The 48,025-nt window shown below is 67.6% G+C and carries 28 protein-coding genes, 2 tRNA genes and 5 pseudogenes; 28 read left to right on the top strand and 7 right to left on the bottom strand.

Features of this window, described 5'->3' with window-relative positions; translation table 11 throughout:
- A pseudogene (locus AC1DK4_RS30660) lies at positions 1-224 on the bottom strand (acyl-CoA dehydrogenase family protein); the annotation flags it as partial.
- Between the two features lie 83 nt (positions 225-307).
- Positions 308-2,032, bottom strand: a complete 1,725-nt coding sequence (locus AC1DK4_RS30665) for an AMP-binding protein (protein ID WP_477131976.1) — start codon at positions 2,030-2,032, stop codon at positions 308-310.
- A 322-nt stretch (positions 2,033-2,354) separates the two neighbouring features.
- On the opposite strand from AC1DK4_RS30665, the gene AC1DK4_RS30670 reads away from it, so the two are divergent.
- The 5 genes from AC1DK4_RS30670 to AC1DK4_RS30690 all read left to right on the top strand — a co-directional run bounded on the left by AC1DK4_RS30670 (position 2,355) and on the right by AC1DK4_RS30690 (position 8,339).
- Positions 2,355-3,062 (top strand): TetR/AcrR family transcriptional regulator, encoded by a 708-nt coding sequence (locus AC1DK4_RS30670; RefSeq protein WP_441622463.1) that lies wholly within the window; start codon positions 2,355-2,357, stop codon positions 3,060-3,062.
- A gap of 281 nt (positions 3,063-3,343) precedes the next feature.
- The gene (locus tag AC1DK4_RS30675; RefSeq protein WP_477131977.1) at positions 3,344-4,096 is read left to right on the top strand and encodes a DUF3348 domain-containing protein; all 753 of its coding nucleotides are present in this window, start codon (positions 3,344-3,346) and stop codon (positions 4,094-4,096) included.
- A 10-nt stretch (positions 4,097-4,106) separates the two neighbouring features.
- Positions 4,107-6,986, top strand: coding sequence for a DUF802 domain-containing protein (locus AC1DK4_RS30680; RefSeq protein WP_477131978.1), 2,880 nt, complete (start codon positions 4,107-4,109; stop codon positions 6,984-6,986).
- Complete coding sequence (locus tag AC1DK4_RS30685) at positions 6,983-7,630, top strand: OmpA family protein (RefSeq protein ID WP_441622469.1); 648 nt, start codon at positions 6,983-6,985, stop codon at positions 7,628-7,630. Before AC1DK4_RS30680 ends, AC1DK4_RS30685 begins: the two co-directional genes overlap by 4 nt.
- On the top strand, positions 7,623-8,339 hold the full coding sequence (locus tag AC1DK4_RS30690) for a DUF2894 domain-containing protein (RefSeq protein ID WP_441622471.1): 717 nt from the start codon (positions 7,623-7,625) through the stop codon (positions 8,337-8,339). The genes AC1DK4_RS30685 and AC1DK4_RS30690 overlap by 8 nt, the downstream gene beginning before the upstream one ends.
- A 27-nt stretch (positions 8,340-8,366) precedes the next feature.
- Here the strand turns inward: AC1DK4_RS30690 and AC1DK4_RS30695 are convergent, their stop codons facing one another.
- Positions 8,367-8,843, bottom strand: a complete 477-nt coding sequence (locus AC1DK4_RS30695; protein ID WP_441622509.1) for a lecithin retinol acyltransferase family protein — start codon at positions 8,841-8,843, stop codon at positions 8,367-8,369.
- 346 nt (positions 8,844-9,189) lie between these two features.
- On the opposite strand from AC1DK4_RS30695, the gene AC1DK4_RS30700 reads away from it, so the two are divergent.
- The 20 genes from AC1DK4_RS30700 to AC1DK4_RS30795 all read left to right on the top strand — a co-directional run bounded on the left by AC1DK4_RS30700 (position 9,190) and on the right by AC1DK4_RS30795 (position 42,547).
- Positions 9,190-13,149, top strand: coding sequence for a Tc toxin subunit A-related protein (locus AC1DK4_RS30700; RefSeq protein WP_477131979.1), 3,960 nt, complete (start codon positions 9,190-9,192; stop codon positions 13,147-13,149).
- 19 nt (positions 13,150-13,168) lie between these two features.
- Positions 13,169-19,156, top strand: a complete 5,988-nt coding sequence (locus AC1DK4_RS30705; protein WP_441622475.1) for a toxin TcdB middle/N-terminal domain-containing protein — start codon at positions 13,169-13,171, stop codon at positions 19,154-19,156.
- A 197-nt stretch (positions 19,157-19,353) separates the two neighbouring features.
- On the top strand, positions 19,354-21,648 hold the full coding sequence (gene metE / locus AC1DK4_RS30710; protein ID WP_477131980.1) for a 5-methyltetrahydropteroyltriglutamate--homocysteine S-methyltransferase: 2,295 nt from the start codon (positions 19,354-19,356) through the stop codon (positions 21,646-21,648).
- A gap of 259 nt (positions 21,649-21,907) precedes the next feature.
- Entirely contained in the window at positions 21,908-22,894 is a 987-nt protein-coding gene (locus AC1DK4_RS30715) for a tripartite tricarboxylate transporter substrate binding protein (protein WP_441622479.1), read from the top strand.
- Between the two features lie 111 nt (positions 22,895-23,005).
- On the top strand, positions 23,006-23,983 hold the full coding sequence (locus AC1DK4_RS30720; RefSeq protein WP_441622481.1) for a D-2-hydroxyacid dehydrogenase family protein: 978 nt from the start codon (positions 23,006-23,008) through the stop codon (positions 23,981-23,983).
- A gap of 662 nt (positions 23,984-24,645) precedes the next feature.
- Positions 24,646-25,440, top strand: coding sequence for a substrate-binding periplasmic protein (locus AC1DK4_RS30725; RefSeq protein ID WP_477131981.1), 795 nt, complete (start codon positions 24,646-24,648; stop codon positions 25,438-25,440).
- Entirely contained in the window at positions 25,437-28,568 is a 3,132-nt protein-coding gene (locus tag AC1DK4_RS30730) for a bifunctional diguanylate cyclase/phosphodiesterase (protein ID WP_441622483.1), read from the top strand. Before AC1DK4_RS30725 ends, AC1DK4_RS30730 begins: the two co-directional genes overlap by 4 nt.
- 446 nt (positions 28,569-29,014) lie before the next feature.
- On the top strand, positions 29,015-29,929 hold the full coding sequence (locus tag AC1DK4_RS30735) for an RNA polymerase sigma-70 factor (protein WP_441622485.1): 915 nt from the start codon (positions 29,015-29,017) through the stop codon (positions 29,927-29,929).
- Between the two features lie 36 nt (positions 29,930-29,965).
- Positions 29,966-30,424 (top strand): carboxymuconolactone decarboxylase family protein, encoded by a 459-nt coding sequence (locus AC1DK4_RS30740; protein WP_441622487.1) that lies wholly within the window; start codon positions 29,966-29,968, stop codon positions 30,422-30,424.
- 511 nt (positions 30,425-30,935) lie between these two features.
- Positions 30,936-31,487, top strand: a complete 552-nt coding sequence (locus AC1DK4_RS30745) for a sensor histidine kinase (RefSeq protein WP_441622489.1) — start codon at positions 30,936-30,938, stop codon at positions 31,485-31,487.
- Between the two features lie 17 nt (positions 31,488-31,504).
- Complete coding sequence (locus tag AC1DK4_RS30750) at positions 31,505-32,662, top strand: patatin-like phospholipase family protein (protein WP_441622491.1); 1,158 nt, start codon at positions 31,505-31,507, stop codon at positions 32,660-32,662.
- Positions 32,663-32,882: 220 nt separating this feature from the next.
- Positions 32,883-34,142 (top strand): ROK family transcriptional regulator, encoded by a 1,260-nt coding sequence (locus AC1DK4_RS30755; protein ID WP_441622493.1) that lies wholly within the window; start codon positions 32,883-32,885, stop codon positions 34,140-34,142.
- A complete protein-coding gene (locus AC1DK4_RS30760) occupies positions 34,129-35,808 on the top strand; it encodes a sugar ABC transporter ATP-binding protein (protein WP_441622495.1) in 1,680 nt (559 codons plus the stop codon). The genes AC1DK4_RS30755 and AC1DK4_RS30760 overlap by 14 nt, the downstream gene beginning before the upstream one ends.
- 134 nt (positions 35,809-35,942) lie before the next feature.
- Positions 35,943-36,980 (top strand): ABC transporter permease subunit, encoded by a 1,038-nt coding sequence (locus tag AC1DK4_RS30765; RefSeq protein ID WP_441622497.1) that lies wholly within the window; start codon positions 35,943-35,945, stop codon positions 36,978-36,980.
- Between the two features lie 35 nt (positions 36,981-37,015).
- Positions 37,016-38,014 (top strand): ABC transporter substrate-binding protein, encoded by a 999-nt coding sequence (locus tag AC1DK4_RS30770; RefSeq protein WP_441622499.1) that lies wholly within the window; start codon positions 37,016-37,018, stop codon positions 38,012-38,014.
- Positions 38,015-38,106: 92 nt separating this feature from the next.
- Positions 38,107-39,597 carry a glucose-6-phosphate dehydrogenase gene (gene zwf / locus AC1DK4_RS30775; RefSeq protein ID WP_441622512.1) on the top strand — a complete coding sequence of 497 codons (1,491 nt, stop codon included), beginning with the start codon at positions 38,107-38,109 and terminating at the stop codon, positions 39,595-39,597.
- Positions 39,598-39,662: 65 nt separating this feature from the next.
- Positions 39,663-41,294 carry a glucose-6-phosphate isomerase gene (gene pgi, locus AC1DK4_RS30780; RefSeq protein ID WP_441622501.1) on the top strand — a complete coding sequence of 544 codons (1,632 nt, stop codon included), beginning with the start codon at positions 39,663-39,665 and terminating at the stop codon, positions 41,292-41,294.
- A gap of 32 nt (positions 41,295-41,326) precedes the next feature.
- The gene (locus AC1DK4_RS30785; protein WP_441622503.1) at positions 41,327-42,256 is read left to right on the top strand and encodes a carbohydrate kinase family protein; all 930 of its coding nucleotides are present in this window, start codon (positions 41,327-41,329) and stop codon (positions 42,254-42,256) included.
- A 134-nt stretch (positions 42,257-42,390) separates the two neighbouring features.
- Positions 42,391-42,466: transfer RNA gene (locus AC1DK4_RS30790), tRNA-Asn, on the top strand.
- Between the two features lie 5 nt (positions 42,467-42,471).
- Positions 42,472-42,547 (top strand) — tRNA-Gly (locus AC1DK4_RS30795).
- A gap of 105 nt (positions 42,548-42,652) precedes the next feature.
- On the opposite strand, the gene AC1DK4_RS30800 is transcribed toward AC1DK4_RS30795, so the two are convergent.
- Positions 42,653-42,847 (bottom strand): tyrosine-type recombinase/integrase, encoded by a 195-nt coding sequence (locus tag AC1DK4_RS30800; protein ID WP_441622514.1) that lies wholly within the window; start codon positions 42,845-42,847, stop codon positions 42,653-42,655.
- Positions 42,848-42,861: 14 nt separating this feature from the next.
- On the opposite strand from AC1DK4_RS30800, the pseudogene AC1DK4_RS30805 reads away from it, so the two are divergent.
- A pseudogene (locus AC1DK4_RS30805) lies at positions 42,862-43,071 on the top strand (ISKra4-like element ISBte1 family transposase); the annotation flags it as partial.
- A gap of 876 nt (positions 43,072-43,947) precedes the next feature.
- Here AC1DK4_RS30805 and AC1DK4_RS30810 read toward each other — a convergent pair.
- Together AC1DK4_RS30810 and AC1DK4_RS30815 are read right to left on the bottom strand one after the other, a co-directional pair.
- Positions 43,948-44,229: pseudogene (locus AC1DK4_RS30810) on the bottom strand (isocitrate/isopropylmalate family dehydrogenase); the annotation flags it as partial.
- Positions 44,230-44,330: 101 nt separating this feature from the next.
- Positions 44,331-44,751, bottom strand: a pseudogene (locus AC1DK4_RS30815) (TonB-dependent receptor plug domain-containing protein); the annotation flags it as partial.
- A gap of 274 nt (positions 44,752-45,025) precedes the next feature.
- On the opposite strand from AC1DK4_RS30815, the gene AC1DK4_RS30820 reads away from it, so the two are divergent.
- Positions 45,026-46,210 carry a M20 aminoacylase family protein gene (locus AC1DK4_RS30820; RefSeq protein ID WP_441622505.1) on the top strand — a complete coding sequence of 395 codons (1,185 nt, stop codon included), beginning with the start codon at positions 45,026-45,028 and terminating at the stop codon, positions 46,208-46,210.
- Between the two features lie 29 nt (positions 46,211-46,239).
- Positions 46,240-47,661, top strand: a complete 1,422-nt coding sequence (locus tag AC1DK4_RS30825; protein ID WP_441622507.1) for an aspartate ammonia-lyase — start codon at positions 46,240-46,242, stop codon at positions 47,659-47,661.
- Between the two features lie 190 nt (positions 47,662-47,851).
- Here the strand turns inward: AC1DK4_RS30825 and AC1DK4_RS30830 are convergent.
- Positions 47,852-48,025: pseudogene (locus AC1DK4_RS30830) on the bottom strand (sarcosine oxidase subunit beta); the annotation flags it as partial.

Below are 48,025 nucleotides of genomic sequence, written 5' to 3' on the forward strand. Positions count from 1 at the left end.
TGTTGGCGCCGCCGTATTCCTCGGCCACCGTGATGCCCAGCACGCCCAGGGCCCAGCACGCCCAGGTCGCCCATCTTCTTCCAGGCGTCCATCGGGAACTGGTCGGTGCGGTCGATCTCGGCGGCGCGCGGGGCCAGTTCGGCCTGCGCCCAGTTGCGCACGCTCTCGCGCAGCATGTCGATGTCTTCGCCGAGGCGGAAATTCAGGCCGGGGAGTTCGTTCATATCAATGCTCGTAGTCTGGTTGGATGGGCCGCCCCGGGGCAGGGCGGCCTTGCGTCGGATGGGGGCAGGGACCGGCAGGATCTTCAGGCCGTCTTGTTCTCGCTCAGCCCGAGTTCCTTCGTCATGCTGTCGCGCATCACGAACTTCTGCACCTTGCCGGTGATCGTCATGGGCATCTCGCTGACGAAGCGGATATAGCGCGGGATCTTGTAGTGCGCGATCTGGTCGCGGCAGAAGGCACGGATGTCATCCTCGGTGGCGGTCTCGCCCGGCTTGRGCACGATCCACGCGCACACTTCCTCGCCGTACTTTGCGTCCGGCACGCCGAACACCTGCACGGCCTGCACCTTCGGGTGGCGGAACAGGAATTCTTCGATCTCGCGCGGGTAGATGTTCTCGCCGCCGCGGATCAGCATGTCCTTCACGCGGCCGACGATATTGCAGTAGCCCTCTTCGTCGATGGTGGCCAGGTCGCCGGTATGCATCCAGCCGTCGCGGATCGCCTCGCGCGTGCGCGGCTCGTCGTCCCAGTAGCCTTGCATCACCGAATAGCCGCGCGTGCACAGCTCGCCCTTCTCGCCAACCGGCACGATCTCGCCGGCGCCGTCCACGATCTTGACTTCCAGGTGCGGCTGGATGCGGCCCACCGTGGTCACGCGCTTGTCGAGCGGATCGGTGGTGGCGCTCTGGAACGACACCGGGCTGGTCTCGGTCATGCCGTAGGCAATCGTCACCTCGGCCATGTGCATCCGCGCGATCACGCGCTTCATGGTCTCGATGGGGCAGGGCGAGCCCGCCATGATGCCGGTGCGCAGGGAGGAGAAATCGTACTTCGCAAAATCGGGATGATCGAGCTGCGCGATAAACATGGTCGGCACGCCATGCAGCGCGGTGCAGCGCTCCTCGCTGACGGCCGCCATGGTCGCCACCGGCTCGAACGCCTCGCCGGGGAATACCATGCACGCGCCGGTGGAAACGCACGCCAGCACCGCCAGCACCATGCCGAAGCAGTGGTAGAACGGCACCGGGATGCACAGCTTGTCCTGTTCGGAGAAGCGCATCGCCATGGCGATGAAGCGCGCGTTGTTGACGATGTTCCGGTGCGTCAGCGTGGCGCCCTTGGGCGCGCCGGTCGTGCCGCTGGTGAACTGGATGTTGATCGGGTCATTGCGGTCCAGCGAAGCGCTGATGGTGTCCAGCTCCCCGGTGATGGCATGCGTGCCGTGCGTGAGCAGCGCATCGTAGTTCAGCATGCCGGGCGTACGCTCGCCGCCCATGCGGATCACCCAGCGCAGCGCCGGCAGGCGCGCGGCCTGCAGGTGGCCCGGCTCGCTGGTGGCCAGTTCCGGCGCCAGCGTCTGCAGCATCTCTAGGTAGCGTGACGTCTTGAACGATTCCGCCGCCACGATCGCCTTGCAGCCCACCTTGTTCAGCGCGTATTCCAGCTCCGACAGACGGTAGGCCGGGTTGATGTTGACCAGCACCAGTCCCAGGCGCGCGGTGGCGAACTGCGTCACCAGCCATTCCACCCGGTTGGGCGACCAGATCCCGATGCGGTCCCCGCGCTCCAGTCCCAGCAGGCGCAGGCCGCCCGCCATGGCATCCACCACCTGGGAGAATTCCAGCCAGGTCCAGCGCACCCCCTGTTCGCGGAATACCACCGCCTCCCGGCCGGGAAAGCGCGCCACCGTTCCGGCAAGCAAGGCCGGCACCGTCAGCTCGGACAAAGGGATGTCGGTCTCGCCCCGTACATGGGAACGTCCCGCCATGGGCAAAGTCGATGGGTCAGCCGCACCCTGCATCGTCATACTCGTCTCCAAAGCGCTGTCGCAATCTTGTCTGAACCCCGGATTTCTGAGTCTTGGTCAACTTTGTTGAGTAAGGCTCAAGTTTCGGGGTGCGCATATTTTTTGCCCGCCTGGCCTATGTATTAGGCGGATAGTCAGGCGCGCTGAGTGCAAAAGTACACGCTGGCTCCGAAAAAAGCAACCTTGAGTTGAGTAAAGATCAATTACAATGCCATGACACGCACCGAGGCTGCGCCGCAGCATGCCCGGGCGGCCAGTCAGCGCCAGTGTTTGCTGCGCCGCACTATAATCGCCGGCTCCCGGCAAGCGAGGTAACAAGTCGATGGACGACATCATGGTGCGGCGCCGCGTCCCCGCTGGCGCCAAGGCGGAGCAGCGCATCCGCGATATCCTGCGCGTCAGCCGCGAAGTCTTCGCCGAGCTGGGCTACGAGCGCGCCACCACCACCGAGATCGCCCAGCGCCTGGGCATCTCCGAAGCCACCGTCTTCACCTACTTCCACGGCAAGCGCGAACTCTGCGCGCGCGTGATCGAAGACTGGTACGACGAGATCATCGGCGTGGTCGAGGAAGGCCTGCCGCGCGACCAGAGCACCAAGGTCCAGCTCGAGTTCTACGTCCGCACCCACCTGCGCCTGTTCCTGATCCAGGGCACCGGGCTGTGCGCGCTGGTGCTGTCCGAAGGCCGTGCCAAGGGCCCCGGCCTGGGCGAAGTCTTCGTGCCACTGCAGCGGCGCTACACCGCGCCGCTGATGGACCTGCTGGCAAGGGCGCGGGAGAGCGGCGAGATCCGCACCGACCTGCCGCTCAGCCTGCTGCGCTCGGCCATCCTCGGGCCGATGGAACATATCCTGTGGGACGCCATCGCGCGGCAGCGGGAAGTGGATATCGAGCGCACGGCGCGGGATATCGTCGCGCTGCTGTGGCCGGCCCTGCAGCCCCCCGATCTGGAAGCCGCCGCGTTGCGGCAATTCTATGGCGAGGTGGGCGCCGCGCTCCGGCGCGTCGAACAGGGTGGGGCAGGCGCCTGAGGCCCTGCGCGGCCTTCTGCCGGACAGCCGCTTCGGTGAAGCCATGCCGGCGCTGATCAACGCCGTCAGCATGCTGGCGGCGAGCACGCCGGACAGGTGGGTTGAACTAAGCGATCCATTTCGCCCAGGTCGCGCGCCGCTGCCGCCAGCGGTTCGTCGCTGACGCCGGGGGCGCGCGGCATGTCGGTCGACACCGGGTACGGATGGCGGCCGGACAGCGGGCAGTAGCAGGCGTCCTGCCGTCGGGGGTGTAAACTCCTCCCTTTTTTGACTCTGGTGGTATGGTGCAAGCCCCTCGGCACACAGGTTTCAGCGGCCCGACGCTCGTTCGCTTGCTTGCTCGCCTGAYGGACGTCGATGTTCCCGAATCCAGGCAATCCCTGTCGGACCGGCTGAGCCAATGGCTTGGCTGGACGGATGCCATTGCGCTGTCCGGGGCGCTGAACGGCAGTCCGCCGGCGGTTGCCACCGGCGCGCGGACATTCGGCAGCGCCGAGGAGCGCGAATGCGCGCGCGTGCGGACCGCGCTGGCGGATGCCATTGCCGGCGATACCGCGTCCACCGCCGCCAGGCGGTCCGGGCGCGCGCCGGTGCCCACGAAGGCAGCACACGTGGACACGGATGTCGATTACGCTACTTTTCGTCAGCGCTATCTCTCTTTGCAACAGACGATGGAGACGAATATCGGCAACTTGCGCACCCGCCTGCGCGGCATGCTGGCCGGCAGGTCGCCAGAGATGGCCCGGCTCGCGGCGGTGGATGGCGTGATGGAGGGAGCGCTGGTCGTGCGCGAGCGCAGCCTCCTGGCTACGGTGCCCACGTTGCTCGCAGGGCACTTCGAGCGCTTGCGCCGGGCGGAGAAGGCGGCGCTGGCGGACGCCGAGGCCGCCGAGGCCGCCGAACGCCCCGCGGCGGTGACGCCCGGCGCATGGCTGGAAGTGTTCCGCAAGGATATGCAGAGCGTGTTGCTCGCTGAATTGGAAGTTCGTCTACAACCGGTAGAAGGCCTGCTCGCGGCTTTTCGCACCAGCTAATTAGGGCGCCATGTCCCGATATCTTGTTAAGTTTGCTGTTTTCCTGGCGGGTCTGATCGCTGTGTGCTGGATCGGCGTGGGCTATGTCGGCTCGAATGCGCTGGCGCTGGCGGTCACGATGCTGGTTGGCGCTTTCTACCTGGCGGGCGCGCTCGAGTTGTGGCGCTATCAGCAGGCCACATCCGGCCTGACGCACGCCGTGGCAGGCTTGTCCGAAGCGCCGGCCAGCCTGGGCTCCTGGCTTGAGCAATTGCACCCCAGCCTGCGCAATGCGGTGCGGCTGCGCATCGAGGGTGAGCGCGTGGGCTTGCCGGGGCCGTCGCTGACGCCGTATCTGGTGGGCCTGCTGGTGCTGCTGGGCATGCTGGGCACGTTCCTGGGCATGGTGGTGACGCTGCGGGGCACCGGGATGGCGCTGGAAAGCGCGACGGACTTGCAGGCGATCCGCGATTCGCTGGCCGCACCGGTCAAGGGCCTGGGCTTTGCGTTCGGCACCTCGATCGCCGGCGTGGCCACTTCCGCGATGCTGGGGCTGCTTTCCACCTTGTGCCGGCACGCGCGGATCCAGGCGGCGCAGATGCTGGACGCCAAGATCGCGACGACGTTGCGCATCTATTCGCAGGCCCATCAGCGCGAGGCATCCTTCAAGCTGCTGCAACAGCAGGCGCAGGCGATGCCCGCCCTGGTTGACCGGCTGCAGGCCATGATGGCGGCCATGGAGCAGCAGAGCGCCGCCATGAACGAGCGGCAGATGGCCAGCCAGGACGCCTTCCAGGGCAAGGCCGAGGCCGTATACAGCCGCCTGGCCGGCGCCATGGAGCAGTCGCTCAGGGAAGGCGTCGCGGAAAGCGCCCGCGCGGCGGGTGCGGCGCTGCAGCCGGCCGTGGAGGCCACGATGGCAGGTCTTGCGCGCGAAACAGCGTCGTTGCACGACGCTGTCTCGCAGGCCGTGCAGCGTCAGCTCGATGGCCTGTCCACGGGATTCCAGGCCACCACGACCAAGGTGGCGGGGATCTGGGGCGACGCGCTGGCGGGCCAGCAGCGTGCGAACGAGGCGCTTGCCCGGGACCTGCGCGGCTCGCTCGACGGCTTTGCCGCGACTTTCGAGCAGCGCTCGGCCAGCCTGCTGGAAAACGTCTCGACCCGCCTGGAGACCGCGGCGGGCAGCGTATCGGAGGCGTGGAGCGACGTACTGGCGCGGCACGAACGCGTCAGCGCGAAGCTGGCAGGCGACAACCAGCACGCCCTGGCGGCGGCCGCGGCGACCCTGGAGCAGCACTCGGCATCGCTGGTGCGCGCGGTGGGCCAGTCACATGCCGGCCTGCAGGCGGAGCTTGCAGCGCGGGATGAACAGCGGCTGGCGGTATGGGCCGAGACGCTCGGTGCGATGACGACGGCGCTGAATCAGGCGTGGGAGCAGGCGGGGGCGCAGACCGCGAGCCGGCAGCAAGCGATCTGCGAGACGCTGGCACAAACCGCGCGCGACATGTCGGACCACGCGCAGGCGCACGCCAGCAACACGGTCGCCGAAATCGACCGGCTGGTGCAAATCGCCGCGCAGGCCCCGCAGGCCGCGGCGGCCCTGCAGGCGGAACTGGCATCGCGCGACCAGGAACGGCTGGCGGCCTGGACCGGATCGCTGGGCTCGATGGCAGCCACGCTGCGCAMGGAATGGGAACTGACGGGCGCACACACCGCCAGCCGGCAGCAGGAAATCTGCGAAGCACTGGCCCAGACCGCGCGCGAGATTTCGTCGCAGACGCATGCGCACGCCAGCAATACGATCGCCGAGATCGACCGGCTGGTGCAAGCCGCCGCCGAGGCCCCCAAGGCTGCTGCGCAACTGCAGGCGGACCTGGCATCGCGGGACCAGCAGCGGTTGGCGGCCTGGACCGAGTCGCTCGCCGCGATGGCAGCCACGCTGCGCAAGGAATGGGAGCAGACCAGCACGCATACGGCGAGCCGGCAACAGGAAATCTGCGAGACGCTGGCGCGGACCGCGAGCGATATCTCGTCCCGGACGCAGGCACACGCCAGCGAAACGATCGCCGAGATCGACCGGCTGGTGCAAGCCGCCGCCGAGGCCCCCAAGGCTGCCGCGCAACTGCAGGCGGACCTGGCATCGCGGGACCAGCAGCGGCTGGCGGCCTGGACCGAGTCGCTCGCCGCGATGGCAGCCACGCTGCGCAAGGAATGGGAACAGACCAGCACGCAGACGGCGAGCCGGCAGCAGGAAATCTGCGAGACGCTGGCGCGGACCGCAAGCGATATCTCGTCCCGGACGCAGGCACACGCCAGCGAGACGATTGCCGAGATCGGCCGGCTGGTGCAAGCCGCCTCGGAAGCGCCCAGGGCCGCGGCCGACGTCATCGGCGAACTGCGCCAGAAGCTCTCCGACAGCCTGGCCCACGACAACGCGATACTGGAGGAGCGCAGCCGCCTGCTGGAAACGCTGGGCACCCTGCTCGATGCCGTGAATCACGCCTCCACCGAGCAACGGACGGCGGTCGACGCGCTGGTCGCCACGTCGGCCGAGCTGCTCGATCGCGTCGGCACCCGGTTCACCGACAAGGTCGAGGCCGAAACCGGGAAGCTCTCGGAAGTGGCCGCGCAGGTCACCGGCAGCGCCGTCGAGGTGGCGAGCCTGGGTGAAGCATTCGGCGTCGCCGTGCAGTCGTTTGGCGAGTCGAACGACAAGCTGGTGGCTCACCTGCAGCGCATCGAAGCGGCCATGGACAAGTCCATTTCGCGCAGCGACGAGCAACTTGCGTATTACGTGGCACAGGCCAGGGAAGTCATCGACCTGAGCATGCTGTCGCAAAAGCAGATCGTCGAAGACCTGCAACAGCTCGCCGGCGAGCGGGCATCCGCCGGCACCGAGGCAGCATGAGCGAGGACATCGACGGCGGGCTGGAGCCGGCAGTACCGACCTGGGCCGTCTTTGGCGATCTGATGTCGGTGCTGCTCGGGGCATTCGTTCTGATCCTGGTGGGCGTGATCGGCGTGCAGCTGGAACTCTCGACCCGGCTGGAGGAAGAGGTCAAGCGGCGGCAGGTGGAGACGCAGCGCCGCAAGGCCCTGGAAGACGCGCTGGCGGGGCCGCTGGCGGCGGGCCGGGTGACGCTGGTCAATGGACGTATCGGCATCAGCGGCAACGTGTTGTTTGCGCTGAATTCCGATCAGTTGCAGCCCGCGGGCCGGGACGTATTGAAGAGCCTCACCGGCCCGCTGTCCGCGTACCTCCAGGCCCGGGACGAAATCCTCATGGTCAGCGGCTTTACCGACGACAAGCAGATGCGCGAGGGCAACAGCCGGTTCGCCGACAACTGGGAGCTGTCGGCCCAGCGCGCATTGACCGTGACCCGCGCGCTGGTCGATGACGGTATTCCGTCGTCCTCGGTATTTGCGGCCGCGTTCGGCTCGGCACAGCCCGTGGCGTCGAATGCCGATGCCGTGGGGCAGGCGAAGAACCGCCGGGTGGAAATCGCGCCTATCCCCAGGCCATCCCGGGCGACGGTGAAGCCCCGTGAGTAATGACGAGACCCAGGCTGGCGGGAACGGTGGCGGCGGGACAAGCCACGCCCGGGCGACGCTCGACGCATGGCGCGAGCGCGGCGCCGATCGCCTCGATCCCATCCGCTTTCATTTCATGGACGCGCTCGACCGGCGGGCAGCCGGCCACGGCGGCCAGGCGCGGCGCCTCCTGGACGACCGGCTGTCCAAGCTGCTCAAGGCATATGGCGACGATCTCGAAAGCGCCGCACGCAAGCGTGGCGATGCCGCTGGCGCGCCCGCGGCACCCGCGCCCGCTCGCGGGGCGCTTGGCGAGCTTGTCGAATACATCGCCAGTCACGCCACCAGCCACGCCGCCGGCCGGCCGCCGGCTGACGGCGGCGGCGCGGCAGCAAGGGAGCCCCGGCCCGGACTAGCCGCCTTTCCCGAACTGGAGGTGCTCGATCATTTCAGGGAAACCTGGTCCAGGCTCAGGGTCAGTTCAGACCGGCAACTGCGGCAGTCGCAGCAGCAGGTTCCCGACAATGCCGGCCCGCTCAACTCGAACCACCTGGTGCACCGGGCGCTCTTGCTGATGCGGGAGCTGTCGCCAGGATATCTCCAGCAGTTCTTGTCGTACGTCGACGCCCTGTCGTGGATGGAGCAGATGAACGGCGCAGGCGCCTTGGCGGGCAAGGACGCCCCTCGCGCCGGGAATGCCAGGAAGAGTGTGCGGGGCAAATCACGCTAAGGCCATGCCGCGCCAGGCCGGCACGGGTCAGGCCACGGCAGTGCCGATGGGCCACATCGGCGAAGCCGACGCAAGGCATGCCGTGAGCAGGCATAGCGCGGTCCGCAGGGCCGCAACAGGGTCGATGAAGCACGCGCGCACCTGTTCGCTGCGGCTTTCGCCATAAAGGCACCAGGCACAGAAGTGCTCGCAGTTATTGGTCAGCAGCCTGTAGCGATTCTCGCCCAGCCGTGAGCGCGCACGCTGCGCGGCTTCGTTCGCGAGGTAGACCGGACGGGGGCCGGGCTCGACCGAAAGTGCGTGACCGCCGGCGAAACGCGCGACGCTGACTTCCTCTACGGGGCCGCAACGCAACGACCCGGAAAAACCGGCGTAGTGCACCACCTTGCCATCGCCCACATAGATGCCATGGTGGCTGTAGCCGTGCCGCGCCGTGACGAGATGGGCGCCGAGAGGCGGCTCCCTGTCGACACCGGGATGCCATTGATGCCATTGTGTCGGCATCGACTCTGCAGCAGTGCCTGGATAGCTGGTTGACTGGCCCATGATCGAACGCCCCGGGATCTGGTGACTTCGATCCAAGCGTAGCCATGGCAATGCATTAATGATAATTAAACGTTTTTCTCGTAAGCATAAGTATTTGCTTATGCTATGCCGCCAGGCACTGGATCCACCCGGGATCCTGGCGTCCCGCCCCTGAACAGTGGAGCCGCCGGCTTTCACCAGGGGCGGCGGTCGTCCCGCGGCTGGCCCTCTCCTACGAATCTTCCGTTCTTTCGACTAGGCTGTAGCGGTGCATGGCCCGTGGCCGTTCGCTGTCACGGCGTGAAATCGATCGCGGGAGCACAGGATGCCGACCTACCTGGCCGAGGTGTACACCACCAAGTCACTTTCCCTGGCAGCCATCCTCGACCCCACTTCGGACCTGCCGCTCGAACAGCCGATCCAGACCCATGTCCTCCAGGGCAACGCGGCGTTCTTCCGGCAGCGCTACGGCGAAGCGCTCTCGCACTATCTGGCCGCGTGGGGCCTGCTGCCGGTCCTGGTCTGGCCCGTCTTCCCACCTGTGATCGGCAAGCTCGCTCCCGAGCTGCTCTCCAGGCTTGAACTGGTCCAGCCGATCCTCGAAGCCAGTGCCAGCATCCATCGCCTGCGGCCATCCCTTGGCCCGACGGCGGACATCATGCCGCCCATCGAGCCGCCGCCGGGCGTGGCCGAACTGACCGAACGCTACGCCGGCGGCACCGGCAAGGCGCAGCGGTCCCAGGCCCTGAGCCTGACGCTGCTTCGGCAGGGCGAATTCGACCTGGCCCGCCGGCATGCCGAGGACGCGCTGGGCGCCGGCAACGAGGCGGAGCAGGGCGATGGCCATGCCATCCTGGCCGCCATCGCGCTGGCCAGCGGCGACATCGAAGGCGCGCAGGCCGGTTTTTCGCGGGCTGCCGAGACGTACCGCAACCTTCGCAGTCCCGGCGTAGCCGCCTCGATGGATCACAACCTTGGCGTCGTCAGCAGCCTCGCGGGCGATGGCGCCGGGGCCGCCACGCGGTTCGCCGCGGCGGTGAACCAGTTGCCGGCCCGGCTCGACTGGAGCGTGACCCAGGCGCTGAATCCGGGCAGTGCGTCCGTGACGCGGCCGGTCGGGACGGCGGGGCTGCCGCTGTTGCTCAGGAGCGGTGTGACGTGGCACCAGGTAGAGGTCGGCATGGTGGCACCGGTGATCGCGGTCGACGTCGCCGGGCGGGACGGGGCGATCACGATCGACCTGTCGGACAACGGCGCCGCCGCGCTCGAAACTGCGCTCTACCAGCCGCGCATCGATGCCGCCAGGCTGGTGGACCTCGGCATCGACCTCACCGTGCCGGGCATATTCATCTCCTACCTCGCCCAGGTGCGCGGCTTCGTGCTGCCGCTGGCGCTCGGCGATACCTATCATGCGCTGGGCCGCTACGACCTGGCGGCGAACTATTTCGTGCTCGCGCGCGACTATCGCTACCTGAACCTCGCCATCGAACGGCCCATGCTCTGGACCCGGCTGGCCCGCACCTACCTGGCCGAGGGCGACCGCTACTACCGGCAGCAGGACCCCGCCTCCGCGCGGCTCGCCTATGAGCGGATCGTCAAGGTCGTGCCCGGCGGCTACGTGATCGACGGCCCCCTCTACGCGGGCAGCTTCGCGCCGCTGGCGGCCGAGACGATGGCCTTGCTGAACGCCCCCGACTGGCTGCAATTCGATGGCATCGGGTACCAGCGGCGCATCCTCGTGCTGCAGGCGCTCGCCAGCCTCCAGCAGATCGCCAACGGCATCAACTATCTTGGCTTCCCGGACGACATCATCCCGATTCATCCGTGGCGCTACCTGCAGAACCAGGCGCGCTACTTCGCCAACCAGGCGGTCCAGGCCGAGCGGGCCTACCTCAATTTCAAGAGCACGGCGGAGAAGGAGGCATTCACCCGGCTCACCCTCGAACAGGCCGTGGCCGCGCAGCAGTCGGCGGTCAATGTCGAGAAGCAGAAGGTCGCCCTTGCCCAGGAGCAGGAGCGCGTGGCCAAGGAGACATCGGCGCTGGCTGCCCAGCGCATCGAGCAAGCGCAGGCGTCGCGGGACGACTACGAGGCCGTTGCCGAGCAAACCGCCTTCTATGACGAGATCAGTGCGCTTTATTCGGCGCCGGACGGCGGCGTGCATGTCGATCCGGACTTTGCCCAGCAGCTCGGCATCCAGCTCACCTATGTCCACGAGACCTATACCGGGATCACCGGCACGTCGGATTTCTACTATACGAAGGACGTGTCCAAGGGCGACATCCTGCGCACCATGAACCGCAGCCGCAACAAGGCCACCCGCGACCTCGAACTGCGCGACATGGACCGCAAGATCGACCAGCTCGGCGGGGACCTGGCCCTGGCCAATGCCCAGGCGAAGGTCGCCGCAAAGGGCGTCGGGGCAGCCCAGGCCCAGCAGCAGCTTGCCGAACTGCGCGCCGCCCAGGCAAAGAGCCAGCTCAATGCCTTCGAGGACCAGGAGCTGACCCCCGAGCTGTGGGACAACCTGGCCGAAGCCCAGCGCGAGATCAGCCGGCGCTACCTCGACTGGGCCATCGGCGCGGCGTTCCTGATGGAGCGCGCCTACGAGTTCGAATACGACACCACGGTGAACCGGATCCGCTTCGACTACGCGCGCAGCGAACTGGACGGCCTGATGGCCGCCGACCTGCTGCTCGCCGACATCGACCAGTTCAGCTACGACCGCCTGCTGGAGACCGCGAAGAAGGCGCCGGTCAAGGTCAGCATCGCCCTCGCGGACCGCTACCCGTTCCAGTTCCGCCGGGACTTCCAGCAGACCGGCCGGCTCGACTTCCAGACCGCGCTCGACGAATTCGACCGCTGGAACCCGGGCACCTACCGCCGCAAGCTGCGCCGCGTGGAAGTGGTGATCGAAGGGCTGGTCGGTGCCGACGGCCTGCACGGCACCCTGACCAGCAGCGGCATTTCCCTGGACCGCAACCGCAACGGCGCGGTCCAGACGCGCGTGCAGAAGGCGGAGACCATGATCCTGTCGCGCTTCGACCTGCGCGGCGATGGCTTCGTCTTCACCTCGACCGAGGAGCAGGTCCTTGCCGTGTTCGAGAACAGCGGCGTCGCCGGCGGCTGGGTCCTCGACCTGCCGCCGGAGGTGAACGACGTTGACTACCGCACCATCACCAACGTCCATCTTGTCCTCTACTACGACGCCTACTACAGCGGCCAGGTAGCGAGCGTGGTCAGGGCGGAGCTGGCGGCGGCCGGGCGCGACGAGCAGATGCTCGGGCTGTCGCTGCGCTTCCAGTTCCCGGACGAGTTCTTCAATTTCCAGTCCACCGGGGAAATGCGCTATGCCATCGACGAAGCGTACCTGCCCTTCAACCACACCGGGCCGACAGTCCGTGACCTCTATCTGAACCTCGAGACCGTCGAGGGCGCATCCCCGGCGAACCTGACCGTGACGGTCGAGCTGGACGGGACCAGCGCCAACGCGGTGACCGACGCGAACGGACTGGTCGGCACCGCCGATGCGGCACTCGCGGGTTTGCGCGGCCGCCCGCTCGCGGGCACGTGGGTCATCCGGATCGACCCGGGGCTCAACGCTGCCGCCTTTGCCGCCGGGTTTGGCTGGGACAAGATCCGCAATGTCGCTGTCTTTGCCAACTACACGTACGTGCCGCGCGGCCGCACGGTGACGCAAGGCGATTTCGGCGCCGACCCGCTGGCGGGCTTCGAGATCGTCGACGATCCGGGGGCCACCGATGGCGGCCCCGGGGCGTGGAGCTACGACCCGGCAGGCAAGCGCGTCCTGCAGCAATCGGGCCTGYACGCGGCCGCCCTGGAGGATGCCGGCGCGGCCAAGCCGGGCGCCATGCTGGTCGGCAGGACGGATGCCGGCTGGCCGGCGCGCCGGGACCTGGTCCTGCGCACGCGCCTCGCCTCTGACCACGACGGCATTGGCGTGGTCTTCCGCTACCAGGATGCGGACAATTTCTACTACTTCCTGATGGATGCCACGCTGGGCTACCGCCGGCTCGGCAAGAAGGTGGCCGGCGTCTTTGCCGAGCTCGACACGCCCGCCGTGGATGCGGCCGCCGGCTATGACGCCGGGCGGACATACCAGCTCAGCGTGGCCGTGGTCGACAACGCGCTGGTGGCCGCACTCGACGGCGTGCCGGTGCTCGCGGGGCGCGATGCGTCGATACCGGTGGGCGGGCGGGTTGGCTTGCTGGCCTGGAAGAACCCGACCGCGCGGTTCCTTGACCTGGCCGTGCGGGATGCATAGCCGCCTGTGAGGAGGCGTCATGGCGCACTTGTCCGGCGTGTCCACCCTGGGCGTCAGCCTGCCCAAAGGCGGCGGCGACGTGCGCGGGCTGGGCGGCAACTTCGTGGCCGACTATAACCGCGGCACCGGCAGCTATGTCCTGGACCTGCGCCTGCCGGCAGGTCCGGCAGGCATCCGGCCGGCGCTGGCGCTGGCCTACAACTCCGGCGGGGCCAACGGCGCCTTTGGCCTTGGCTGGGCGCTGGGCGTGCCGTCGATCCACCGCGACGGCGAGCGCCGCTTCGTGCGCTACGACGACACCGACGGCTTCCGCCTCGACCTGCACGGCGAACTCGTGCGGCTCGCCGACGGGCGCTGGCGCCCCCGCTATGACGAACTGTTCGCCCGCATCGAGCGCGGCGACCACTGGGAAATATTCCCGAAGGAGGGCGGCGTCCAGCGCTATGGCGTGGACAGCGAGGCGCGCATCGTCCACCCCGACCATCCGGACCGCATCCTGGCGTGGGCGCTGCAGGAGGCCGAGGACCGCAACGGCAACCAGATCCGCTACCGCTATGTCGCCGATGGCAACAACCGCTATCTCGGCGAGGTGGCCTACGGAGCCTACCGCGTGGTCCTTGCCTACGCGCCGCGGCCCGATGTGTTCGCCACGGCGAGGCACGGCTTCCCGGTCACGACGGCGTTGCGCTGCACGTCGATCGAGATCCATTGTGACCGGCTCGCCGGCCAGAGCCTGATCCGCCGCTACGCGCTGAGCTATGCCGAGCCCGCCGAGACGCCGCTGTCGCTGCTGCGGCAGATCCAGCTGACCGGCCATCGCGCCGGCGAGACGGCCACCATGCCGCCGCTCACCTTCGGCTACACCAGCTTCAGGCCAGAGACCGGCCGGTGCCGCCCGCTGGTCAACCCGCTGGGCTTTGCGCTGGCGCCGCTCGGCTTGCCCGGCACCGACCTGCTCGACTGCACCGGCGACGGCCTGCCGGACATCGTGCAGATCGACGACCAGCGCCATTGCTACTGGGCCAATCGCGGCGATGGCAGCTTCGATGCGCCACGGCAGATCCGCAGCCTGCCCGACGGCGCGCACCTCGGCGCGCCCGGGACCAGCTTCGGCGACGCCGATGGCGACGGCGCCGCCGACCTGCTGGTGACCGAGGGCCCGCACACCGGCTATTTTCCCAAGACCGGCCCGGCCACATGGGGGCCGTTCCAGCGCTACCGCCGGGCTCCGGCCTACAGCCTGCGCGATCCCAACAACCGCCTCGTGGATCTCGATGCCGACGGACAGGTGGACCTGCTGCGCACCACGCCATCGGCCTTCGTCCTGCATCTCAACCGTGGCAGCGAGGGCTGGGAGTCGCTGCCGCCGATCCCGCGCGTGCGGGATATCGATGCCTTTCCCGACGTGTCGCTCGCGGACCCGCGTGTCCAGCTTGCCGACATGACGGGGGACGGCCTGGCCGACATCGTCCTGGTCAGGTCCGGCGAGGTGTCCTACTGGCCGTACGAAGGCCTCGGCCGCTGGGGCAGGCGGCGGGTGCTCGCCGGCTCCCCGGCCTTCGCGCGGCCCGAACAGCCGCGCCGCATCTTCCTGAGCGACGTCAACGGCGACGGGCTGGCCGATCTCGTCGTCGTGGAAGGCGATGTCGTGACGGTCTGGATCAACCGCACCGGTACCGGCTTTGCCGCGCCTGTCCGGCTCGGGAACGCGCCGCCGAGCGGCGGGGCCGACGTGCGGATGGCCGACATGCTCGGTGCGGGGACGGCCGGCGTGCTGTGGAGCTACGAGTCGGAGCGGCGCCCGCGTACGCGCTACTTCTTCCTTGACCTCGGGGGCGACGAGAAGCCCTACCTGCTGTCGGCCATCGACAACGGCCTGGGCAAGCACACGCGCATCCGCTACAGCAGTTCGAGCCAGTTTGCCGCGCGTGACCGGGCCGAAGGGCATCCCTGGAACACCTTCCTGCCGTTTCCGGTGCAGGTGGTCGCCGAGGTCCGGCAGGAGGATCCGCTGGCGGGCCTGTCCACATGGCAGGAGATTCGCTATCACGAAGGCGTCTACGACGGGCGCGAGCGGCGCTTCGCCGGCTTCGGCCGCGTCGAGCTGGTCGATCATGGCGACGCCACGGCGCCGGCTCTGCTGACGGCGATGCGCTTCGATGCGACGCCGACGGACGGCCTGGGCCGCGACGAACGCGCGCTGGCCGTCGCCCGCTGGGGAAAGATGCTGGAGACCACGCAAGGCCCGCCAGGCGGTCCGGTGATGCGCCGCTCGAGCAGTGCGTGGGCGGCAAATGTCGCCGAACACGGCACCGACGGCACGCCGGTCGCCACGGTGCACCGTCACACCATCCGCAACGAGGCCCCGGGCGGGGCGGAGGGGCCGGTGGTCATCGAGCATCTTTACGCGTTCGACGACAGCGGCAACGTCACGCGAGACCAGATGTCGGCCAACGGCCCGGCGCCGCTGACGCTGGTCAGCGAGGTCGAATTCGCGCGCACGCCGGATGGACGGCCGAGCGCGCTGCCGTCGCGGGTGACCGAGCGGCGCGGCGACGGCGCCCTGGTGCGCGAGCGCCGCTACTACTACGATGGCGAGCCATTCACCGGACTCCCGCCCGGCCAGGCGACCACCGGCAATCTTGTCCGCCAAAGCGTGCGCGTGCTCGACGAGCCAGACTTCGCCGCCCACTACGGCGCCGAAGGGCTGGATGCCGCCGCGCTCGGCTACCGGACCGAGGACGGCGCAGTCTGGTCCGACGCCGGCCGCTACAGCTATGACGCCCGCGGCAACCTCGCCGCCACCCGCGATCCGCTCGGCCACGAAACCACGCTGGCGAGCGATGCCGCCGGGGTCTTTCCCGTCCGGCTCCAGAATGCGGCCGGCCATGTCACCCGCTTGCGCTGGGACGACGCGGCGCTCCAGCCGGACGAGATGACGGACGCCAACGGCGCGGTCTGGCGCTTCGGCTTCGACGCGCTGGGCCGCGTCACCGCGCTCGCCTTCCCGGGCGACTCGCTTGCCGATCCGGGCGAGACCGTGTCGTACCACCTTGATGCGTCACCGCCCTATGTCGAGCTGCAGCAGAAACTGGCCGACGGCATGCCGCCGCTGCGGCGACGCGTATTCCATGACGGCAGCGGGCAGGTGCGGCAGACCCGGGCCATGATCGACGAGGCCAGCGTGCTGGTGTCGGCGTTCGAGTCGCTGAACAGCCGCGGCTGGGTTGCCAGCCGCGGCGAGCCGTCCATTGCCGGCTCGCTGGACTTCGGGCCGGTGCCCGCGGGCGGGGTCACGACGTTGCAGTACGACGCGATTGGCCGGGTCGTGTCTGCCGGACTGCCCGGCGGGCGCAGCACGCGCTCGCTCTACGAGCCATTCCGCACGGTCACCTACGACGCCAACGATACCGACGCGTCGCCCGCGAACGTCGCCCGCGGCTTCTTCGATACGCCGACCATCCACCGCCTGGACGGCCAGGGGCGGCTGGTCGGCGTTACCGAGCTCCACGACGGGCTGATCACGAGCCATGCCTACCGCTACGACGAGGCCGGGCAACTCGTCGAGGCAACCGGCCCGGCGGGTGGCCGCATGCTGGGCCAGCGCTTCGATCTCGCGGGCAACCGGCTCGCCCTCGACCATGTGGACGCGGGCAGCCACCTGTTTTACTACGATGCCGGCGGGCAACTGGTGCGCAGCGCCGACGCTGCCGGCCGGCGCATCGCCATCGCCCGCGACGCGCTCGGTCGGCCGACCGGCACGGCGGTAGATGGCATGCTGGCGCAGAACCTGGTGTATGACGCACCGGACCTGCCCAACGCCTTGGGCCGGCTGAGCACCGCCCACGACGAGGCGGGCGAATGGGCCTTCGAATACGATTCCCGGGGTCGGCCTACGCGCCGCACGCTGAGCGCGCCTGGCCGGAGCTGGACGCTGGAGCACCGCTATCAGGCCAATGGCCAGGTCGCCGCCATCCGCTATCCGGACGGCGCCGAGGTCACGTTCCAGTACGACCGGGCCGGCCGGCTTGCCGCCGTGCCGGGCGCACTCGACGCGCTGACATACGACGCGCACGGCCGCCGGACGTCGATGCGCGCCGCGAACGGCGTGCAGACCCTGCTCGACTACGATCCGCTGACGCGCTTCCTGGCCCGCCTGCGTGTGCTCGGCCCGGCGGGGGAGGTGCTGCACGACCTGAGCTACGACCGCGACAACGTCGGCAACGTGCTGGGCCAGCGCGATGGCCGCCCGCCCGGCCCCGACGCACCGCACCCGCGCCGCTTCATCCTGGATGGCCGCTACCGGCTGCTCGAAGTGGACGGCGGGGGATCGGCCGCCGTCGGCGCCTACGTGCGGCGCTACGCCTACGATGCCGCCAACAACGTCGTGGTCTACCCGACCCACGCCGCCGCGCCCATCGTCTACGCGCCGCCCGGCAGCAACCGCATCGCCGGCATCCTGGACGGCGGCAACCTCGTCCCCCTCTACGCGCACGATGCGAACGGCAACGTCGTGCGCTTGCCGGGACGCGACCTGATGTTTGACGCCTTCGGCCGGCTGGCCGGCGTCCAGCGCGCGGACGGCGCCACGGTCGCCTATCGCTACAACGCCGTCGGCGAGCGCGTCTGGCGCACGGCAACCGTCGCCGGTGCGGCGCGCCGCACGCTGTTCCTGGCGGGCCTCTACGAGGAGGACGACGACGGCGCGGTGCGCCGCTACCTGTGCGCCGGCGGCGCGCCGATCGCCATCGACCAGGCCGGCGGGCGGACCTGGCTCCACGGCAACGAACTGGGACACGTCATGGTACTGACGGATGCGGCCGGCGCCCTGGCGGGCAGCCGCTTCTTCCATCCCTTCGGCGAGGCGGGGGGAGCCGGCGGGGTGGCGGTGCCATGCGCGTTCGGCGGGAAGATCCTCGATGAGATCAGCGGCCTGTATCACTTCGGAGCACGCAATTACGCACCGGAGATAGGCCGCTTCGTCAGCCCGGACCCGCTCTACCTGACGGCGCCGGAGCTGGCCCTGGCAACCCCGGGGCTGCTTAACCTGTACGCCTACGCGGGGAACAACCCGATGGTCTACGTCGATCCCTCCGGCCTCTCGCCGCTCGGATCGGCGCTTGGCGGGCTGGTCGGTGGCATGGTCGGCGCGTTCGTGTTCGTGGTCTCGGCTGGCAATCCTGTCCTTGCGGGCATAACCGGCGGGCTGGCGGGCGGTGCCGTGGCCGGCGGCATCGACGGCGGCGCCAAGGGTGCCGTGGTGGGCGGACTGCTCGGCGCGCTCACCGGCGGCATAGGCGGTGGCGCGCTGTGGGGCATTTCCGCGCTGAGCGGCACCCTCCTCGGTACGACGGCGCGCCAGGCGGTCCTGGTGATGCTGAGCACGGCTGCGGCAGGCACCACCACCATCGCGGGCATGGCGCAGGTTGTCGATTCCGGCAACTGGGACATCCTGGCCGGGGCTGCGGCGGGGATTGCCGGCGCAATGATCGGGAGTGCCATCGGCAACGCCATCATGATGCGCAATGTCTGGGAGGACCCCAACAACTCACCGCGGGTAAAGCAAAACCAGCGCGAGGTCCAGGCCGCCCTGAACAACAAGGCCAACTTCGACAAGGTGAACTACGTCAGCAACATGAATCCGAGCGGAAGCGTCCTTGGCAGTCAGTTTCACGGAACGATCACCATGAACAAGGACAATATCGGCAACTCCTATCTCGAATATCGCAGCACGCAGGCGCACGAGTTGTACCACCAGTTCCAGGAACAGACCGTGGCGAATTTCGACCAGGCCTACAGGGCCGAGACTTCCTACGCGAGCAATCGCTTCGAGAATGCGGCGTTCGACTTCGAGATGCGGTTCATGCACTTCACGCCTTACCCTTTCCAGACCTACTCGCACGCGCTGGCGCCGGCTCTGGTCGCGGTCGCCCAGCCGGCCGGGTGGGAGGATCGCAAGAGCGGCGAAGACCGATGGCGAAACGTGTTCGCGCAACTGGGCATCTAGCCGGGCCGGGTGGCCCGCCACAAGGCGGTGCTGGCGCTGGCCGCCTGAGCCTCGGCATGCCCCCGGCGCGCGCAGGTTCCCAGGCCCGGCGCCCGTGCCTGATATGAGCCAGACTAATAACCTGATGAAATAATGCCAATTTATTTCATGTTTGCAAAGACCTATGATGGCCCTCGATCTTTACGGAGCGCTCCATCATGGCAATCACACACAACCTCGGCTTTCCGCGCATCGGCGCAAAGCGCGAACTGAAGTTTGCGCAAGAGTCCTACTGGAAGGGGCAATCCTCGCGCGACGAGCTGAAGGCGCTGGGTGCGCAGCTGCGGCAGCGGCACTGGGAAATCCAGGCTGGCCTCGACCTGGTGCCGGTAGGCGACTTTGCCTTCTACGACCAGGTGCTCGACATGAGTTTCACCCTTGGCAACCTGCCCGAGCGCGTGCGCGGCTTCCATGGCGATGCACTCGACAACTACTTCCGCGTGGCGCGCGGGCGCTCGGCCCGGGGTACCGAAGACCACAGCGCCTGCTGCGGCGGCGGCGTCGCCGCGGGCGAGATGACCAAGTGGTTCGACACCAACTATCACTACATCGTCCCTGAGTTCAGCGCGGCCACCGAGTTCTCGCTCGATAGCTCCCGCCTGCTGGAGCAGCTCGCGCAGGCACGGGCCCTCGGCGTGAAGGCCAAGCCTGTCATCATCGGTCCGGTCACCTACCTGTGGCTAGGCAAGGCCAAGGACGATTCGGACAAACTGGCGCTGCTGCCGCGTCTGCTGCCGGTCTATGCCGAGCTGCTCGCCGAGCTGGCCGCGCAAGGCATCGAATGGGTGCAGATCGACGAGCCGGCGCTGGTGACCGAACTCGGCGCGGCATGGCAGCAAGCCTTCGTCACGGCGTACCAGGCGTTGAAGCAGGGCAAGGTCAGGGTCTTGCTGGCGACCTACTTCGGGCAGCTGCTGGAAAATCTCCCGCTGGCGCTCGAACTGCCGGTGCAAGGCCTGCACCTCGATGCCATCAATGCGCGCGCCGAAGTGCAAGAGCTGGTGGCGAGGCTGCCCGCGGACAAGATACTGTCGCTGGGCGTGATCAACGGCCGCAACATCTGGAAGTCCGACCTGCTGGCGGTGCTCGACTGGCTGGAGCCGGTCCATGCACAGCTGGGCGACCGGCTGTGGGTGGCACCGTCCTGTTCGCTGCTGCATGTCCCGGTCGATCTCGACAGCGAACAGAAGCTCGACGCCGACATCCGCTCGTGGCTCGCCTTTGCCCAGCAGAAGCTCGACGAGCTGCAAGTCGTTGCCAGGGCGCTGAACCAGGGACGCGCAGCCGTGGCCGGCGCGCTGGCCGGCAACCAGGCCGCCATCGCCAGCCGTCGCGCCTCGCCCCGCGTGCACAATCCTGCCGTCAAGGCCGCCATCGCCAGGCTCGACGCCGCGCTCGGCAGGCGCGCCAGCCCCTATACGGCGCGCGCGCCCAAGCAAGCGGCCCTGCTGCAACTGCCGGCCTATCCGACCACCACCATCGGATCGTTCCCGCAGACCGGCGACATCCGCCAGGCACGCAGCAAGTTCCGCAGTGGCGAGCTCGACGAAGCCGGCTACAGGGCCGTGATGCAGGCCGAGATCGCCCGCAGCGTGCGCGAACAGGAGGCGCTTGGCCTGGATGTGCTGGTGCACGGCGAASCCGAGCGCAACGACATGGTCSAGTACTTTGGCGAGCAACTCGACGGCTACGCCTTCAGCCAGTTCGGCTGGGTGCAGTCCTATGGCTCGCGTTGCGTGAAGCCGCCCATCCTGTTCGGCGACATCAGCCGCCCGAAGGCCATGACGGTGGCGTGGATCAAGTACGCGCAATCGCTGACCGCCAAGCCCATGAAGGGCATGCTGACCGGCCCGGTGACGATCCTGAACTGGTCCTTCGTGCGCGACGACCAGCCGCGCTCGGTGTCCTGCCACCAGCTCGCCCTTGCCATCCGCGAGGAGGTGCTGGACCTCGAGAAGGCCGGCGTGCGCGTGATCCAGATCGACGAGGCGGCGCTGCGCGAAGGCCTGCCGCTGCGCAAGGCCCAGTGGAGCGAGTACCTGCGCTGGGCGGTGGAGTCCTTCCGTATCACCGCCAATGGCGTGCAGGACGAGACCCAGATCCACACCCACATGTGCTATTCGGAGTTCAACGACATCATCGCGTCGATCGCCGACATGGACGCGGACGTCATCACCATCGAGACCTCCCGCTCCGATATGGAGCTGCTCGACGCGTTCGACAACTTCAGGTATCCGAACGAGATCGGCCCGGGCGTCTACGACATCCACTCGCCGAACATTCCGACGCAGGAGCACATCGTGCAACTGATGAAGAAGGCGGCAGAGCGTATTCCGGCCGAACGGCTGTGGGTGAATCCCGACTGCGGCCTGAAGACGCGCGCGTGGGAAGAGGTGATCCCGGCCCTGACCAATATGGTCGCGGCGGCCCAGGCCCTGCGGGCCGCCGTGTGACGCTGCGGGCTTGCGCCGCGCATCATGCCTTCCGGCCTTTTCTTTTCGTGTGGGCGAGGGCGTCGCAGGCTCGCGGGGCACCGGCGGTGCGGCATGCCGGGATACTCAATGTATGAGACAAGGCGCCCCGGGATCGGGGTGCAAACGCCCGCATTTCCATTGGCCGGAAATGACCGGTGGTTTTTACAGTAGCTTCTCCTAAACTCGGCCGAAATACGGCACGCCAGCATCGCTGGCGCCGAGAACAAGGAGACCTGGCATGGCCCACATTCTTCGTCGCCGCAGGGCGTTGCTGCTGGCCGCGCCCGCGGCATTCTGCGGCGCCTGGCTTGCGCGCGCGCAGGCTGGCGGCTTTCCGGACAAGCCGCTGCGGCTGGTGGTGCCGTTCGCCGCGGGTGGCCCCGTCGATGGCATCGCACGCATGCTTTCGCGCGAGATGGGTACCAGGCTGACGCAGCCGGTGGTGGTGGAAAACCGGCCGGGCGCCGGGGGCATCATCGGCCTCGGTGCCATTGCCAACGCGCCGGCCGATGGCTACAGCATGGTCCTGTCGTCGATCACCCTGGTCACGAATCCGGCGTTGATGCCGACGCTGCCTTTCGCGGCGGACCGGGACTTCGCGCCGGTCACGGTGGTCGGCTTCATCCCGCATGCGCTGGTGGTGCGCGGTGATTATCCGGCCCGCACGCTGCAGGACCTGGTCGACATGGCGCGCAAATCTCCCGGTACCATGAACTACGGTTCGTCCGGGAATGGGACCTCCGCCCATCTTGCCGGCGCGATGTTCGCGCAGCGCGCGGGCATCCGCGCCGTGCACGCGCCTTACCGCGGCGCCTCGCCGGCGCTGACCGATCTGCTGGGCGGGCAGATCCAGTTCATGTTCCTCGACGTGCCGACCGCCTTGCCTTACCTGAGGTCGGGCAAGCTGCGCGCCCTGGCGCTGGCCCCCAGTCGCGGGGCGTCGGTGCTGCCCGATGTCCCGACCATTGCCGCCTCCGGCTATCCCGGATTCGATATCCACGCCTGGTATGGCATCCTGGTCCGTAGCGGCACGCCGGCCGATATCCAGCAGCGGCTGTACCAGGAAGCGCGGCGCGCTATCCAGAGCGAGCCCGGGCAGCGCTACCTGAAGGCACAAGGCATCGAGCCCGGCGGCATGGCGCCGGCCGAGTTCGGCGAGCTGATCCGCAAGGACCTGGCCAGCTGGCGGGGCGTGGTCGAGCAACTGCATATCGCCCTCCAGTAAGCCCGACAAGCCCGACAAGCCCGACAAGCCCGACAAGCCCGACAAGCCCGACAAGCCCGATCATTCCAGCAATTCCAGCAATTCCAGCAAGATCCCTCCGGAGCCCCAATCATGCGAATTGTCATTCCCGACGACTACCAGCGCTGCGTCCGTGAGCTGCGCTGCTTTTCCCGGCTCGCCGGTCACGACGTCGCCGTCTTCCATGACAACGTCAAGACCCTCGATGCGCTGGCCGACCGCTTCGGCGCAGCCGACGCGCTGGTGCTGACGCGCGAGCGCACCCAGATCACGGCGGCCCTGCTCGACCGCCTGCCCGGGCTGCGGCTGATCAGCCAGACCGGCAAGGTCGCCGGGCATATCGACCTGGATGCCTGCACGGCGCGCGGGATCGCGGTGGCCGAGGGCACGGGGTCGGGCGCTGCCACGGCGGAGCTGACGTGGGCATTGATGCTGGCAAGCCGCCGCCACCTGGTCGCCGAGGTCAACCGGCTGCGCAGCGGCGGCTGGCAAGGCGCGCTGGGGCAGGAGTTGCGGGGCCAGCGGCTTGGCGTCTGGAGCTATGGCCGCATCGGCAGGCAGGTCGCCGCCTACGGCCGGGCCTTCGGCATGCAGGTCTGGGTGTGGGGCCGGGAAGGGTCGGTGGCGGACGCCCGGGCCGACGGTTTCGAGGTGGCGCCGTCGCGGGATGCCTTCTTTGCCGAAAGCGATATCATCAGCCTGCATATCCGGCTGAACGCCGAGACCGAGGGATTGATCGGCGCGGCCGACCTCGCGCGCATGCGCCCGACCGCGCTGCTGGTCAATACGAGCCGCGCGGAGCTGGTGGCGCCGGGGGCGCTGGCGGCGGCACTGCGCGCCGGCCGCCCGGGTTTTGCCGCGGTCGATGCCTACGAGCAAGAACCGGTGCTGGACGCCGGGCATCCCTTGCTCCATCTTGACAACGCGCTCTGCACCCCGCACATCGGCTTTGTCGAGCGCGACAACTATGAGGCGTACTTCGGCACCGCCTTCGACAACATCAACGCCTTCTTTGCGGGCTCGCCGCAGAACATCGCCAACCCCCAAGTCCTGGCGGCCCTGCGGGCCTGATGCGGCGAGGCTCGTTGCCGCATCCCCGGACGCCGGCGGACGCGCGAGCCTGAGCGCCGTGCCCGGCCAGGGGCGGCGGCGCCCGCCCGACGCGGCGGTTGGCGCCGCCGCCCCGATGGCCTCCCGGGCAGGCGGCCCGCATGGGTCGCGGTCTTCGGCACCACCATCCCCACCATCCCCACCATCCCGACCCACCCGCGTCATGGCACCCGGCCATGCGGCGCGGCCCTGATCATGCCCCTGCGTGCAATACTGGATGCATATACAGTGTTGCGCGGCGTGCGCGCGCTGGCAGGAAGGGCGAGCGTGGAATGCGGCCTGACACTTCCCACGCAGGCACCCGCGTGAGAGCATGCTGGCTCTGCCAGTTGATATGCCTCGGCAGTATCCGCGCTATTGCTGGATAATTGCGGGGCGATGCGGCCACTGCGGGTTGTTTTTCCGCAGGGCGCCGGAGAAAGCCGCATTCAAGGGCTTCCCGGCCTGGCAGCGCGCAATGCTGGTAGTGCCCGGTGGGGACCGGGCGCGGAGGGAAATGGAGTCTTGCCCGCCGGGTTGACGGGGCAAGGAAAACAGGCAGGACTTATCGCGGCATCGGGCCCGGCACCGGCCGCGATCATAAGAAGACGATTTGCATCAATACAATTTTGCGGGGTAAGGCTGTGATACGACATGGACTTTGCGGGTTGCTGCTTGCGCTGTGCTGTCTGGGCACCGCAGTCGCGAGCGGACCTGATTGCTCACGCCCGTTCACGCTAGCGCTGCATGACCATGGCCTGCTTTATTCGCTCGAAACCGATACAGGCATCGACAAGGATTTCGCCGACGAACTGGTCCGGCGCAGCGGCTGCCAGGTCAGGGTCAGCCTTATGTCGCGCGCCCGCATCTGGAAGCTGATCGAGTCCGGCGCACTCGATTTCAGCCTGTCCGGCATCGCCAGCGCCGAACGCAATCAGTACGCCTCCTTCGCCTGGTACTTCAGCAATAAATACTATTTGCTGGTGCGCAAGGACGCCGGCATCGGCAAGCTGTCCGATTTCGAGCATAACGACCAGTTTCAACTCGGCGTGATCCGCAGTTTCCGCTACAGCGATTCCGCCAACCAGCTGGTGGACAAGCTCGCGGCAGCCAACCGCGTCAGCCAGGCCGGCGGGCTGGAGCCGCTGTACGAGGCGCTGGTGCGCCAGCGCATCCAGGGCATGATCATCGAGCCCTTCGACTACCCGGCTCTCGACGCAAAGCGGATTCGCGATGTCACCGCGGTCGTCGAGTTCAACGACCCGRCCGTTCCGCACGGCCTGATCATGTCGAAGAAGGCGCTGCCGGTGGCCGAGCAGGACAAGTGGCGTGCGCTGGTGAACGACATGCGCGCGGACGGCACCGTGCGCCGGATCTTCGAGAAGTACTTCAAGCGCGATCTGGTCGACTCCATGGTCGATTTCAAGGCACCGCTGTGAGCTGGGCTCGCCTGATCCTGCTCCCCTTGCTGATCCTGTGCACCGGGCTCGGTGTGACATGGGCAGTCTGGGACCACGAACGGCAAGCCTCCCGGCATGAAGTACAGTCCCAGTTCGATTTCGCGCTGGGCGATGCCGTCAGCCGCATCGAGCAGCGGATGGCCACCTACGAGCAGATGCTGCGGGGCGTGCATGGCATGTTTGCCGCCACCGGCACGATGGACCGCGGCAGTTTCCGCGACTACGTCGGCGCGATCAACCTCGATGGGAACTTGTCCGGCATCCAGGCCGTCGGCGTCGTCAAGTGGGTGTCGGCGCCCGGCAAGGACGCCCATGTCGAGGCAATGCGCCGGCTCGGCATCGCCGGCTACGACATCCGGCCCGACGGCGCGCGCGGCGGCTACGCCCCGATCATTCAGCGCGAACCGTATGCCGAAGCCAAGGCGCGCGTGCTCGGCTTCGACGCCTGGGCCAGCCCCGAGCGGCGGCTCGCCATGGAACGGGCGCGCGATTCGGGCCTGGCCACGGTGTCCGGGAAGGTGCAGCTGGCCGTGGACGCGCAGGCGGACGAGGACCCCAGTTTCGTGATGTACCTCCCGTTATATGCGCGCGGCCAGCCACAGGATACCGTCGCCCAGCGTCGTGCCAGCCTGGTGGGCTGGGTCTACGCGTCGTTCCGCATGCGGGAGGTGATCGCCAGCCTCTACGGCGAGCAGCCGCCCGGCCTCTCTCTGACCATCTACGACGGTGTCGAGCCATCCACGGCGGCACTTCTCTATCGTTCGCCCGACGCCAGGGCGGGGCACCCGGGTTCAGCCTTGTCGGCCAGTGAGTACCTGGTCGTGGGAGGGCACAACTGGATGCTCTCCATGGCCGCCCACCATGACTTCAAGGCCCGCTTCGGACGCAACTCGCAGACACTGATCGCCGGCACGGGCGCGGGCCTGAGCCTGCTGCTCGCGCTGCTGGCCTGGGTCATGGTGACAGGCCGCAGCCGCGCGCTGCGGCTGGCCTCCAACATGACCAGGGAACTCCGCGAGAGCGAAGAGAAATTCCGCGCCATCGCCGACTGCACGGTCAACCTGGAGATCTGGTGGGGGCTGGACGGCAAGCCACGCTGGATCAATCCGTCGGTCATGGAGTACACCGGCTACGCCGTGGAAGAATGCCTGGCGATGCGCGACTTCGCCGGCACCCTGGTCCATCCCGAAGATTTTCCGCGTGTCGCGCTTGAGCTCCTGAAGGGGCGCCAGGGGCTTCGCGGCGACGATCTCGAGTTCCGCTGCCTGCGCAAGGATGGCTCGCTGCTCTGGCTTTCCGTCTCCTGGGGGCCATTCCACGATGCCAGGGGCATGTTCACGGGCTTCCGGCTCAGCGGGCGCGACATCACCGAGCGCAAGCTGCTCGACGCCGAGCTTCGTATCGCCGCGGTCGCCTTCGATTCGCTGGAAGGCATGATGGTCACCGATGCCAGCGGCACTATCCTGCGCGTCAACTCGGCATTCACCGAGGGTACCGGCTACACGGCCGACGAGGTGGTGGGCAAGACGCCGCGCATACTCAAGTCGGGGCGTCATGACGAAGCGTTCTTCCGTGACATGTGGGACACCATCCACCGCGTGGGCGGATGGCAGGGCGAGATCTGGGATCGCCGCAAGAATGGCGAGATCTACCCGAAATGGCTCACGATTGCAGCGGTGCGCGGACGGGACGGGCGGGTGACGCACTATGTCGGCACGCATCACGACATTACCGAGCGCAAGATCGCCGAAGACCGGATCAAGGAACTGGCCTTCTTCGATGCCCTGACGCGGCTGCCCAACCGTACCTTGCTGGCCGATCGCCTGAAGCAGGCCATCGCGGTCAGCGCGCAGAGCGAAGCCTCCGGCGCGTTGTTGTTCGTTGACGTAGACAACTTCAAGACGCTCAACGATACGCTGGGCCACGACAAGGGCGACCTGCTGCTGCAGCAAGTCGCCGAGCGCCTGACCGCCAGCGTCCGCGAGGGCGACACGGTGGCACGGGTAGGCGGCGACGAATTCGTCGTCGTGCTCGGAGGCCTGAGCGGAAACCGGCAGGAAGCGGCCAGCCAGACCGAAGCGGCGGGCGAGAAAATCCTCGCCGTTCTCGGCAATCCCTATCATCTGGCCGGCATCGAGTATCGCAGCACCGCAAGTATCGGCGTGACCGTGTTCAAGGGGCATCAGGCCTCCATCGATGAGCTCCTGAAGCAGGCCGACCTCGCCATGTACAAATCGAAGGAAAGAGGGCGCAATGCGATGTGCTTCTTCGATCCGACCATGCAGGCCGTCGTGGTGGAGCGGGCCGCGCTCGAGGTCGGCCTGCGCAAGGCAATCGACGAAGACCAGTTCCTGCTCCATTACCAGGCGCAGGTGACCATCGACAATCGCATCACGGGCGCCGAAGCGCTGGTGCGCTGGCGGCACCCCGTGCGTGGCATCGTGTCGCCGGCCGAATTCATCCCCCTGGCCGAAGAGACCGGGCTGATCCTTGCGCTGGGGAACAAGGTGCTGGAGATCGCCTGCAACCAGCTGGCGCGCTGGGCGCGCCAGCCAGGGATGGCCCATCTCACGATCGCCGTGAATGTCAGCGTCCACCAGTTCCGCGCCCCCGACTTTGTCGACAAGGTGCTGGGCATCATCGAGCAGACCGGAGCGAACCCGAACAGGCTGAGGCTGGAGCTGACCGAGAGCGTGCTGGTGGACAATGTGCAGGACATCGCCGAGAAAATGTCAGCGCTCAAGGCCATGGGCGTGGTTTTCTCGCTGGACGATTTCGGTATCGGATATTCGTCGCTGTCCTATCTGAAGCGCCTGCCGCTGGACCAGCTGAAGATCGACCGCTCGTTCGTGCGTGACATCCTTGTCGACCCGAACGATGCCGTCATCGCCAAGACCATCGTGGCGCTTGCGCGCAGCCTCGGGCTGCAGGTGATAGCCGAAGGCGTCGAGACCGAAGCGCAGCGGGACTTTCTTGCCGGCGCGGGGTGTTATGCCTATCAGGGCTACCACTTCTGCCACCCGCTGCCGATCGAGGATTTCGAATCGTTCGTAGGCGGGTTTGAATTCCGCCAGCGCGCATCCGAGCTATCGGCGCAAGAGGATTGAACGCCGGATGGCGGGTGTGCCGTGGCGCCCGCACCGGGCCGGCATGCCCCGCCCGCATCCCAGCGGATGCGCGCATGGTGTGCGGGAACGCGCCGCCGGCCCGGCCTTGCCCGCGTTCCTGCCGACGGTACGGCCGAGCCTTGTGACAGCCAGCCGGCATTTCTCGCCGGGATCTGTGGCCGCGGTATCCGTTTGAGCTTGAGCGTGCTCCATGGCGCATATTCGGCGAGCCGCCGGCGGGGCTGCCGGCACCTGGCCGCGGTTCGCGCCGCACCGGCCAACGCGCACGGCGCGGCATGCCCGGAGCCGCCGTCGGCGGTCTACTATCAGGTCTGGTATCGATGCGGAAGCCAGGCCGCGCCCCCGCACCGCGCTCGCTATCCGGCGCCGGCTCCGAACCGGCGCGGATGTCACAAGCCGGGGGTGCCAATCGTCTAGAGGCTGCCATGAACGACAAGACCGACACCTTTACCCGCCTTCGCCCTCGCTTGCAGGGCATCGCCTATCGCATGCTGGGCTCTGCCGCCGAGGCAGAAGAAGTCGTGCAGGACGCCTGGCTGCGCTGGCACGAAGCCGCAAGCGAGGATCTGGACAGTACGGAGGCCTGGCTGGTTTCCGTCACCACGCGCCTGGCGATCGACAGGCTGCGCACCGCCAAGGTCCAGCGCGAACACTACATTGGCACATGGCTGCCGGAGCCGCTGCTGTCCGAATCCCCGGTCACGCCAGAGCACATCCTGGAGCGCGCCGACGACGTATCCATCGCCTTTCTCGCGATACTGGAGCGCCTGGGGCCCGAAGCCCGCGCAGCGTTCTTGCTGCGGGAAGTGTTCGATGCAGACTATGGCGAAGTGGCCGAGGCGCTGGGCAAGACCGAGAGCGCATGCCGGCAGATCGTCCATCGCGCGAAGATACAGTTGCAGGACGAGCGGCCCCGCCATGTGGTCCCCCGCGAGACCCAGCTCCGCCTGTTGCGCGGGTTCGCCGACGCCGCGACACGCGGCGAGTTCACCGCGCTGAAAGCGATGCTTGCCGACGACGCGCAGCTGATCGGCGATGGCGGCGGCAAGGTGCCGAGCTTTGGCGTTCCGCTCGTCGGTGGCCAGCGTATCGCGCAGCTTTTCCTCGCCACAACGCTGCGGTATCCCGGCGCCATGCAGTTCGAAGTCGTCACGCTCAATGGCCAATGGGGCCTGCTGCGCTTCATCAACGGCGCGATCGAATCGGCCCTGGCCATCGAAACGGATGGTGAGCGCATCGTGCGCATCTATGTCCAGCGCAATCCCGACAAGCTTGCGCGCATTGCCGCCGCGCTGGGTCGGGAGCTCGCTGTCACAAACCAGCCCCCTCAGACGTCTTGAGCATGTGTATCCCAAGCACTTACTCAAGGTGAAAACATGAACCAGCCGCGACTCCCCTGGACCGATATCTCTCCCAAGGCTTATCAAGCGATGGTCGGCGTCAGTGCCGCCACGGCAAAGTCTTCGCTCGGCGCGAGCCTGATCGAACTCGTGCAGACCCGCGTCTCGCAACTCAACGGCTGCGCCTTCTGCCTCGACATGCATGCCCGCGATCTGCGCAAGCAAGGTGAGACGTGGCAGCGCATCAACAGCCTGTCGACGTGGCGCGAGACCGGCCTGTACAGCAATCGCGAGCGCGCCGCGCTCAACTGGGCCGAGACGATGACGAAGCTCGTCGAATACCACGGCAGCCGTGATGCCGATTTCGATGCGTTGAAGTGCCAGTTCAGCGATCAGGAAATCGTCGAGCTGTCCTGGACGATTGCCCAGATCAACGCCTGGAACCGCATGGCCATCGGCATGCAGCTGCCCGTGGCGGAAAAGCCTATCGAGTAAAGCCCAACGGGTAGACCCCATCGGGTAGAACCCATGGCGCAGAGCGCCGCAGCTGGCCTGGATTACCCGATCGAGGTCTGGGCCAGGAAGCGGCGCTGGCCGGCAGGGCAGTTCTCCCGCCGGCCMGCGATGAGGCCGCTGCCTCCGATGATTACCACTTTCATGTCGTGTCCTTCTTCGTCGAGAAATTCGGGGCGGCGACATCATGTAGCCATCCCTGTGGCACAGGACGTTTCATGAGGTCCGCTTGTGACAGGCCGGGCGAATAAAGTCACGGCCAGCCGGGTTGCGGTCGCCCGCGCTCGACATGCATGTTCGTCATGGCACCGCACGTGCTCCCGCAGGGGCTTTGTTACGCATGGGGCATGTGCCGCACAGGGCGAACGCGCCGGCCGGGCGAGCAGATGGCACTGGCAAGTGCGGTCTGAAGTGCTAGGCTTAACTGGCCACCCGGCACCCGGCGGCTCTGGGGCAACGCTGCAGAGCCGCCACTGCGAGTTCGCAAAGCGCCATGGACAAGCCCATCATCATCGCGGTCGACGACGATCCCGAGGTCGTGGACGCCGTTGCGCGCGACCTGCGGCTGGGCTACGGCGAGCACTACCAGGCACCGTGCCTGGTGAAGGTGGCGATCGACCGGGACAGCCTGGCGCAGATCGCGGCAGACCTGACGGCGCCGCAGTTCATCGCCTGCATGCACTGGCTGGTGGCCACGCTGGACCTGCGCGCGCTGATGGAAGAGACGCGGCGCGGCGCGCAGCGTATCTCCGAGATCATGCGCGCGATCGTCATCCGCACCCGCCGCGAGCTTGACTGCGCCGTGGTCGAAATCATCGACAACGGCCCCGGCATCGCGCCCGATGTCATGCCGCATCTGTTCGAGCCGTTCTTCACCACCAAGCCGCCGGGCCAGGGCACGGGGCTCGGCCTCGATATTTCCTACCAGACCGTGGTCAACCGGCATGGCGGGGCCATCCACGTCAAGTCGCATCCCGGCGAGACCACGTTCCAGGTCCGCCTGCCGCTCGCGCCGCAAGAGCCCGCGCGGGATCCACCCCCCTGACCGCAGGAGCCGACGCCATGGATACCAGGACCCAGCCAGCCGAAGACCAGCATCGCGCCACCGACCCGCCCGGCCGGCAGATCCCCGGGCAGGTGGTCTTCGTACTGCAGGGCGGCGGCGCGCTGGGCGCCTACCAGGCCGGTGTCTACCAGGCGCTGCACGAAGCAGGCATCGAGCCCGACTGGGCGATCGGCACGTCGATCGGCGCGATCAACGGTTCGATCATCGCCGGCAACAAGCCGGAGAACCGCCTGCCGCGGCTGCGGGAGTTCTGGGAGCGCGTGGCGCAGCGCGGGCCGCTCGGGCTGACGCGGCTGCTTTCGGGCGGGGACAACACCTTGCAGAACCTGGCCACCCTCACGCAGGGCATCCCGAACTTCTTTGCGCCCAATCCCGCCGCCTGGCTGGGGCTGCGCATGCCGCTGGGCGTGGACCAGGCTGGCTTCTACTCCACCGCGCCATTGCGCGAGACGCTCGGCGCGCTGGTCGACTTCGATTACCTGAACCAGAAGCACATGCGGCTGACCGTCGGCATGGTCAATGTCTGCAGCGGGCGGATGTGCTACTACACCAACCGCGACGCCGCCCTGAGCATGGAGCACCTGCTGGCATCCGCCGCGCTGCCGCCGGGATTTCCGGCCATCCGGATCGAGGGCGAGGCGTACTGGGACGGCGGTATCTGTTCCAACACCCCGATCGAGGCCGTGCTCGACGACTACCCGCGCCGTGACTCGGTGATCTTCGCCGTGCAACTCTGGCCGGTGCAGGGGCCGGAGCCGCAGACGATCTGGGAAGCGATGGGGCGGCAGCGGGACATCCAGTATTCGAGCCGCACCGAGACGCATCTGGCGCGCCAGAAGCAGTTGCACCGGCTGCGGCACGTGATCCGCGAACTGGCCAGCCATATTCCCGAATCCGAGCGCGGCACGCCCGTGGTCAAGGAGTTGCTGGGCTGGGGCTGCCATACCACCATGCACGTGGTGGAACTGAAGGCGCCACCCTTCGGCGGCGAAGACCTGACCAAGGATATCGACTTCAGCGAAGATGGCATCGAGGCACGCTGGAACGCCGGCCATGCCCATGGCAGGCAGGTGATCGCGGCCGCGCCCTGGCATGACGCGCTGGACCCCATCGAGGGCATCGCCGTGCATGAGACGGTGGGCGTGCCAGGGTAGGGCCGTCGCATGCGCCGTCCCGTACGGGCGCCTTTTCGATTTCGCATCGCCCCGCGCAGGCATGGTGGGCCACACGCGCGCGGCTGCCCACCGGTTTCCGCGGGTTTTCCCTTTCTTGAGTTCTGCCTCTCCATCTTATTTAATTCAACGTGAATTAATTAATAGCGCGACCCGATCGAGAAGTGATTCGCACGGCGCCTGAACAGTCTTCGGAGACAGCATGACCTCTGGCAAATCCGGCCGCGGCGTCAATTCCGCCAGCCTTCGGCTCTACAACGAGCGCGCCTTGCTGCTGGCCCTGCGCCACGCCGGCGAGGCGTCCAAGGCCGACCTGGCGCGCATGGCGCAGCTCACCAACACCGCGGTGGGCAGCATCGTGCAGTCGCTCACGGAGGAAGGCCTGATCCACGCGGCGGGGCGCCGCCAGGACGGGCAGCGCGGCCAGCCGGCCAGCCTGATCCGGTTGGAGCCCAAGGGCGCGTTCGGCATCGGCGTGCGGCTGGACCGCGCCAGCATCGAATGCGTGATGGTGGACTTCGGCGGCGAGATCCTGGCCAGCCGCGCGCACCAGATGATCCTGCCGCATCCCGAGCAGGCGCTGGCGCTGGTGCGCGACGACGTGGCCGCGCTGCGCGCGCAGCTGGCGCCGGCCGAGCGCAAGCGGCTGCTCGGCGTGGGCGTGGCCCAGCCCTACAACCTCGGCGCCTGGCTGCGCGAGCTGGACCTGCAGGACGCGGCGTCCCAGGCTACCTTTCGCGCCTGGGACGCGGTGGACTTCGCCGCCGAGCTGGCCGATGCCACGCAGCTGCCGGTGTTCGGCGAAAACGACGGCACCGCCGCCGCGGTGGCCGAGCTGTTCTACGGCGGCCACCATGCCCAGCACTTCCTCTATGCCTTCCTCGGCCCCGCCATCGGCGGCGGCGTGGTGCTCAACGGCGATTGCGTGCGCGGTGTGTCGGGCAATGCCGGCGACATCGGCATGATGCCGGTGCCGCCCAGCAAGCTGGCCTCGGCGCCGCCCGGCGGGCGCAGCCGCGACATCCTGCTGGCGCGTGCCTCGCTCAACGCGCTGACGCGCCACCTGCGGCACCATGGCGTGACGGTGGACAGCCATGCCGACCTCGAAACGCAGGTGCGCGCCGGCCATCCTGCCGTGGCCGAATGGCTGGACGACTGCATCGACGCACTGGCGCCGGCCATGCAATCCGCGCTGGCGGTGCTGGACGTGCCGCTGGTGATCCTCGACGCCGATATCGACGCCGGCCTGCTCGACGCGGTGATCGCGCGGCTGCAGCGCGCGCTCGACGACAACGCCCCCGAGGCCCGCCGTCCGGCCCGCGTGATGCGCGGCTGCTTCGGCGCCAACGCCGGCGCGGTGGGTGCGGCCTCGCTGCCGATGTTCATGAAATTCTCGCCGCGCGCGGAGCTGCTCAAGGGCGCGTCCGCCATCATTCCGGAGGCCAACCATGCCATCGTCTGACCAAGCCGCCACCAACGCCACTTTCGCCACTATCGCCACTATCGCCACCGACAACCCGGCGCCGCTGCTGGCGCTGCGCAATATCTCCAAGACCTTCCCCGGCGTGCGCGCGCTGCGCAACGTGGAGCTGACCGCCTACGCCGGCGAGGTGCATGCGCTGATGGGCGAGAACGGCGCCGGCAAGTCCACGCTGATGAAGATCCTCTCGGGCGCCTATATCGCCGACCCCGGCGGCGAATGCCGCATCGACGGCCAGCCGGTGCAGATCGACGGCCCGCAGGCGGCGCGCGCGCTGGGCGTGGCGGTGATCTACCAGGAGCTGAGCCTGGCGCCCAACCTGAGCGTGGCGGAGAACATCTACCTGGGCCGCGCACTGCAGAAGCACGGACTGGTGGCGCGCGGCGACATGGCGCGCGCGTGCGAACCCACGCTGGTGCGCCTCGGCGCGGACTTCCCGGCCACCGCCTGCGTGGCGGGCCTGTCGATCGCGCAGCGGCAGCTGGTGGAGATCGCCCGCGCGGTGCATTTCGATGCGCGCATCCTGGTGATGGACGAGCCCACCACGCCGCTGTCCACCCACGAGACCGACCGGCTGTTCGCGCTGATCCGGCAGCTGCGCGGCGAGGGCATGGCCATCCTCTACATCAGCCACCGCATGGCTGAGATCGACGAGCTGGCCGACCGCGTCACGGTGCTGCGCGACGGCGGTTTCGTCGGCACGCTGGAGCGCGCCGCGCTGACCCGGGCGGCGCTGGTCAAGATGATGGTGGGCCGCGATCTGTCGGGCTTCTACACCAAGACCCATGCCAAGCCGGGCCAGCATGGCGAGGTGATGCTGTCGGTGCGCGACATGGCCGACGGCCGGCGCGTCAAGGGCTGCAGCTTCGAGGTGCATGCCGGCGAAGTACTGGGGCTGGCCGGGCTGGTCGGTGCCGGGCGCACCGAGCTGGCGCGGCTGGTGTTCGGCGCCGATGCGCGCGTGCGCGGCGAGGTGCGCGTGGCCGGACCGGCCGGGCTGGTGCCGCTGCCGACGGGCGGCCCGCGCGCCGCCATCGACGCCGGCATCGCCTACCTGACCGAAGACCGCAAGCTGCAGGGCCTGTTCCTGGACCAGAGCGTGCACGAGAACATCAACCTGATGGTGGCCACGCGCGACGCGCTCGGCCTGGGCCGGCTGAACCGGCCTGCCGCGCGCCGCCGCACCAGCGCCGCCATCGACATGCTGGGCATCCGCGTGGCGCACGCGCAGGTCAACGTGGGCGCGCTGTCGGGCGGCAACCAGCAGAAGGTGATGCTGTCGCGGCTGCTGGAGATGATGCCGCGCGTGCTGATCCTCGACGAGCCCACGCGCGGCGTGGACATCGGGGCCAAGTCGGAGATCTACCGCCTGATCAACGCGCTGGCCGAGAGCGGCGTGGCCATCCTGCTGATCTCCAGCGAGCTGCCCGAAGTGGTCGGCCTGTGCGACCGGGTGCTGGTGATGCGCGAGGGCGCGCTGGCCGGCGAAGTGCTGCCCGGTGCCAGCGCGGCCGAGACGCAGGAACGCATCATCAGCCTGGCCACCGGGGCCGCGCAGGAGGCGGAACAAGCGATGTTCCCGCGCGACGGCGGCCCGGGCGGCACGGGCGGCACGTTCGCCCAGGCCGGCGGCCATCCATTGCATTGAGCGCGGCACGCCAGCCGCCCCCGATCCGCATGGTCCGGCACAGTCCGGCACGGTTCGGCACAGAGATACGCAGCGACACACAGTGACAACGACGCCGGCCCGCGCTTACGCGGCGGCCGGCGCAGGAGACAGCCATGCATGAATCGATCCGCCATCCCGCCCGCTCGGCCAACGCCGCGCCGGTCCTGGCCACCACGCAAGCCGGCCAGCGCGCCGCGCACGGTCGCGCCACCACGCAGGAGCGCCTGCGCGCGCTCGGCATGCTGCCCGTGCTGGTGCTGCTGTGCCTGGGCTTCTCGCTGCTGGCGGACAACTTCGCCAGCCTGCAGAACCTGTCCATCGTGGCCCAGCAGGCGTCCATCAACATGGTGYTGGCCGCGGGCATGACCTTCGTGATCCTGACCGGCGGCATCGACCTGTCGGTGGGCTCCATCCTTTCCATCTCGGCGGTGGTGGCCATGCTGGTATCGCTGGTGCCGCAGCTCGGCGCGCTGGGCGTGCCGGCGGCGCTGGCCTGCGGGTTGCTGTTCGGTCTCGTCAACGGCGTGCTGGTGGCCTTCATGAAGCTGCCGCCGTTCATCGTCACGCTGGGCACGCTGACGGCGGTGCGCGGCCTGGCCCGGCTGGTGGGCCAGGACGGCACGATCTACAACCCTGACATCGGCTTTGCCTTTATCGGCAACGGCGAGGTGCTGGGCGTGCCCTGGCTGGTGGTGATCGCAGCCGCCGTGGTGGCGGTGTCGTGGTTCGTGCTGCGCCGGACCGTGCTCGGCCTGCAGATCTACGCGGTGGGCGGCAATGCCGAGGCGGCGCGGCTGTCGGGCATCAAGGTGTGGGTGGTGCTGCTGTTCGTGTATGCCGTATCGGGTCTGCTGTCCGGCCTGGGCGGCGTGATGTCGGCCTCGCGGCTGTACGCGGCCAACGGGCTGCAGCTGGGCCAGTCCTACGAGCTGGATGCGATTGCCGCGGTGATCCTGGGCGGCACCAGCTTCGTCGGCGGCACGGGCTCCATCGCCGGCACGCTGATTGGCGCGCTGATCATCGCGGTGCTGTCCAACGGGCTGGTGCTGCTGGGCGTGTCTGACATCTGGCAATACATCATCAAGGGCCTGGTSATCATCGGCGCGGTGGCGCTGGACCGCTACCGCCGCAAGGATTCGGCGCGCACGTGAGCGGCATGCGCAACCACGGCGACAGGAGACTCGACATGTCCAGATCATCTTTCACGGCGCTGGCGCTGACCGCCCTGGCGTCCCTGGCGGCACTGTGCCAGCCCGGCGACGCCGGCGCGCAGGACGCATCGGCGGCTACCGCCACCGTCGTCGCACCCGGGCCCGCACGACAACTGAAGAAAGTGGGCGTCACGCTAGGCTCGCTCGGCAACCCGTACTTCGTCGCGCTCGGGCGCGGCGCCGAGGCCGCCGCCAGGCAGGTGAACCCCGCCGCCAAGGTCACCGTGCTGTCGGCCGACTACGACCTCAACAAGCAGTTCTCGCATATCGACAGCTTCATCGTCTCCAAGGTGGACCTGATCCTGATCAACGCGGCCGACGCCCGCGCCATCGAGCCAGCGGTGAAGAAGGCGCGCCGTGCCGGGATCGTGGTGGTGGCGGTGGACGTGGCTGCCGCCGGCGCCGACGCCACCGTGCAGACCGACAACATCCAGGCCGGCGCGCTGGCCTGCGGCTTCCTGGCCGACAGGCTCAACGGGCAAGGCAACCTGATCATCCAGAACGGTCCGGCGGTGTCGGCGGTGCTGGACCGCGTCAAGGGCTGCAAGACGGTGCTTGGCAAGCATCCCGGCATCCACATCCTGTCCGATGACCAGGATGCCAAGGGCTCGCGCGAGGGCGGCCTCAACGTGATGCAGCTATACCTGACGCGCTTTCCCAAGGTGGACGCGGTGTTCACCATCAACGACCCGCAGGCCGTGGGCGCCGACCTGGCCGCGCGCCAGCTGAACCGGCGCGGCATCGCGATCGCCTCGGTGGACGGCGCGCCGGACATCGAGGCCGCGCTGAAGGCCGACACCTTGGTGCAGGCCTCGGCCAGCCAGGACCCGTGGGCCATCGCGCGGACCGCGGTGGAGATCGGCGTGGGGCTGATGAATGGCCATGCGCCCGCCAGCGCCACCGTGCTGCTGGCGCCCGCGCTGGTCACGCGGGCCAACGTCAACGACTATAAAGGATGGGCGGCCCCGCGCTGAACGGCGCCGGCGCCATATCCGACCGAACCGACATCGACGCATATCAACCCATATCAACCCATATCAACCCATATCAACCAACTGGTGACATGATGCCAAGCAAAGCCGTAGCCCCGGTGCCCGAGTTTGATTTTGTCCTCTTCGGCGGCACCGGCGATCTCGCCACGCGCAAGCTGCTGCCGGCGCTGTTCGATGCCCACCGCGTGGGATCGCTGCACCCGCGCGGGCGCATCCTTGCGCTGGGCAGCCAGCCGCTCGGCCTGGATGCCTACCTGGCGATGCTGGAAGCCAAGGTGCGTCCCGGCTTGCCCGCCGCCGCGGCGGCTGAAGCGTGGCAGCCTTTCGTGGAGCGCATCGTCTATCTGCAGGTGGACGCCAATGCCCCGGAGGGCTTCGATGCGCTGGCCGAGGTGGTGCGCAGCCGGGCCGCGCCGGTGGTGGTGTTCTACCTGGCGACCGGGCCGCACCTGTTCGTGCCGATCTGCGACCAGCTGGCGCGCACCGGGTTGAACCACGCTGGCGTGCGCATCGTGCTGGAGAAGCCGCTGGGCCACGACCTGGCCTCGTCCGACGCCATCAATACCGCGGTGTCGCGGCATTTCGCCGAGGACCAGATCTATCGCATCGACCATTACCTGGGCAAGGAGTCGGTGCAGAACCTGATGGCGATGCGCTTTGCCAATGCGCTGTTCGAGCCGCTGTGGCGGCGCGAATGGGTGCGCGACGTGCAGATCACCATTGCCGAGGAGATCGGCGTGGACAAGCGCGGTGCCTTCTATGACGGCATCGGTGCGCTGCGCGACATGGTGCAGAACCACCTGCTGCAACTGCTGTGCATGGTGGCCATGGAGCCGCCTTCGAGCCTGTCGGAAGATGCCATCCGCGACGAGAAGCTGAAGATCCTCAAGGCGCTCAAGCCCATCGCGCTCGACGAGGTGGCAGAGAAAGTGGTGCGCGGCCAGTATTGCCGCGGCGCCGCCAGCGGCGACGCGGTGACCGGCTACGTCAACGAGTCCGCCATCCCGTCCGACAGCCAGACCGAGACCTTCGTCGCCATCAAGGCCGAGATCGCCAACTGGCGCTGGGCCGGCGTGCCGTTCTACCTGCGCACGGGCAAGCGCATGCAGGAGCGCCTGGCGGAGATCGTCGTGCAGTTCCGCGACGTGCCCTATTCGCTGTTCCCGCGTTCGCTCGACCATGAGCCAGGCAACCGCCTGGTCATCACCCTGCAGCCCGAGGAGAGCATCCGCCTGGACTTCATGGTCAAGGCGCCGGGCGACACGCAGGCGCTGCAACCCGCCACGCTGGACCTGCAGCGCATGCTGCCGCGCTGGCAGGGCAACCGCAACGATCGCAAGATGGGCGCCTACGAGCGCCTGCTGCTCGACGTGATCCGCGGTCGCCTGGGGCTGTTCGTGCGGCGCGACGAGCAGGCCCAGGCCTGGCGCTGGGTCGCGCCCATCCAGCAGGCCTGGCACCTGAACAATACGTCGCCCAAGCTGTACACCGCCGGCACCTGGGGCCCGGCCTCGTCCAGCGCGCTGCTGTCGCGCGATGGCGCAGTGTGGCACGAGGAACTGTGAGTCGTGCGCGGCGTGCCTTGCATGGCCCGCCGCGGTTTTTCCCCAAGCATCGAGGAGCATTGAAGATGTCCCAATCCCTGCCCAGCTGGCACCGCCTGCAGATCCACGCGCAGACCATCCGCCAGGCGCGCCTGCGCGACTGGTTCGAAGGCCGCGCGGGCGAGGCGCGCGGCGCCAGCTTCGTGGTGGAAGCTGCCGGCCTGACGCTGGACTACGCCAAGAACCGCGTCGACGACACCACCCTGAACCTGCTGTTCGCGCTGGCCAGCGAGGCCGGGGTGGCAGAGCGGCGCGACGCCATGTTCCGCGGTGAGCCGGTCAACGTCACCGAACGTCGCGCCGCGCTGCACGTGGCGCTGCGCGCGCGACCCGAAGACGACTTCCAGGCCCAGGGTGTGCCGGTGGCCGGCGAGGTGGCGGCGGTACTCGCGCAGATGGAACGCTTCACCGAGGCCGTGCGCGGTGGCGAGTGGCGCGGCTGGGATGGCCGCGTGATCACCGACGTGGTCAATATCGGCATCGGCGGCTCGGACCTGGGCCCGCGCATGGTGTGCCGCGCGCTGGCCCATCTCGATGACGCCGGCCCGCGCATGCACTTCGTCGCCAACGTGGACGGCAGCGACCTGGCGCGCGTGCTGGCGCGGCTGGACGTGGCCGGCACGCTGGTGGTGGTCTGCTCGAAGACCTTCACCACGCTGGAAACCATGGTCAACGCCAACACCGCGCGCGACTGGTTCCTGCGCCAGGGCGTGCCGCGGGACAAGCTGGCGCGGCATTTCGTGGCCGTTTCCACCAATCGCGATGCGGTGGCGGCGTTCGGCATCGACCCCGTCAATATGTTCCCGTTCTGGGACTGGGTGGGCGGGCGCTTCTCGCTGTGGTCGGCGGTGGGCCTGTCGATCGCGCTGGCGGTGGGCTTTGCGCGCTTTCGCCAGTTGCTGGACGGTGCGCGCGCCATGGACCGGCACTTCGCCGATACCGAGCCGCGCGCCAATATGCCGCTGATCCTGGGCCTGCTCGACGTCTGGTACCGCAGCTTCCTCGGCACCGCCAGCCGCTGCGTGGCGCCGTATTGCGAGCCGCTGGAGCTGCTGCCGGCCTTCCTGCAGCAGCTGGAAATGGAGAGTAACGGCAAGTCGGTGCAGCTGGACGGCAGCGTGGCAGAGCGCGGCACCGCGCCCGTGGTGTGGGGCACCACCGGCACCAACGGCCAGCACGCCTATTTCCAGATGGTGCACCAGGGCTCGCACTGGATGCCGGTGGACTTCATCGCCACGCTGGAGCCGGTGTTTCCCGTTCCCGGCCATCACAGCAAGCTGCTGGCCAACTGCTTCGCCCAGGGCGAGGCGCTGCTGCGCGGGCGCACCGCCGACGAGGTGCGGGCGCTGGGCGTGCAGGACGAGGCGCTGGTGCCGCACCTGGTGTTCGAGGGCAACCGTCCCAGCAACACGCTGCTGCTGCAACGGCTGGACCCCTGGCATCTCGGCGCGCTGATCGCGTTGTCGGAGCATCGCACCTTCGTCCAGGGCGTGCTGTGGAACATCAACTCCTTCGACCAATGGGGCGTGGAGCTGGGCAAGCAACTGGCCGCGCCCATCGCCAGCGAACTCGAAGGCGGCCCGGCCCGGGCGCACGACGCCTCCACCGCCGGCCTGATCCGCCGCGCGCTGGCCGCTTCGTCCGACTGGCAGGGCTGAGGCACCGCCTCACACGACACAGCGAGAGCAATATGACGACAACTCCATCGCCCACCTATGTGGTGTTCGGCGAAGCCCTCACCGACATGGTCCACCAGGGTGGCCAGGACTGGCTCGGCCTGCCGGGCGGCTCGTGCTGGAACGTGGCGCGCGTGGGCGCGCGGCTGGGTGTGCCGACCGCCTTCGCGGGCGCGGTCAGCGTCGATACGCTGGGCGACCAGCTGGCCCGGGCCAGCGCCGAAGCCGGGCTCGATGCGCGCTATCTGCAGCGCGTGGCGCGCTCGCCGCTGCTGGCCTTTGTGGGCGCCCAGCATCCGCCCCAGTATTTCTTCGTCGGCGACGACAGCGCCGACCTTTACTTCGATCCCGCCAGGTTGCCGCCGGGCTGGCGACAGGCCGCGCGCACCGTGCACTTCGGCTCGCTGAGCCTGGCGCGCCAGCCGCTGGCCGCCCGCCTGTGCGAAGAGGCGACGCTGGCCGCGGCGGCGGGCAAGCGCATCGCCTTCGATCCCAATTTCCGCGCGCCGATGCGCGAGCCCGGCTATCAGGCCGTGTTCGCCCACCTGGCGGGTCTGGCCGACCACATCAAGGTGTCGGACGAGGATCTGCGCGGACTCTATCCCGCGCTGGACGAAGCCGCCGCGCTGGCCGCGCTGCGCGCGCTGGCGCCGCAAGCCAGCGTGCTGCTGACCCGCGGCGCCCAGGGCATGACGCTGCTGCACGCCGACGGTGCCTGCGAGCAGCCGGCCTTCGCGGTAGCGGTGGTGGATACCGTGGGCTGTGGCGACGCAGCCATGGGCGGATGGATGGCGGGGCTGCTGCTCGATCCCGAGGCCACGCCACAGCGCCAGGCTTGCTGGGCGGCGGCCACCGCGGCCATCGCGGCGACCCGGGCCGGGGCCTACGCGCCCACGCAGGACGAGGTGCGGGCGCTACTGGGCGAGCCTGCGTTGTCCGCCTGAGAACGGCATGCGCTACGCGTTCGTCCCGCGGTGCCCCGGAAGGGACGACGTCGGGGGCAAAGATTTGTTGGCCAACATTTTCCAATACTGGTGTACAATCCGGCCTCCGCACGATTCACAATTGCGGTGTTTGTTCCCCGATAGCTCAGTTGGTAGAGCGCCGGACTGTTAATCCGTAGGTCCCTGGTTCGAGCCCAGGTCGGGGAGCCAAACAAGCGGGAGTCGCTCAGTTGGTAGAGCGCAACCTTGCCAAGATCGAGGTCGCGAGTCCGAGCCTCGTTTCCCGCTCCAAAATGGCAAGATTTACCCGCCAGGGTATCGTGAGAGCGCCCGCATCAGGTCGCCTCCCAATCGAGAGGGTGCCCGAACCTCCCGTAGCTGCCAACATTCCATCCGCTAAAGATACGAAACCAAATCCCGCATCTCGTCGATATCGGGGTGGACATACTTCATCGTCGTATTGAGACTCGTATGTCCAAGCGGAAGCTGAACAAGCTTCGGGTTCTTCGTCACTCGCATCAATTTCGCTCCGGTCGTGTGGCGGACGCGATGGCAGGATGCACCTATCCCATGTGTATTAGCAGCTGAAATAACAGGCTCAGCCTGGTGATCGCGGTGAGTACGCTCTCGATTGGTTCCACATCGCCATGCGGGTACAGAACCTCGAACAGATGATCAAGGGCAGGCCGGCACGCTGCGACGACGGTCCTAGCAACGCAGCCTTGATCAAGGCGCTGCATGGCGCCAAGTGGCACCTGTGGCACGGCTGCCCGCATCCGGCATTGCGCCGACTGGAAAGCCTGGGCTGGGATCTCTGTTGCGTTGACCGGTTGAATCCGCAACCCTCTTCTGCCGTTCGGCCCCGCGCAGCCCCAACGGCAGCTTCCAAGTTGAAACGGACATTTTTGCGGTCATGTCGACCGGCCGGTTCTCAGGCGCAGCGAGCCGGTCAAGGAGGCGCTCGATACCTGCCTCTCATGCAAGGGCTGCCGCAGCGATTGCCCCACCCATGTGGACATGGCCGCCTACAAGGCTGAGTTACTTTCGCACTACTACGAAGACAAGCGCCGCCCGCGCCAGGCCTGGTTTATGGGCCGTATCGGGGAGTGGGCGCCCTTTGCCGCGCGCGTGCCACGCCTGGCCAACTTTCTTACCCAGACACCGGTGCTGCGCGCCATCGCCAAGCGCATTGCAGGCGTGGCCGATAGCCGTGAACTGCCCCAGTTCGCCACCACGCCCTTCCGGGCGCAACTTGCAGCGTACCGGGGCAGGACTGCGGCTCACGTCGCGGTGGCCGATGCCCCCGCGCAGAAGCCCGTGATCCTGTGGGTCGACACATTCTGCGAGAACTTCCATCCGGAAATCGCCATGGCCGCGACCAAGGTCTTGCAGCACGCGGGCTTCCACGCCGTGTTGCCGGAACGCAAGCTGTGCTGCGGCCGTCCGCTTTATKACTTTGGCCTGCTGGATATGGCCAAAGCCAAGCTTGCCGATATCCTGGATTCCCTCGCGCCCTACTTCGATTCAGACGAAAGCGAGGCCGCCATCGTGGGGCTTGAACCCGGCTGCATGTCAGTATTCAAGGACGAACTCCTGCGGCACTTCCCGGACGATCCCCGCGCTAGGCGGCTGGCGTCGCGGACCTGGATGCTGGCGGACTTCCTGGCCGACCAGGGTTACCAGCCGCCGCGCTACGAGATCGACGTCCTGATCCACGCGCACTGCCACCAGAAATCGCTGTTCGGCACGCAGGGCGAGCAGACATTGCTCAAGCGCATGGGCGCCAACTGGACGCTGCTCGATAGCGGTTGTTGCGGCATGGCCGGCTCTACGAGTATGGCATCGTGCGCCTTCCGCCCTGCATCGCCATCCGTGTCGAGGAAATCGAGCATCATGGTGCCTGACCAGATTATCCCGATGGGGTTCGCCAGATTCTTCCCATCGATGTCGGGCGCAGAGCCATGCACCGGCTCGGTAGTTGTCGAACCGGACGCCCGCCAGCAGCTTCCATCGCTCTCCAAGCGAAACCTCATCCTGAAGATGGGCGCCAACATTACGCTGGTTTTCATGCGTCGTTCAGGCGATATGCCACCTTGTCGTTGATCGGGCCGGTGGTGTCGACCGTGGCGCGTGCGAAGCCAAGCGTCCCGGCACTGAGTTCCGCCGTCGTGGCGCGGGTGAACCTCGGTTTCTTCGTGACGATATTGATGGTGCCGCCAGGTTCGCTGCTGCCGTACAGCGCCGCAGCGGGACCCTTCAGGAATTCGAAGCGCTCAACCGTTGAGGCGTCGCGCATCGGATTGTATCCGCGTGATCCGGGAAAACCGTTCATCAGGTATCCCATATCCGTGCTGCTGAAGCCGCGGATGGCGTAGGTGTCCCAGGTTCCGCCAAAGTCATTGAGGCGGGCAATGCCGCTCACATAGTCGACGGTGTCGGCAAGCCGTCGCGCCCAGATCGTCAATCAGTTCCGAGGTGAGCACGCGCACTGACTCGACCGCTGGATCCATTTGAGGCGGCCCAACAATCTGCTCGTACGCTGCGGCAAAACGCAATTCACTGCGGTGCGGCGCGCTGCGATCGGCACCATCGTCGGTGCGACTGCTCTTAAGCTTGTGCCACGCAGCATGACTGCCCGGCTGTGCTGTGTCTTCTTGGCATCCAACCTTTCAGGAGCGTTCTCATGGCCCTTCGGGATTTCAAGGTCCCTACTCTGGACTACCACTTTCACACGGTGGCGCAGCTCGTTGACGCTTCGGAGGTAGGCCTGTGACCTGGGGCATGATCGCCGAACCGGTGGCCGACCTGCTGCCGGACCTGGTCGCGCTGCGCCGCGACCTGCATGCCAATCCTGAGCTGGCCTACGAGGAGCATCGCACGGCAGGTATCGTGGCGCAGTCGTTGCGTTTGCTGGGCCTTACGGTGCACGAGGGCATTGGCGGCACCGGCGTGGTGGGCACGCTGCGCGGCGGCCAGGGCGAGCGGACCGTGGGCCTGCGCGCAGATATGGACGCGCTGCCCATGGTGGAGCTTGGCCGCGCGCCTCATGCCAGCCGCACGCCTGGCAAGCACCACGGCTGCGGACACGATGGCCATACCAGCATGCTCGTCGGCGCCGCTCGGCAGCTTGCGCGCACCGGCGTCGACGGTACGGTGCACTTCATCTTCCAGCCGGCCGAAGAAGGCCAGGGCGGCGCGCGCCGGATGATCGAAGACGGCCTGTTCGAGCGCTTTCCCTGCGACAGCGTCTATGCGCTGCACAACTGGCCCGACCTGCCGCTGGGTCACGCCCAGACGCGCCCCGGCGCCATCATGGCGGCCGCCGACCGGTTCGACATCGTGCTGCGCGGGCGCGGCGGTCATGCCGCGCAACCGCACCACACCCCCGACGCCATCCTTGCCGCCAGCCAGCTCGTGTCGCAATTGCACACCATCGTGGCGCGCCGCATCGACCCCGGCGAATCGGCCGTGCTGTCGGTCACGCGCATCGAGGGCGGGCACAGCCACAACGTGCTGCCGGCCGAAGTGCAGATCACCGGCACGGTGCGCAGCTTCGATGCCGCGTCGCAGGACCGCATCGAGACCGCGCTGCGTGCCATGGCCGATGGCGTGGCGCGGGCGAGCGGCACGCAGGTTGAGGTCAACTACGTGCGTTACTACCCGGCCACCGTGAATACGCCGGCCGAGGCCGCGCTGGCCCTGGACGCGGCACGAGCCATCGGCTTGCAGGCACAGATCGCTCCGCGTGCCGCCTTCACCTCGGAAGACTTTGCCTTCATGCTGCAGCAAAAGCCCGGCGCCTATCTCTGGCTCGGCCAGGGCCGTGCCGAACCGGGGCCAGACGGCGAGCGTCCGCTGCACCACCCTTGCTACGACTTCAACGACGATGCGCTGCCGTTGGGCATGCGCTGGTTCTGCGAAGTCGCCCTGCGTGCGCTGGCGACCGCGCCGTAATTTCAACCGCTCAGCACTTCAGCCACACCATGACCACACTTCAATCCACTCGCCAGGAGAAAGACTTCCTGGGCGTCCGAAGCCTCGATAACACCTTGTACTACGGCGTGCAAACGCTGCGAGCAAAGGAGAATTTTCATCTCTCCGGCCGCCGCATTGGCGAGTACGCGGAATTGGTCAAAGCGCTGGCCCTTGTCAAACATGCGGCCGCCAATGCCAATTACCGGATCGGCCTGCTGGATGCGGCCAAGCATGCCGCCATTGCAAAGGCATGCGCGGAAGTCATTGACGGTGCGTTACATGACGAGTTTGTTGTTGACATGATCCAGGGCGGCGCGGGAACCTCGTCTAACATGAATGTCAATGAAGTGCTTGCCAACCGTGCACTGGAACACCTGGGACAAGAAAAGGGCGATTACAGGCACCTCCATCCCAATAACGACATCAATATGTCGCAATCGACTAATGATGCGTATCCAAGCGCCATCCGTGTGGGCCTGCTGCTTGCCCATCTCCCGCTATTGGAGAGCCTCAGCCACCTCGCTGCGACCCTGGCGAGCAAGGCGGAGCAGTTCGACGCCATCCTGAAGATGGGCCGCACCCAACTCCAGGATGCGGTTCCGATGACGCTTGGACAGGAGTTCCGTGCCATGGCTGACACCGTATCCGCGGACCTCGAGCAGCTTCGCGCGCTCATCCCGGCAGCGCTATGCGCCGTTAATCTAGGTGGTACGGCGATCGGCACTGGCATCAACGCCGACCCGAGCTACCAGGCGATCGCCATCGAGGAATTGTCGGAGCTCTCCGGGTTCCAGATTTGTTCCGCATCCAACCTCATTGCGGCGACATCGGATATGGGCGATTTCGTATTGCTTTCAGGTCTGATCAAGAGGACCGCCCTGCGGCTCTCGAAAATCAGCAATGACTTGCGTTTGCTGTCGAGCGGTCCCCGGGCTGGCCTTGCGGAAATCAACCTTCCGCCGCGCCAGCCTGGCAGCTCGATCATGCCCGGCAAAGTCAATCCGGTCATTCCGGAGGCGATGAACCAGGTGGCGTATGAAATTGCAGGCAATGATGCCGCGCTTACCCTGGCGGCCGAGGCTGGTCAGTTGCAGCTCAATGCCATGGAGCCCCTCATTGCATATAAGCTCTTTGACTCCATCCGGCTACTCGATCGGGCGGTGCGTATGCTGGACCGCGAATGCATCGAGGGCATTACCGCGAATCCGGATCAGTGTTCCGCGCTGGTCCAGCGGTCAATTGGCATTGTGACAGCACTCAATCCATACATTGGATATGAGAATGCCACGCGGATCGCAAGGCTAGCTCAGGAAACAGGTCGCACCGTCGTGGAGCTCGTGCAATCAGAGAAGCTCATTAGCAATGAGCTTCTGGCCGAGATCCTCCGCCCGGAGAACATGGTGGCGCCTCGGGCGGTAGCCAAGGCCTGATAGCAAAGAGGCGGAGTAGAGACGGCTGACAAAGCTGCAACTGCGAGTGTTTGCACCCCTCTCCCAATGGGTCCCAATGGGAGAGGGGCAGGGGTGAGGGCGGGCGTATCCTCGAAGTGGTACGCCGAGATGCTTGCCATGCGCCTGCCCTCACCCCCGGCCTTTCTCCCGCAAGCAGGAGAGAGGAGCATCAATGCGTTTCCAGCAGCACCTGCGCACGCGCAAAGCGCCCGATGGCATAAGGCTCCAGCGGAATCGAGGTACGGCCCGTGGCGATCAGCTCCGCCATGGTTTCGCCCACGCCGGGGCTGATCGCAAAGCCCTCGCCATTGAAGCCGAAGGCGTAGTACAGGCCGGGCACCGT

Source organism: Cupriavidus sp. 05N38 (assembly GCF_056397345.1).

Bases quoted from the DNA above. Each gene is read 5' to 3' on its own strand.
- AC1DK4_RS30670 (WP_441622463.1), top strand. From the start codon at position 2,355: ATGGACGACATCATGGTGCGGCGCCGCGTCCCCGCTGGCGCCAAGGCG.
- AC1DK4_RS30685 (WP_441622469.1), top strand. From the start codon at position 6,983: ATGAGCGAGGACATCGACGGCGGGCTGGAGCCGGCAGTACCGACCTGG.
- AC1DK4_RS30695 (WP_441622509.1), bottom strand. From the start codon at position 8,843: ATGCCGACACAATGGCATCAATGGCATCCCGGTGTCGACAGGGAGCCG.
- AC1DK4_RS30705 (WP_441622475.1), top strand. From the start codon at position 13,169: ATGGCGCACTTGTCCGGCGTGTCCACCCTGGGCGTCAGCCTGCCCAAA.
- AC1DK4_RS30715 (WP_441622479.1), top strand. From the start codon at position 21,908: ATGGCCCACATTCTTCGTCGCCGCAGGGCGTTGCTGCTGGCCGCGCCC.
- AC1DK4_RS30720 (WP_441622481.1), top strand. From the start codon at position 23,006: ATGCGAATTGTCATTCCCGACGACTACCAGCGCTGCGTCCGTGAGCTG.
- AC1DK4_RS30735 (WP_441622485.1), top strand. From the start codon at position 29,015: ATGAACGACAAGACCGACACCTTTACCCGCCTTCGCCCTCGCTTGCAG.
- AC1DK4_RS30740 (WP_441622487.1), top strand. From the start codon at position 29,966: ATGAACCAGCCGCGACTCCCCTGGACCGATATCTCTCCCAAGGCTTAT.
- AC1DK4_RS30745 (WP_441622489.1), top strand. From the start codon at position 30,936: ATGGACAAGCCCATCATCATCGCGGTCGACGACGATCCCGAGGTCGTG.
- AC1DK4_RS30750 (WP_441622491.1), top strand. From the start codon at position 31,505: ATGGATACCAGGACCCAGCCAGCCGAAGACCAGCATCGCGCCACCGAC.
- AC1DK4_RS30755 (WP_441622493.1), top strand. From the start codon at position 32,883: ATGACCTCTGGCAAATCCGGCCGCGGCGTCAATTCCGCCAGCCTTCGG.
- AC1DK4_RS30760 (WP_441622495.1), top strand. From the start codon at position 34,129: ATGCCATCGTCTGACCAAGCCGCCACCAACGCCACTTTCGCCACTATC.
- AC1DK4_RS30770 (WP_441622499.1), top strand. From the start codon at position 37,016: ATGTCCAGATCATCTTTCACGGCGCTGGCGCTGACCGCCCTGGCGTCC.
- zwf (WP_441622512.1), top strand. From the start codon at position 38,107: ATGCCAAGCAAAGCCGTAGCCCCGGTGCCCGAGTTTGATTTTGTCCTC.
- pgi (WP_441622501.1), top strand. From the start codon at position 39,663: ATGTCCCAATCCCTGCCCAGCTGGCACCGCCTGCAGATCCACGCGCAG.
- AC1DK4_RS30785 (WP_441622503.1), top strand. From the start codon at position 41,327: ATGACGACAACTCCATCGCCCACCTATGTGGTGTTCGGCGAAGCCCTC.
- AC1DK4_RS30825 (WP_441622507.1), top strand. From the start codon at position 46,240: ATGACCACACTTCAATCCACTCGCCAGGAGAAAGACTTCCTGGGCGTC.